Here is a 55535-nt window from a genome sequence, read left to right on the forward strand (position 1 = left end):
CGGCCCGGTTCCTTGGGCGCAAGACGCACCGCCACGTACTCCCACTTCTGGTCGACGTACGGCTTCAGTTCGGTGGCGAGGCCCTCGGGGAGTTCGAAACCGTTGTCCCGCAGCCAGCCGCGCAGCGCCTGCGGGTCGGTCGCCGTGAGGCGCGCGACGTCGAAGTCGCCGAGCTGTTCACGGCCGACCACCCCGACCTCGGGCGCCCCGGTGGAGGGCGCGGCGCCGGCGCCGTCCGACCGGCCGGAGCCGAACGGCCAGTCGCGGTCCCGGGGCCAGAAGTAGCCGCGCGTCCGGTGTTCGGGCCGGGTCAGCTCGGCCAGGTCGGCGAAGAGGTCGGGGTCGCCCAGCTGCACCGTCGCCCGGCCGGGCACCGGCATGACCCAGGCGGCCCGGTGCGCGTCCCCGCTGACGCTGAAGCGCATCACGATCTGTTCCGTGGCGCCGTCCCAGCGCACCACGGAACTCTCCCGGCCGACCCCGATCCGGGAGCGCGCGTCGGGGATCATGGCCCCGCAACCGCAGGCGTAGGCCGGGCTGATCAGCGAGCCGAGCTGGGTCGCGAGCAGGGCGAGCAGCACCGCGAGAATTCTTCGTTTCCTCCACACGGGGTCTCAGACGGCGCCCGGCGCGATCCGGTTCCGACCCCGCCGCACCGGCTACGCCCCCGGGCTCCGCGGGGTCACCGGGACGGCCGCCGCGAGCAGTCCCGCCCCCGGGAAGTACAGGCGGTCCAGGAGCCCGCGCCGCGGCCACCGGGCGGCCCGGTGGAAGCACAGGTCGCTGGGGGTCGGCGAATCCCGCAGGTCGGCGGCGTGCGCACCCTCCGCAAGGGTGGTCACGGCGGCGCGCAGGGGGTCCGCCGAGCCCGCCCACTCCGCGACCGGGACGGGGCGGGTCCAGGCCTCCCCCGAGTTGGGGAACATCCAGTGCGCGGCCTGGGCCAGGTGCCGGGCGGCGTCCGCGCTCGCGGCGGCCCGGCGCGCCAGCCGGGCCAGGGTCAGCAGGAACACCGGCAACGACTCGGCCAGGAAGGTGAGTTCGGGATACGTCCGCAACTGGCCGGGATCGGTGGGAACGGACACGACCGCGCCCCAGGCGCCGCTCTCCTGATCGACGCGGACCTGTGCGAGGGCGGAGCTGCGGGCGTAGTCGACGCGCGCCAGGGGCCAATAGGAACCGTCACCGCCCATCATCCGGTGCGTTTCGGGGTCGACGGCGTGCGCCTCGTCGGCCTCGGCGCCGGGCAGCAGGCGCAGCGGCGCCAGCCCGGCCATCCGTACGCCGCCGATCGCGCGCAGCACCGTACGGATCTCCTCCGGCACCGGCACCTCCCACGCGTCCATCGCGGCGTCGGTACAGCCCTCGTCGAGGCGCACGACCTCCGGGAACTCCACTGCCAGGAACCGCAGTTCACGGACGGCCCGGCTCGCGGCATCGGCGGGCACCGCGTGGCGGCGGACGGGGCGGCCTAGGAAGTCGCCGCTCACCACGCTGCGCAGCAGCAGGGCACGGCCGTTCCCGGCGAGGCGGTACTGGACCTCGCTGCTCCCGGTGTCGGCCGTGTTGAAGAGGGTGGAGAAGTACGGCTCCCAGCCGATCCCGCACGGGTAGCCGGGGAGGTCGCGCAGGTCGGCGACATCGGTGAGCGAGTCGCCGCGCCCGACGAGCGCGGCGAGTTCCGCGTCGGGGCCCTCGGCCGCCTCGACGGTGGGCCGGACGGGGACGAAGAACGGGGGCTCGGGCCGGTCGTCCGGGTCCGCGCCGTCGGCGAGGCGGGTGGCCAGGCCGGTCAGCCAGCCGGTGAAGCCGGGCGCCTCGACGGTGATCTCCTGCTCGCCCCAGGTGTGGACGGCGAGCACCGGACCCCAGTCGGCGTGAGCGGCTTCCTTCCCCTCGGGCACGCCTACGATCAACGATCCCTCACCGACGTCCAGTTCACCGATGGTCCAGTACCCGTCCGTGAAATGCGGTGTGCCGTGCGGGCCGAACTCGAAGCGCTCACCGTCCACTTCGAGTCCGCCCGTCTCCCGCAGGACGGTCCGGACGGCCTCGGGGACCGTCACGGGCCAGGCGTCGACATCGGCGTCCCGGAAACCGTCGAGCAGGACCACTTCGCCGGGGCGTGCGGCGGCCAGCGCGCGCAGCGCCGCGAGCGCGGCGTGTCCGTCCGCGGGCGCGGCGCCCGCCTCCGCTCCCGCGATCACCGTCGTCTCCCGTACCGCGCCCTGCCCGTCGTCCGCCATGGCCCCGCCTCGCTCCCGCCGTCACCCCTGGTCGGGTGATCGTCCGCGCGGCCGAGCCTACCCAAGGGCCTTTCCCGGGAGGGCCGCGCGGTCAGCCGCCCCGCACACCATGAACTCGGACCGGCCCAGCTCACCGGCCACCTCGCGGGCCAGCCGGACGAGCCGGAGCGGGTCGTCGCCGGCCGGTCCGGACACGGTCCACACGACGGCCCCCGCGGTCCCCGCCGCCGCTGCGGGCCGGGCCGCGACGTCGGCGAAGCGGGCCCGGATGTCCGCCTCGGCGGTTGCGGCGCGGCCCAGGTGCAGCGGTTCGTAGCGCACGGGGGCCGTGTCGACGTCGCTCGCGGTCAGGGCGCCCCCGGCGATCAGCAGCTCGGTGTAGCCGCGGCCGCCGTGCTCGGCGGGGCCGCGCCCGTGGACGTTGCCCGGGTACACGGCGAAGACACCGGGGGCGGGCCTCATCCGGTGGTGCACGTGTCCCAGGGCCCAGTAGTCGTAGCCCGCGTCCGCCAGCGCCCGTACGGTGGTCGGGGCGCACCTCCTGCGGCTCCACGCGCCGTGCAGACTGGTGTGCATCACGCCGACGTTGACCAGCCCCCGGACGGGTCGCGGATAGCCGGCCGCGATGTCGCGCAGGTCGTCCGCCTCCGCGATGGACTGGCCGTGGACGGCGATCCCGAGGTGCTCCCAGCGCACGGTTTCCGGCGCGTCCGGGCCCGGCCAGCGCACCGAGGGCGGCAGGTGCAGTTTCTCCGGCAGCGGTGACGCGGCGTCGTGGTTGCCGGAGACGACGACGGTCACCAGGCCCTCGTCGTGGAAGCGCCCCAGCGCGTCCTGGAAGGCGCTCAGCGCGGCGGCGTCGCCGTGGTGCCGGTCGAAGACGTCCCCGGCGACGAGGACGCCGTCGTAGCGGCCCTCGGCTATGCGGCGCACCATCGCGCGCAAGGCGTCGTACGGGGCCTGCGCGGGGTCGATCGCCGGGGCGCCGGGGTGGTGCTCCAGCCCGCGCAGCGGCGATCCGATGTGCAGGTCGGCGAGGTGCGCCAGCCGTATGCCGCCCGGCGGGACGCCCGCAGGAGCGGCCGCCTCCCGCGGGGACGGCGTCGCTCGCGGCCCCACGACGCGGCCCGCACTCGGCGGACCGGCGGTGTCTTCCGCGCGTCCCGCGACCGGAAGGGACCCTGACCGGGCGGGGGCCGGCACGAACCGGGATGTCATGTTCACCAGCATGCCGAAACGGGCGGCCCGGCGGCAGCCCCGCGGTCGGATCCAGGACACCGGGAGGGCGGCCCCGCGGCGCACCGCGACGACGGCCGCCGCCCCGGCCGGGCGTACGGCGGGCGGGCCCGGACGACCCGCCCGCACGCGCGGCTCCGGCCGACCCGGCAGGTGGGGCGGGGCGGATGGCGGTCCGCCGGATCCCCGGGCGCGCCCCCGCGCTGCGGCACCGGGTCACCGGCCCCGGTGGTGGCGGCCCAGGACGAGGTCCGTCTTAAACGCGTTGCGCTCCAGCAGCCAGCCCTCGTCGCGCAGTGCGCCCATCAGGTCGGCGCGCAGCCGCACGGCCTCCGCGAAGGTCTCGGCCTTGGCGGTGACCTCGGTGAACCAGGTCTCCCGGCCCTGCGCGTCGCGGAGCGGGGTGACCTGCATCTCCAGGGTGTGGCCGAGGATCTCGCCGGGGTAGTTGGTCTGCCGGACGGGACCGTGGATCAGCGGGTCGGCGGCGACGGCCTCCGCCCAGCCGGCGGGTTTGGCGGGCCACTTCCGCATTTTGCCGGGCAGCCGGTCGAGGGCGATGGCCCGGCAGGCGACCGGATCGGGCAGCGCGCCGGGGGCGAGGCCCGGGGCGGGCTCGCGCTTCTTGTTGGAGAAGTCGAGCGTGGCGCGCGAATAGCTGAGGTTGACCTGCGGGTCGTAGTTGGTGTCGCGGCAGTCGAAGCTGTGCGCGTTGGCCAGGTCGAGGGCCGCTTCGACCGCGGCGCGGTCGGTTCCGTCGCCCGCGATGGCGAAACGGGTCTTGTAGGTCAGCCGCAGCCGGTCCTCGGCGCCGTCGTGCCGGAACCGGATGATCCACCCCTGCCCGGCGAAGCTCAGCTCCGCGTCGTCCATGTACTGGGTGACCTCGAAGCCGCTGGAGCGCCCGAGGCAGAGCGCGCCGGCGGCCCGCTCCAGCGGCACGCCGTCGGCTCCCAGGATCCGGCGGGGGTCGACCAGCAGCTTGACCTGGTAGGTCGGTGCGGCATTGGGCGCGGTCGTCACCAACGGCGCCCACACGGCTGTCCCCACCACCGACCCCCTCGCACCCGAACCCTCGCCCGGACCCGCGTCCCGGCCCGCAAACGTCGTCCGACCTTACGGGGTCCCCGGAGCGGACGCACACGACATCGCTCCGGATCCGCTCAAGGCGCCGGCGCGGGGATGAAGCCGGAGGCGTGGAAGTAGCCGATGCACGCGTCGAGGAAGGCCGCGTCCACGGGCGGGCAGCTCAGCCCGCTGCCCAGGAGGTCGGCGTCGATCCGCTCGCGGCCGAGGGCCGGGAAGTGATCGGTCGTGCAGAGTTCCTCCAGCGTGAGGTCGCTCCCGGCGGCCAGGGTGGTGAACCGGGGCGCGAAGGGGGCGAAGGAGTGCCCCGGCCGCTGCGCCAGGTGCGCCTGCATCGCCTCGGTCCAGCGGTGGTAGCCGACGGTCTCGATCCGGTGGCCGTGGGCGCGCAGCCGCTCGACGAGGTCCTCCAGGAGCGCCTCCCGCGGGTTGACGTGGTGGTACGTCTGCCCTTGGGCCTCGTGGTGCGCGGCGAGGTGGGCGATGGAGGCGGCGACGTGGTCCACGGGGACGAAGTTCAGGGCCACGGGCAGGTCGGGCGCGAGGCCCAGCTCGGTGATGACCTTGAACAGTTCGCACAGGGCGGCCCCGCTGTCCCAGGTGTGGCTGAGGGAGTCGCCGGTGATCTCGTGCGGGCGGTGGACGGCGACGGGGAGCCCCGCCCGCGCGGCCTTGCGCAGGAGTTCCTCGGCGATCCACTTGCTTTCCGTGTAGCCCATGGAGAGCAGTTCGACGTGGTCGAGCGGGGTGTCCTCGGTGACCTCGCGCACCCCGGCCGCGCCGAACCCGTGCACCACACCGATGGTGGAGACGTAGTGCAGCGGTACGCCCCGGCGCGCCGCGAGCGCGATCAGCTCCCCGGTGCCGTCGACGTTGGCCGGGCGCAACTGCTCGTACGGGTAGAGGAAGTTGACGTCGGCCCCGCAGTGGTGGATGACGTCCGCGCGGGCGGCCTGCTCGTCGAATTCGGCGGTCGTCAGGCCGAGTCCTGGCTGCCCGAGGTCGCCGAGCAGCGGGTGGATCCGCGCGACGGGCAGCGGCCGGGTGATGCCGTGGCGGCGTTGCGCGCGGGCGATCCTGCGGTGGGCGTGCGCGAGGTCCCGGGCGCGGACGAGCAGGTGCAGTTCGGCGTCGGTGCGGTCGAGCAGCGCGCGCAGCAGGTGGGCGCCGAGGAAGCCGCTCGCCCCGGTGAGCAGGACGTGCCGGGGCACCCGCCAGTCGGGGCGGTCGTGCGCGGTGATCGGCACGGGGGTGACGCGCGGGACCGGCCGCTCCAGGTCGGCGAGCCAGCGGCGCGCGAGGGGCGCGCCGCGCGGGGTCGGCCGGTCGTGGACGGTGGCTTCGACGGCGACGATGAAGGCCTTGAGGGTGGGCTGGTTCAGCAGGTCGCCCACCAGCCGGTAGCTGTGCGCGCCCCCGATGCGCAGGGCGGCCTGGACGGTGTTGACGAGCTGGGCGGCGATCAGGGAGTTCCCGCCGCGGACGAAGAAGTCGTCGTCGGGGGCGTGCGCGACGCCCTGCGGCAGGGTCTGTTCCCAGATCCGGGTGACGAGGGCGGCGAGGCTCTCCTCGGGCGCGCCGGCCCCGGCGCCCGGGTCCTGCGCTCCGGCGCCGTTTCCCTCACCGACCTCGGAGACCGGGTCGGCGGACGCCCCGGCGGGCGCCGCCGAAGCGTCCGCGGCCGGGGTCAGCGCGAGCAGGGCGGCCCGGTCGACCTTGCCGTTCGCGGCCAGCGGGAGCCGGTCCAGCACCGTGATCGTCGCCGGGACCATGAAGGCGGGCAGCCGCTCGGCGAGGTGGGCGCGCAGCTCCCGTACCCCGGGGTGGCGGCCCGGGCGGGTCGCGGCGGCGTAGAGCGCGAGGTGGCGGGTGGCGCCGTCCTCGCGGGCGAGGACCACGGAGTCGGTGATCTGGGGGTGGGTGGCGACCGCGTCGCGGATCTCGTCGGGTTCGATCCGGAAACCGCGCACCTTGACCTGGTCGTCCCGGCGGCCGCGGAACTCCATGACCCCGTCCGCGCGGCGGCGTACGAAGTCACCGGTGCGGTAGTGGTTCCCGGATGCGGCGGCCCCTTCGGGGGGCAGGAAGCGGCGGGCGCTCTCGGCCGGGTTGTTGAGGTAGCCCGCGGCGACGGCCGGGCCGCCGATCCACAGCTCGCCCTCCTCCCCCGGCCCGGCGGGCGTGCCGTCGTCCCGCAGCACCAGGCAGTCGGTGTCGGCGATCGGGCGGCCGATGGGGATGCCGGTGGCGCCCTCGGGGACGGACTCCACCGTATGGGCGAGCGCGACGCAGGCGGTCTCGGTGGGGCCGTACGCGTTGATCAGCCGCTCCGGCCGCCCGTGTGCCAGCACGCGGCGGGCCGCGTCCGGACGCAGCGCCTCGCCGCCGGTGAGGACGTAGCGCAGGCCGGCGAAGGTCTCCGGGCGTTCGTGCGCGATGTGGTGGAACACGCTGGTGGTGGCGAAGAGCACGGTGATGCGCTGCTCGCGCAGGAAGGCGGCGAGGGCGTACGGGGCGAGCAGCAGCGTGGAATCGGCGGGGACCAGGCAGGCCCCGTTCAGCAGGGCGGGCCACATCTCCAGGACGGAGGCGTCGAAGGAGAGCGTCGCCGCGTGCAGCACCCGGTCGGTGGACCGGACGTCCAGGAATCCGTTGTCGACGGCGAGCCGGACCAGCCCGCGCTGCGGCACGGCCACGGCCTTGGGGCGCCCGGTGGTGCCGGAGGTGAACATGACGTACGCGGGCACGTCGGCCGAGGGCTCGAACGGGGCCGGGGGCGCCGCCCGTCCAGCGGCCAGGATCCGCCCGTAGTCCCAGGTGGGCGCGGTCTCCGGAGGCACCGAGCCGGCGCCGGGCAGCCGGACCACGGCGACGGCCGCCGCGTCCTCCAGCATGCCGGTCACCCGGGCTTCGGGCAGCGTCGGGTCGAGCGGCAGGTAGGTGGCCCCGGCGCACACCACGCCCAGCAGCGCCACGCAGGCCTGCGGGCCGCGCGAGCCCGCCACCGCGACCACCGCCCCGGAGGTGACTCCGAGGGCGCGCAGGCCGGACGCGAACTCAGCTACCAGGGAGGCGAGTTCGCCGTACGTGTAACGCGTGCCGCCGGGCTCGTCCACCGCGGGGCGCTCCGCGAACCGCCGGGCCCGCTCGAAGAACAGCTCCGCCACCGGCCGTGCGTTCACGCCCTCGTCCGCCCGGCCCGCCGGATCCACCGCTGTCTCGGTCATCGACGCTCCCCCTCTTCCTCAGGGACGAAAACGTATCCGTCGCTCGGTTTCGGGGAAGCGGGCCGACGACATCCGGCCATCGGGGAGGGTCAACACGGCGCGAACGCACCGGATCAGCGGAACATCTAAGCCAAGTCCCTGTCCCGGGCGGCCTCGACGACCCCGCACTCGTAGGCGGCGATGACCGCTTGCGCACGGTCGCGCACACCGAGTTTGCCGAAGATGTTGGTGATGTGGTTCTTGACGGTCGAACCGCTGATGTCCATCTCCCCGGCGATCTCGGCGTTGTCGAGCCCGGTGGCCATCAGCCGCCACACCTCGGCCTCGCGGGGCGTGAGGTCACCGACGTCCGGCGCCGGAACGGCCGGCCGCGCGGGCCGGACGGGGGCGGTCACGTAGGCGGAGAGCAGCCGGGTGAGCAGCCTCGGGGCGACGACGGCCTCGCCCGTGTGCACGGTGCGGACCGCGGCGAGCAGTTCCTCGGGGGAGACGTCCTTGGGCAGGAAACCGCAGGCACCGGCGCGCAGGGCGGCGACCACGTACTCGTCCAGGTCGAAGGTGCTCAGGGCGAGGACCCGGCAGCCGGGCAGTTCGGCGGCGATCCGCCCGGTGGCGCCGACGCCGTCGAGGACCGGCATCCGGATGTCCATCACGATGACGTCGGGGCGGTGGCGGTGGGCGAGGGCGACGGCCTCCTCGCCGTCGCCCGCCTCGGCGACGACCTGGACGGCGGGGTCGGGGCCGAGGATGAGCGCCAGACCGCGCCGGACGAGGGGCTGATCGTCGGCGATCAGGACCCGGATCGGGGCGGGTACCGGTGCCGGCGGTCGGCCCGTTGCGGCGTGGGCCGGCGTGCCCGGCCCTCCGCTCGGGTCCCCGCCCGTCTCCGCGCCCGGCCCTTCGTTCGTCCCCGCGCTCATCGGCGCGCCTCCTCTCGTACGGGCGCCCCCGAGGCGTCCCGCTCCACGGGCAGGTCCGCCGCCACCCGGAACCCGCCCTCGTCGAGCGTCCCGGCCTCCAGCGTGCCGCCCTGGAGCGCGACGCGTTCGCGCATGCCGATCAGGCCGTAGCCGGAGCCGGGCGCGCCCGCGCCGTCGTCGCGCACTTCGACGGTGATCCGGTCCGGGTGGTAGGCCAGCCGTACGGAGGCCCGCGCGTCCCCCGCGTGCTTGCGCGCGTTGGTGAGGCCCTCCTGGACGAGCCGGAACACGGTGAGGCCGACGGTCGGCGGCAGCGGGTACGGCTCGCCCCCCACGCTCAGTTCGGTGGGCAGCCCGGCCTGCCGGGACTCGGCGACGAGCCGCTCCAGGTCCTCGGCTCCGGGCTGCGGCGCCTCGGGGGCGTCCGCGCGGGCCGACGCGCCGGGCGGGTTCCGCCGCGCGTCCTGCGGCGGGTCGTCGGCCCGCAGGACGTCCAGGAGTTGGCGCATCTCGCTCAGGGCGAGCCGGCCGGAGTCCTCCAGGGTCACCAGGGCCTCGCGGGCCGCGTCGGGCGCGTGGGCGAGGTTGGCCCGGGCGCCGCCCGCCATCAGCTGCATGACGGTGATGTGGTGGGCCACGATGTCGTGCAACTCCCTTGCGATGCGGCGCCGTTCCTCGGCGACGGCCCGGTCGGCCAGCAGCCGGCGGTTGACGTCGACCTCCCGTTGCCAGCGGTTCACCAGTAGCGCGGCCGTGACGACGAGCACGGTGGAGGTCGTGTAGCCCAGCGCCGACCACGCCAGCGGCAGGCCGCCCACCGGGCCGAGCAGGGCCAGCGCCACGGTCGCCAGGCTCACTGCGAGCGTGACCGCCCGGCGTCCCGCCCGGACGACCGTGAACAGGGCCACGACGAGGCTGGTGTTGAGGCCCGGCGCGACGGGGACGCCCACCCGCAGCACGACTTCGAAGGCCATGACCACCGCGAAGACGACGACCGGGTAGCGGCGCCGCACGAGCAGCGGAAGCGCGGACGCCACGAGGAGCAGCATGCCGCCCGCCGTGGCGGGCCAGTCACCGGACTGCCGCGCCATGCCGTAGCCGATCAGGTCCGCCGCCACCACGCCGATGGTGACGAGCGCGTCCTCCCGCGTCCACGGCGGTGCGGCGGCCCGCGGGTCCGCCCCGCCCGCGCCGTCCCCACGGCCTGCGCCGCCCGCGCGGTCCGTGCGGCGTTCCCCGCTCCTATGGGCCTTCATCCGGTCCTCTCCCGGGGCCGCCGCCCACTCCTTCGATCCCGTGCCGGTGCGCCGCGACCACGCCGAGATCCCATTCTCGCACCGGGCCCGACCAGCGGACTCGGACCGTGGGGGGAGACGCGGACCAGGACCAGGGTCCTGGTCCACGGGCGCGGCCCGACCACGGTCCCCGTCCGCTTCTCATCCCGCGCCCCGACGACCCGCCCCCGCTCTCCTGATGGTCTGGATACGGCCCGGGAACCACCCCGGAGCCCCCGCTTCCCGCAGTACCGGAGGACTTCGTGATCCGCGCCCTGACCGGCTTCTCCACCAGGAACCCATGGAAGGTGATCGCCGTCTGGGCGGTGCTGGGCATCGCCCTCACCTTCCTGAACCAAGCCCTGGTCTACCGGGTCACCGGGGCCCAGCCGGGGGACTTCCTGCCCTCCACCTACGACTCGGCCGCCGCCCTGAAGGTCGCCGAGGAGCACTTCGGGGTGAAACCGGACGCGAACACCGTGACCGTGCTGGTCGCCCGCACCGACGGCGCGCCCCTGACCGGCGCGGACGAGCAGCGCATCGGCGCCGCCGCGCAGGAGCTGGGGCGGCGCCGGGTGGCCATGCCCCCGCCCGAGGACGACGCTCCGTCCTTCCTGCTCATCGACCACTCGCAGACCCCCGTGGTCGCGCCGGCGATGACCGCCCCGGACCGGAGCTTCCAGCTGCTCTCCGTCCGGCTGACCGGAAACTCCATGGACCCCGGCCTGCTGGACGTCTTCCGCGCCTTCCGCGCGGACGCCCGGGCCGCGTTCGCCGACGCGGGCATGCGCACCGGCTTCACCGGCGGCATCGCGTCGGCCACCGACACCACCGACGCCGGTGAGACGCGGACCAAGGTCGTGGGCGGCCTGACCACGGCGCTGATCGTGCTGCTCAACGTGCTGGTGTTCCGCAGCGTCCTGGCGGCCGTCCTGCCGCTGCTCGCGATCACCTTCATCGGCGGCGCGGCGGGCGGCGCCGTCACGGGCACCGCGATGCTGACCGGGATCAAGCTCGACGGATCGACCCCCAGCCTGATCGGGGTGGTGCTGCTGGGCATCGGGATCGACTACTTCCTGTTCCTGCTCTTCCGCTACCGCGAGCGGCTGCGCGAGCAGCCGGAGCACGACGCCCGCGCCGTGGCCGCCGAGGTCTCCGGCCGCGTCGGTACGGCGATCACCTCGGCGGCGCTGACCATCGTGGCCGCGTTCGCCACCCTCGGGATCGCCTCCTTCGGGCAGTTCCGGGTGCTCGGGCCGGCCATCGCCGTGTCGGTCCTGGTGATGCTCCTCGGCAGCCTGACGCTGATGCCGGCCATGCTGGCGATGGCGGGCCGGAAGATGTTCTGGCCCTCCCGGGCCCTGAAGCGCGCGCCGCGCGCGGGTACGGCCGGGCGGCTCGGCGATCTGGTGGCGCGGCGTCCGGTGGCCCTGGCCCTCGCCTCCGTGGCCCTGCTGGGCGCGTTGGCGACCGGTCTCGCCGGGATCGCCATGGACTACGGCCAGGGCGGCGGCGGCGAGAAGACCGCGGCGACCGCCACCGCGGACGAGATCGGCCGGGCGCTTCCGGCGGACGCGTGGGAACCGACCACCGTGTACGTCACCGCGCGGGACGGCGGAGCCCTCGCCCCCCAGCGGCTCGACGGCCTCTCCCGGGCGCTCGGCGCGGTCAAGGGCGTCGGCCGGGTCGGGCCGGTCACGCTGAACAAGGACCAGCGGGCCGCCCGCATCGACCTGTACCTGACCTCCGACCCGCAGACGCAGGCGGCCCGCGAGCTGGTCGCCGGGCCGGTGCGCGGCGCGGTCGCCGCGCACGCCCCCGAGGGGACCGTGGCCCATGTGGGCGGCACGGCCGCCGTGTTCGTGGACGTGGCCGAGGCCGTGGACCAGGACCTGCGGATCGTCTTCCCGGTGGCGGCCGCGCTGATCGCCCTGATCCTGGTCGTCCTGCTGCGCAGCCTGCTCGCGCCGGTGATCCTGATGATCTCCGTCGGACTCGGGTTCGCGGCGACGCTCGGCGCCTCCGCGCTGGTCTTCCAGCACGTGCTGGGCAAGCCCGGTGTCGCCTTCACCCTCCCGCTGGTGCTGTTCCTGTTCGTCGTCGCCCTCGGCACCGACTACAACATCCTGATCAGCGACCGGATCCGCGAGGAGATGGAGCGGCCCGGCCCGGCCCGGGCGGCGGTGGCGCGCGCCGTGCGGAGCACCGCGCCCGCGATCACCACGGCGGGCCTGGTCCTGGCGGGGTCCTTCGGCAGCCTCGCGGCCGCCCCCGACCCGGGCTCCCGCCAGGTCGGCTTCGCCACGGCCCTCGGCATCCTGCTCTCGGCGTCCGTCCTGTCCCTGGTCCTGGTGCCCGCGCTGGCGGCGCTCCTCGGCCGGGGCACCTGGTGGCCCGTACGGCCCGGGCGCACGAGGCGTCGTACGCAGGCGGCGGCCGACCCGTGGACCGCGCAGGAGCCGCCCCGCGTCCCGGTCTCCTGACCCCGGCACTCCCGCGCCCCGCGCGGGCCGCACGGTCCGGCCCTCCCAGGCCGGGCCGGTTCGGCCGGGTGCACGACCGGTCCGCTACGCGCGGAGGTTCAACTGCCAGGAGACGCCGAAGCGGTCGTTCACCCAGCCGAACCGGGCGCTGAAACCGTACGAGCCCAGCGGCATCAGCTCCGTGCCCTGCTCGGCCAGGGCCGCGTAGAGGCGGTCCAGCTCCGCCTCGTCGTCGCACTCGACGAAGAGCGACATCGCCGGAGTGAAGCCGAACTCGTGCTTCACGTGGCTGTCGATGCACATGAGCCGCTGTCCGGCGAGGGCGAAGGTGGCGTGCAGGACCGTGCCCTCCTCCCCGGGACCGTCCGCGCCGTAGCGGGTGATCTCGATGACTTCGGAGTCCTCGAACAGGGAGGCGTAGAAGGTGAGGGCCTCTTCCGCCCGGCCCTCGAACATCAGGAACGTGGTGATCTTCTGCTGCGTCGAGGCCATGGCGCGCCGTCCTCCGGTACAGGGGTGAGCCGTTCGAGCCCTTCGGCACCGAGGCTAGAACAAGCCTGTGACACCGGCCTCCGGTGAAACGCCCTCCCGGGGGTGCCGGTGCGGGAGGGCGGAGGGGGTCACTTCCCGTCGGTGATGTAGTAGTCGTTCTTGAGGTACTCCAGGGTGTAGCTGCCGAGGTCCTCCTCGGTGAAGGTGGCGGAGGACCGGACCGCTTCGAGCGGCATCTCGACCCGCTCGGGGCCGCGCACGACCACGCGGTCCGGGTCGACCGTCGCGGTGCGCAGGGCCGTCTTCTGCTCGGGCGAGATCATCTGGAACACGAGGACGTACGTCGACGTGCACGGCCCGAATCCCTTCTCCTCCGCCTTCTTCGCACCGGGTCCGGCCACCTCGCAGACCGTGGCGAGGTCCTCGCGGCCGAGGGCGTGCAGGTACTGCTCGTAGCGCGCGATCGCGCGCTCCTTCGTCGCCGGAGCGGGCTGGCTGCCGGTCGAGGCGGCCGACGGCTTCCCGGCGTCGGCGGACGCGGACGGCGTCGCCGTCGGCGCCTGTACGGGCGCGGAGGCGGTCGCGGAGGATTGCGACGGCTTCGCCCCCGCCTCCCCCTTCGCCTTGTCCGGCCCGCACGCGCCGGCCGTCAGCACCACGCAGACCGATACGGCCGCGGCCGCCATCGCCCTCGTCTTCATCAGGTTCCCTCCACCAGCCGACTACGACATCTAGGGTTCACGCAGGATCCGGAGCAACGGTTCCCGTCCTCCCCGGTGCGCTTCAGGCGCGGCGGACCCGCCACAGCCAGGTGGCCGTGCCGGCCAGCAGGGCGAGCGTCACCAGGTTGGCCACGAGAGCGGGGGCGTCGCCCGCCGGGCCGCCGTCGGACAGGTTCCAGGCGGCGATGACGGCGCTCGGCAGGACGGCGGTGAGCAGGACGCCGGTGGCCTTCTGTACGGCGACCCAGTGCACCGAAGTACACAGGAGCACGGCGCCGACGACGCGGAAGAGGACGCCGATCAGCGGCCCGGGCTGGTCGGGGAAGACCATCAGGAAGGGCAGCGAGAGGGTCAGCATGAGGAGGGGCACGAGGGGGTGCACCTTTCCGCGCCGGGCGGGCGCGGGCACGCCGTAACCCGCCGGGACGGGCGGGATCGCGGGGGTCGCGAAGGCGCCGGGTTCTGCGATTCCCGCCTCGGCCAGCGCGGTGGCCGCGATCGTACGGGGGTCGCCCAGCTCCTCCAGCACCTGGCCGATCGCGGCATCGGGCCGCTCGGCGCACGTCACCTCGATGTGCTCCGCGAGGTCGGCGAGGAGTTCCTGGCGGCGGTCGGCGGGCAGGGCGCGGGCCTCGCGCTCGACGGCGCGGAGGTAGTCGCGGACGCGGTCGTCGGAAGTCTTCATGCGGATCTCCGGTGGAGGCGGGGGGCGGCGGTCAGGCGGTCAGGCGGTCAGGCGGTCAGGCGGTCAGGCGGTCAGGCGGTCAGGCGGTCAGGAAGGCGTCGACGGCGTTGCGGAAGCCGGGCCAGACACGGGTGAACTCCTCCAGCGCGGCCCGGCCGCTGTCCGTGAGCGCGTAGTAGCGGCGGGGCGGACCCGAGGCGGACTCCTGCCAGGTGGTGGTGACGAGGTCGTCGCGGCGCAGCCGGGACAGCAGCGGGTAGACCGTGCCCTGGCTGGTGGCCAGGGCGCCGGAGGCCTCCAGCGCGTGGAGGAGTTCCACGCCGTAGCGGGGGCGGTCCCGCATGAGGGCGAGGACGCAGTACTCCAGGACGCCCTTGCGCAGTTGGGCGGCGGCCCGGGCCTGCTTGGTCGAATCACCTGGTTCCATGCGATGCAAGATACCTGGCGCGACAAGACCGGCGGGCAGGGGGGTCCCGGGGCGGGTCCCGGGTATAGGGAGGTCCATGGACGGCAAAGACTGGCTCATCCTGGCCGCGGTGGTCGCCGCGGCTCTCGCCATCGGTGCGGCGGTACTGCTCGTCAGGGTCTTCGCGGCGCGGCGGCTCCTGCTCGACGCCGGAGTCCCCCTGCGCGACAAGGCGCTGTTCTGGTTCGCCGTGGTGTACACCGTCTCCCCCGTCGACCTCATCCCCGATCCGGTCTACCTGGACGACATCGGGGTGCTGCTCCTGGCCCTTCGCTCCTTGTCCGCGGCCGCCGCGCGCCTGCCCGGTGGGGCGAAGGGGGCCGATCGCGGCGCGAACGCCTGAACAGGAGTCAGCGCCGTCCTTTACCGAATCAAAACGCTCCGGAGCGCGTCATAATCCAGCCCAAAGCGGGCAATCGGGGATAGCTTGGCCGTCGTCGAGATTCGTTACGCAGCCAATGCGGAGGTATCACGATTGCGCCTCACAGAAATGCGATTCCAGGAGCCGGCCAAAGCCCGACGATCCAGACGACCCGTCCACCGCCTTTCCCCGCCCGCCGTCGCCCTCGCGCTCATAATGTCGCTCGCCACCATGACGAGCCAGGCCCCACCCGCCCGGGCGGCATCGTCCTACGGCGCCAAAGCCGTGAAGATCGCGGCATCGAAGCGGGGCGCCCCCTACGCCTACGGGGCGACGGGCCCCAAGAGGTTCGACTGCTCCGGCCTCACCCTCTACGCCTTCCGCAAAGCCGGCCGCACGCTCCCCCGCACGGCCGAGCAGCAGTACGAGAGCACCCGGCGCATCTCCCGGTCCCAGCGCACGCCGGGCGACCTGGTCTTCTTCCCCGCCGGGGCCACCATGGGACACGTCGGCATCTACGCGGGCGACAACCACATCTGGCACGCCCCCCGCCCGGGCACGCGCGTCCGCCTGGAGCGGATCTGGCGCGAGGACGTCCGCTACACCCGCGCCAACTGAGCCGCGGCGCACCGTCGGCCCGCGCCCCCTTTCCGCGCCTTTCCGCGCCGCAGGTCAAGGATCTCCGCGCCGACGGCACACCACCGCACCCCACCCCTTCCTAGGCTCGACGACGTCCAGGGCCCTCCGCGGGCAAGGACGACAAACCCGTTCATACAACCGTATTGAACAAATGTCATAGACAATTGTATGGTCGCGTTGTCAGCCCGCACCGACCGAGGGGAACCCCCGATGTCCGTCCAGCCCGCCCGCAACGCCCTGACCCTCGACGGCCGCGTCCTGTCCTACCTCGACTTCGGCGGGACCGGCCGTCCGCTGCTCGCGCTGCACGGGCACCTGTCCGAGGGCTCCTCCTTCACGGACCTGGCCGCGGCCCTCGGCCCTGACTGGCGTGTCATCGCTCCCGACCAGCGCGGGCACGGCGACTCCGACCGCGCCGGGGACTACACGCGGGCCGGCTACCTCGCCGACCTCATAGCCCTGCTGGCCCACCTCGGCATCGAGCGGACCGTCGTGCTCGGCCATTCCCTCGGCGGGGTCAACGCATTCCACCTGGCCGCCGAACACCCCTCCCTGGTCGAGGCGTTCATCAATGTCGACGCTCCCGCGGACCTCCCCGACCACGGCGCCAGTCCGCTCGCCTTCGTGCTGGGCTTCCCCTATACGGCCGCGACCCGCGACGAACTCCTCGCCGCCTGCGGCCCCATGGCCCCCGCCGTCGCCCCGGGCCTGCGGCCGCTCGCCGACGGCACCGGCTGGCGGCTGCCGTTCCACCCGCAGGACACCGTCGACTCCGAGACCCTCGTCCACGGCGACCACTGGAAGCAGTGGCTCACCAGCACCTGCCCCGCCCTGCTCCTGCACGGCCTGCGCAGCCAGGCGCTGCCCACGCCGCAGGCCCTCGCCATGGCCGAGCGCCGCCCCACAACGGCCTACCGCGCCCTGGACACCGACCACTTCGTCCTCCAGGCCGACCCGCAGGGCAGCGCGGCCCTCGTCCGGGAGTTCCTCGCGGGCCTGTGAGCCGCGCCCCTCGCGGAACCACCGCCCGCCCGGGGCTGCCGGGCGGGCGGACCGTCGTGGGTCAGGTGCAGGTGACCAGGACGACGGAGAGCGCGGTGCAGGTGACGGCCGCGGCGTCATTGGCGGCGCGGGTGTCGGCGGGAGCGGAGGCCGTGCGGGCCGCGGTGACCTTGACCGGGCCGAGGGTCAGCAGGTGCAGCGGGACGCGGAACGTCCTGGTCTCGCTCGCGCCGTTCGCGAGGCTCCCGTACGCGCAGGTGACCGTGGCGGCCGCGCTCGTGCATCCGGCGGAGAGGCTGGTGGCGGAGGCTCCCGGCGGGAGCGTCGCCGTCAGGGTCGCGGAGGTGACCGCGCCGGGGCCGGTGTTGTGGGCGGTGAGGGTGTAGGTCAGGTAGGGCACCAGGATGCCGAGGTGCGGCTGGGCGGCGAGGCCGACGCCGATGTCGGCGAGCGGCGCGAGGTAGGTGTACCGGGCGGCCGCGCTCGCCGCACTGGTACCGCCGGACGTGGTGACCCGCACGTCCACGGTGCCCGCCGCCTGGGCGGGGACGGTGACGGTGCACGCGGTGGCGGTGCAGCTGACGCCGGTGGCCGGGGCGGCGCCGAAGGTGACGGCGGTGGCGCCGGTCAGGTGGGTACCGGTGAGCGTGACGGAGTTGCCGCCGCCCGCCGGGCCGGAGGCCGGGCTGATCGCGCTCACGGTCGGGGCCGCCTCCGCCACGCTCAGCACGTCGAGGGTCTCGCTGCCGTAGTTGACGACGTAGGCGAGGGTGCCGTCAGGGCTGAGGCCCGCGTCGACGGGGCCGCCGCCCACCGAGGTGGTGCCGGTGACGGTGCGGGACGCCGTGTCGAGGGCCGACAGGGTGTTGCTGCCGGCGTTGGGGACGTACGCGGTCCTCCCGTCGGGGCTGACCGCCGCGCCCCCGGGGTTGCCCCCGGTGGTGATCGTCCCGGTGACGGTGAGCGCGGCCGGGTCCACCACGGACACGAAGTCGTCGTTGCCGTGACTGACGTACACCGCTCCGGTGACGGGATTGACCGTGACCGCGAACGGCTGGTCGCTCAGCGGCACGTTGGCGGTCACGGTCAGGCTCGCGGTGTCGATGACGCCCAGCGTGTTGTCGCCGAGGTTGGTGACGTACGCGCGCGTGCCGTCGGGGCTGAAGGCGACGTCGCGCGCGTACGGGCCGACGGTGACCGACGCGGCGACGGTGTTGGTGGCGGTGTCCAGCACGCGGACCGACCCGTTGGGGTAGGCGGAGTCGACGACGTAGGCCCGCGTGCCCGCGGGGTTCACCGCCACCGTGAGCGGATCGTGGATCCCGGCGACGGTGGCCGTCACCGTGCCCGTGGCGGTGTCCACGACGCTGACCGTGGCGGCGCCGCGGTTGACGACGTACAGGTGCGCGCTGTCGGGCGTGACCGCGAGCCCGGCCGGGCCGTTGCCGACGCCGATGGCGGGGCCGGTGGTGTTGGTCGCAGTGTCCAGCACGGTGACGGTGTTGCCGGGCGTGCCCATGAAGACGCCGGAGTTGCTGACGTAGACGTGGCGGCCGTCCGGTGCCACGGCCACGTTCTCGGGGCCCGCGCCGAGCGGCACGCTCGCGATCACGGTCGGGGTGACGGCGGACGCCGGTGCGGTGACGACCACCTGGGCGGCCGCGACCGCGGGGGCGGCCGTCAGGCCGCCCAGAGCGGTCACCGCGAGGACGAACGCGGTGGTCACCGCCGCGCCGCGGCGCCGTCTGCGGATGGGGACGCGGATCGCGAGCGGGCGTAGCCGGTGGATCGAGGACGACACGATGGACCCCCCTACAGGAGCCGCGCACGACGGCGGAAGCGGAGGCCCCAGGAAACCGGCGGTGGCGCGGTCGCACAGGACGTCCCGCGCCGGTCGGCGTCAACCGCCGTTCGCGGACCACGGGCGCGTCCCTCGCACACCGTCGCGGCGCCCGGTGGACGGGCCCGCGACAGCCTTCCGATCCCGCCCGGCGACCGGGCCCGGCGGGTCCCCCACATGGTTCCAGCGGACGCTCCGCACCGTGCGGAACTTTCGTAGTTGTCCGTTTCGGATCAGGTGATGACCGGTTCGGTACGGACATGGGCGGCGCCGCCAGCGTGAGCCCGGGTCAGCCCCTCGCGGACCTCAGTCGGCCCACTCCGTCGGCGGCGGCCCGAACGCGCGACGACCGGCCCGCACGGCCAGTGCGGCGATCGCGGCGTTGGCTCCCCCGCCGATGACCGCGCCGATGCCGAAGGGGGCCACCCGCCCGAGCACGATGATGCCCTGCTTGGTCCCGTACTTCGTGACGAAGTTCCGCCCCAGGACCGCGTTGATCCGCCGCAGCGTCTCGACGGGCACCTTCGCGACCACCTGTCGCCCCCAGTGCTGCCCGGTGCGCTCGGCGACACCGGCGATGGTGGCGGAGCCGGAGCCGCCGAGCATGATCCCCATGACGATGGTCCGGCGCCGCTCGATCTCGTCGATGGCGACTCCGTGGACTTCGGCGAGCGAGAGCGCGAAGAGGGCGCTCAGCTCCAGGGACGAGAGCACCTCGCCCGCCGACAGGGCGAGGGCGACGGTCGTGCCCACCCCGGGCGCGGCCGCGCTGCCCCCCACCGCGGCGCCCGTCCCGGTCAGGGCGCTGACGTACATCCGCTCCAGCGTGCGGATGACCTGCTCCGGCGTCGCCTGCGGGTCGCGCTGGCGGGCCCGGGCAATGTTCTTGCGCACGAGCGGGGTCTGGAGGCCGATCGCCTTGTCCAGAACGTCCAGGACCCGCTGCCCGCGTCCCGCTGCCGCCGGTATCGGTCCGTCGTGGGCGTCCGTCGCCATGCAGTGCTCCCGAGGTCGTCGTGATGCCCCAACTGGGGGCTTCATTCGACCAGTCGAACGCACCCCGCGTCCGATGAATCCGCAAGCCGGGGCCGCCGGACCTGCGGCGCGGCGCGGCGCGGCGTCGGACCGCGGTCCGCGGGTGACGCATGGCCGGACCGGCTCCGGGCAGGCGCCGGTCAGACCGAAGCCCTGACCGAAGCGGAGACCGAAGCGGAGACCGAGCATGTCCCGTCCACCCGGTGGTTACGAATCGTATTGGATGCGCACGACCGGAACCCCCCATCCCTCGCTCTCCGGCGACATCACCGTGGACGTCGCCGTGGTGGGCGCGGGAATCGCGGGGATCAGCACGGCCTGGGAGCTGGCCCGCAGCGGACTGTCGGTCGCCCTCGTCGAGGCGGACCGCGTCGCCGCGGGCGTCACGGGCTACACCACGGCGAAGCTCTCCAGCCAGCACGGCATGCTCTACGCGCAGCTGCGGAAGTCCTTCGGCGCCGAGGGAGCCCGGCTGTACGCCCGCTCGCAGCAGGAGGCCGTCGAGCAGGTCGCCCGGGTCGCGGAAGAGCTGGGGATCGACTGCGACCTCGAACACCGGCCCAGCCACGTGTACGCCCGGTCCCCCGAGGCGGTCGACGACCTCCGGGCGGAGGCCGAGGCGGCCCGGGACGCGGGGCTGCCCGCGTCGTTCGTGACCGGTACGGACCTGCCCTATCCGGTGGCCGGCGCCGTCAGGATGGAGCGGCAGGCGCAGTTCCACCCCCGCAAGTACCTCCTGGGTCTGGTCGCCGACCTGACCGCCCTCGGCGCGCAGGTCTACGAGCGCACCCGCGTGGTCTCCCTCGACGAAGGCACACCGTGCCGCCTCACCACGGAGGCGGGGCACGAGATCACCGCCCGGGACGTGGTCGTGGCCACCCACTACCCGGTCTTCGACCGGGCCCTGCTCTTCTCCCGGCTCGAACCCCACCGCGAGCTGGTCGTCGCGGCCGAGATCCCGGCGGACCGGGACCCGCAGGGCACCTACGTCACCTCCGAGGACAACACCCGCTCGGTGCGAACCGCCCCCTACGGCGAAGGCCGCCGCCTGCTCATCGTCACGGGCGAGAAGTTCAAGCCGGGCACCGCGGACGTGACGCAGCGGTACGACACGCTCGCCGCCTGGACCCGGGAGCACTTCCCGGAGGCCCGGTTCACCCACCGGTGGGCGGCCCAGGACAACACCACCACGGACCGGGTGCCGTACGTGGGCCGCTTCCACCCCGGCGCGGAGCACGTCTACGTGGCGACCGGCTTCGGGGGCTGGGGCATGAGCGGCGGTGTGATGTCCGGGCGGCTGCTGGCCGCGCACATCACGGGGCAGGAGCTGCCCTGGACCGGCCTGTACGACCCCCGGCGCCTGCACCCGCGCGAGGCCGGCTCCCTGCTCAAGATCCAGGCATCGGCCGTCAAACACTTCGTCGGTGACCGCCTGAAGCCCTCGCACGTCGACGGCGTCGACGAGATCCGGCCCGGCACGGGCGCCGTGACGCGGATCGAGGGCCGCCGGTGCGCGGTCTACCGGGACGAGGCGGGAAAGGTCCACTCGGTCTCCGCCCGGTGCACCCACCTCGGCTGCCTCGTCCACTTCAACGACGCCGAGACCGCCTGGGAGTGCCCCTGCCACGGCTCCCGCTTCGCCCCCGACGGCGCCGTGCTTCAGGGCCCGGCCACCCGGCCCCTCGAACCCCGCCCGCTGCCCGAAGCCGACGCCTGACCGCCGGCCCCGCCCGCGCGGGCGGGGCCGGCTCCGGCCGCGGATCGGGGGTATGACGGGGCGGGCCGCGGGCAGGCGGACCGTATGGCCCTCTTCGTCGGTACGTCGGGATGGCAGTACCGGGACTGGTCCGGCGTGTTCTACCCGCCGGACCGGCCCCAGCGGCTGTGGCTGGAGGAGTACGCGCGGCACTTCACCACGGTGGAGGTCAACAACGCCTTCTACCGGCTGCCGTCGCCCGAGACCTTCGCCCAGTGGCGGGCCCGCACTCCCCCCGGTTTCGTCATCGCCGTGAAGGCGAGCCGCTTCCTGACCCACGTCAAACGCCTGCGCGAGCCGGCGGAGCCGGTGCTGCGGCTGATGACGCACGCCGCGTCCCTGGGCGACCGGCTGGGCCCGGTGCTCCTCCAGCTGCCGCCGACCCTGCGGGCGGACCCGGCCGCGCTGGACGCGTGCCTGGCCTGCTTCCCCGCGGGCACGCGCGTCGCCGTCGAGCCGCGCCACGCGTCGTGGTGGACCGAGGAGGTCCGCGCGGTGCTCACGGCCCGGGGCGCGGCCCTGTGCTGGGCCGACCGCGGTTCGCGCCCGCTGACCCCGCTGTGGCGGACCGCGGACTGGGCGTACGTGCGCTTCCACGAGGGCGCAGCCCGTCCGTGGCCCCGCTACGGGCGGACGGCGCTGCGCAGCTGGGCGGACCGCATCGGGGACACCTGGCCGCGGGAGGCGGACGTATACGCCTACTTCAACAACGACCCCGGCGGCGCGGCGGTCGTCGACGCCCGGGCCTTCCTCCGGCTCGTGCCGGGCCGGGTGAGCGGATGACCGGCGGGGCGGGGGCCGCCGTCTGAGGCGTCAGCGCCGCGGGGGCAGGGGGTGCAGCGTCACGTCCCGGACCTGCCCGTCCGCGACCGTCAGCGTCATGAACGTGCAGTGGGGCTGACGCCTGCGGTCCGTGGGCGAGCCCGGGTTGAGCAGGCGCAGGCTGCCCGCGGTGGTGTCCCACGGGATGTGGCTGTGGCCGAACACCAGGACGTCCGCGTCCGGGAACCGCTCCGCACACCGCCGCTCCCTCCCCGTGGCCGCCCCCGTCTCGTGCACGACCGCGAAGCGCACCCCTTCCAGCTCCGCGCGCGCGACTTCCGGAAGCCTGCCGCGCAGTCCGGGGCCGTCGTTGTTCCCGTACACGCCGATCAGCCGCCGGGACCGGGCACCCAGCAGGTCGAGCGTGGCTTCGTCGACCCAGTCCCCGGCGTGGACGACGGCGTCGGCGTCGTCGGCAGCGGCCAGGAGGGCGTCCGGGAGGGCCTTGGCGCGGGTGGGCAGGTGGGTGTCCGAAGTCAGCAGGAGCCGCATGCGGTCCACGGTAGGGCGCCGCGCCCGCGTGCGCCGCGAGGGGCGCGGCCGTCTGCGCTGCGGAGCTACACGGACCGCGGCAGGCGCCTGCGGCGCACGGTCAGGACCGTGGGCAGGTGGCGCCGCAGGGCCGCCCTGGCCGCGTTGGCGCCGGGTGCGCCGTGTACGCCGCCGCCCGGGTGCGCGGAGGCCGAGGCGAGGAAGAGGCCCTTGACGGGCGTTTCGGGACGTCCGTTGCCCGGGACGGGCCGGAAGACGAGCTGCTGGTGCAGCGCGGCCGTGCCGCCGTTGATCGCCCCGTCCCGCAGATTGGCGTCCATGGCCTCCATCGTGGGAGGGGCCAGCAGCCGGCGGCCCACGATGCGCGCGCGGAAGCCGGGGGCGTAGCGCTCGACGACCTCCTCCATGCGGTCGGCCATCGCCTCGCACTCGCCGGCCGTCCAGCGCCCGGTCAGGCCCTGGCCGCCCGCGTCGCCCTTGATCCGGTGCGGCAGGTGCGTGTAGGCCCAGGCGGATTCCGTGCCCGCCGGGGACCGGGTCGCGTCGGCGGCGGTCATCTGGCCCACGATGAGGAAGGGGTCCTCGGGTACGAGCCCCGTGGCGATCCGGGCGGCGGACGCGGTCAGGCCGTCGACGCCGTCGGCCAGGTGGACCGTGCCGGCGGTCGCCGCTTCCGGGGCCGTCCACGGCACGCGGGAGTCCAGGGCCCAGTCCACCTTGAAGGTGGCGAAGTCCCACTGGAAGCGGCGCAGGTCCTTCAGGACGCTGTCGGGGAGGTGCTCCTCGCCGACCAGCGAGCCGTACAGGGCGGGCGCCGACACGTCGGCCAGGACGGCCCGCCGGGCCGGAACGCCCTCCCCCGTGGCCGTCCGGACGCCGACGGCCCTGCCGCCCCGTACGACGACCTCGACGACCGGCGTGCCGCAGCGGACCGCGCCGCCCCGGCGCTCCAGGCGCCGGACCAGGGCGGCCGTGAGCTGCCCGGCGCCGCCGGCCGGGACGGGGAAGCCGTGGTGCTGGCCGAGCATCGACATGAGCCATCCGTACCCGCCGCTGCCCGCCGCCTCGGGGGGCAGATCCGCGTGCAGGGCGTTGCCCGCGAGGAGGAGGCCGCCCGCCTCGGCCCGGAAGTCCTCCTCGCCCAGCCGGCGCACGGGCAGCAGGAGCTTGCGTACGAGCGCCAGCCCGCCGGCCCGCCGTACGCCGTCCAGGAGCCGGGCGGCGGGCACCACGGGCGGGAAGGGCGTGAACAGGGCCCGGATGATGTCGGGGCCGAGCCGGTCCCAGACGGCACACAGGTCCGTCCACGCGGCGCCGTCCCCGGCCGCGAACCGGTCCAGTCCCGCGGCCGTGTCGTGCGGCAGCCGGTCGAGCACCGCGCACCGGCCGTCGGCCAGCGGGTGGGCGAGCACGCGGGGAGCGTGGCTCCAGGCGAGGCCCTCGCGGTCCAGGCCCAGGGAGGCGATGACGGGCGAGGCGGCGGCCAGCGGATAGAAGGCGCTGAACACGTCGCTGACGTAGTCGGGGTGCACACCGCGGTCACTGCGGACGGCTCCTCCCGGCTCGGGCTGTGCTTCGAGGACCTCCACGCTCCAGCCGGCGTCGGCGAGCAGATTGGCGGCGACCAGGCCGTTGGGCCCGGCTCCGATCACGATGGCGTCGGGCATCGCTTCTCCCCTCGTCCTCAGGTCCGTACGTGCGCGCCCGCTCCGGCGCGGTCCTCGACGACGCGGGCGAGCCGCTTGAGCATGTCGCGGTGGCGCAGCTGGATCAGCGCGTCGAGCGCGGCGTTGTGCAGGGCGCCACCCAGCCCGCGCAGGGGGTGCTCGTCCACGATGACCAGGGACTCCGTGCCCCAGGGCCGGACCTCGATGGCCACCCGGGCGGTGCCGACGGGTCCGCTGTCGACCTCCAGCTCCAGTTCGTGGGGGGCCTCCACCCGCCGGACGGCCGTGGTGCCCGACAGCTTCCACGGTCCGATCCTGACCGTGTACTCGAGGTCCGAACCGAGCTCGGGCCAGTGGCCGCGGCCGACCCGGGACTCGCTGGTGCCGACGACCCAGGCGGCGTAGCTGGAGGGGTCGGCGAGGACGTCCCACACCTCGTGCGGGGCGGCGTGGATGAGGCGGTGTCGTACGGCCATGGTCACTCCCGGGGCGCAGGGACGGGTCAGGGTCGGGGCCGGTGCGTCATGCGGGGCGTCTGCCCGGCCGGGCCGCCCCTACACCGCCGACGCCCGCGCGCCGGGGGCGGTCTTTTATCCTGCCACGCGGTGGGCGTCAAGTCCCGAATGTCCGGAACGTGACCGGGGTGGTCGCGGCAGGGCTTACTGGTGACACGGAAAGAGACGGAAAACCTCGCCGGAGGAACTCCTCCTCACCGGATAACCGAAAAGCTTTCAAGGCCACCGGAATATCCGGGGCCGGAATTCCTTCCTTTACACCCCTTCACTTCATTCGCTTGATTCGCCTTAGGAGTAGGTCATGAACCGTAAGACGCGTACCAACAACGTTGTCCGTTCCAACCGTCGTGGTTTCCGTGTGGCGACGCTGGTCGCTTCGGCGGCGATGGTGTCGGGAGGGCTGCTGATTCCGGCGTCGATGGCTTCGGCGGCTCCGATGCCCGCTCATGTGGCGGCGGCTTTCCCCTCGGCCGGTGGTGCTGGTGGGGATGGCGGTGAGGGCGGGGGCGGCCTGATCGGCGGGGGTGGCGGTTCCGGTGGTTCCGGTGGCGCCAGTGTCACCGGTGTCGGCGGTAACGGTGGTAATGGTGGCAAGGGTGGGACGGGTGTCCTGTCCGGTGGTGGGGGTGGCGGTGGCGGTGGTGGCGGCGAGGGTGTCATCGGCGGCAACGGTGGTACCGGTGGTGACGGTGGTGGCGGTCTGTTCGGCGGCAGCGCCGGCAACGGTGGTGGCGGTGGTGACGGCAAGCTGCAGGGCGGTAACGGCGGCAAGGGCGGTCACGGCGGCAACGGTGTCTTCCAGGGCGGTAACGGAGGCAAGGGCGGCAAGGGCGGCAAGGGCATCTTCGGCGGCGTCGGCGGCGGGGGTGGCGCCGGAGGCAGCAGCATCTTCTAAGCCCGGCACACCCCAGCAGTGCCAGTAGTCCCCACGGGTGGAGGCCTCCGGGCCTCCACCCCCCAGCACCACCCCACCCCCCTCCTCCCGCGAATTCGGAGATTCCCATGTTCACCAGCTCCTGGCAGCGTCCGCTCGTCCTGGCGGCGGCTTCGCTGGCATTCGTGACCGGCACGGCGTGCGCCGCGCAGGCGGCTCAGACCCACACCCCCGCTCTCACGCTCGGGGCGGGCGCCCACTGCACCCCAGGCGGCGCCGGCGGTGCGGGAGGCGAAGGCGGTGAGGGCGGCAAGGGCGGCTCCGGCGGGAAGCCGGGTCAGCCCGGACAGCCCGGCAAGCCCGGCTCCGTCGGCTGCCTCTCCTTCAAGGACCTGCCCGACAAGCCCAAGGACGAACTGACCGTCGTGGACCGGGTCCGCATCGTGGTGACCCTGCTGGCCGACGACTCCAAGGACAACCAGGAGAAGATCGCCAAGAAGTACAAGATCACCACCGAACAGCTCGACACCTGGAAGAAGAACTACCTCGACGGCGACTGGCTCGCCCTCACCACCGGTGTCTAGTGCGGTGTCCGGCAGGCGTCCTTGTCCGCCGACGGGCGCCGTGCCACCCTCCGAAGCCGGTGCGGGACTGCGCCGCCCCGCGCCGCCCGCACGGAGGACACATGCCCCAGGACGTCGAGTTCCACCTGCCCTTCCCGGTCGCCCTCAGCCCCGACCTGGAGGCGGCGCGGCAGCGGAACCTGGCGTGGGTCGCGGAGACCGGGCTGGTCGGCGAGGGCCGCTCGCTGCGGTGGTACGCGTCGTGGGACATGCCCCGCCTGGCCGCCCTGGGCTTTCCCTGTGCCCGGGGCACCGCGCTGGACCTGTGCGCGGACGCGATGGCGTTCTTCTTCGTCTTCGACGACCAGTTCGACGGAGCCCTGGGCCTCGATCCGGCCCGGTCCGCGGCGGTGTGCCAGAGGCTGATCGACATCGTCCACGGCGCTCGTCCCGGCGCCGGCGCGGACGGGTGCTCGACGGCGTTCGCCGACCTCTGGGCGCGCTGCGCCGACGGCGCCGGTCCCGGCTGGACCGCGCGGTGCGCGCAGGCATGGGAGTACTACTTCGCCACCCAGGCCCACGAGGCCGTGGGCCGCCTCCGCGGGACACCCGGCGACCGGGAGACCTACCTCCAGGTCCGCCGCGGCATCGCGGGCACCGACCTGCCGCTCTGCCTGGGCGAGAGGGCCGCCGGCATCACCGTTCCCCCGGCCGCCTTCCACAGCCCGCAGCTGCGGATCATGCGCCGGGCCGCCATCGACATCACGTTCATGTGCAACGACGTCTACTCCCTCGAAAAGGAGGAGGCGCGCGGCGACATGGACAATCTCGTCCTCGTCATCGAGCACGAACGGCGCTGTACGCGCGCGGAGGCCGTCGAAGAGGCACGCGCCGAAGTCCACCGGCTCGTCGCACGGTTCGTGGAACTGGCCCCCCAGGTCCCCGGGCTGTGTTCCCAACTCGGTCTGGACGCCGGGGAACGGGCCGCGGTGGAGGCGTACGTCGAGATCATGGGCGCGTGGATGAGCGGCTACCACGCCTGGCAGACCCGGACCCACCGCTACACGGACGCGCCCCGGGTCCGGCCCCCCACCGGGCCCGGCCACTTCGACCAGGTGCTCGGGGCGCCGTGAGCCCGCGCGGGTCCCCGCAGAACCGGCGCGGGTAGAAGCTCACGACGCACGCAGACGTACGGCGAGTGCGGCGATGTCGTCGTCGAGGCGCCCCCTGCTGTAGCGGAGGAGGTCGCGGTGCAGCGCGGTGAGCAGTTCGCGCGGCGGCGTCGGGGGCTGGCGGCCCATCCAGGCCGCCAGCGGGAAGAACTCGCCGTCGCGGGCGCGGGCTTCGGCGATCCCGTCGGTGTACAGGAGCAGCAGGTCGTCGACGGCGAACTCGAAGGTGTCCACGGAGTACTGATCACCGATCAGCTCGGCGAGGCTGAGCAGCGGCGAGGGGCTGACCGAGTCCAGGACGCGCAGGCCCGTACGGCTCGAGAGGAGCGGCGGCGGGTGCCCGCAGTTGAGGATGCTGATGCGGCTGCCCTCGTGCGGAATCTCGACGAGGAGGGCCGTGGCGAAGCGCTCCATCGGCCCCTCGGGGGGAAACCCGGCGTTGTAGCGGGTGCTGCTCGCGTCCATTCTCCGTGCCACCTCGACCAGGCCGGTCTCCCCGTAGGCCGCTTCCCGGAAGGCGTTGACGATGGCGGCGGCCGCCCCCACGGCCGGCAGGCCCTTGCCCCGCACGTCCCCGATGAGGAGCCTCACCCCGTGGGGCGTGTCGACCACCTCGTAGAAGTCCCCGCCGATGCGCGCCTCGGCCGCGGCCGCGAGGTACAGCGACTCGATCTCGATGGTGCCGATGCGATGCGGCAGGGGGCTCAGCACCACCTGCTGCGCGGCCTCGGCGACGAGCCGTACCTGGAAGAGCGTACGTTCCCGCTCCAGCCGGGCATGGCTCCCGTACGCGGCCGCGACGGTGACCGCGATGATCCCCGCCGCCGTCCACCAGGTCCCCAGGTCGGGGAAGACGAGGCTGAGGCCGATCATCAGGAGCAGGCAGACCGTCCCGAGCAGGACGGTCGGCAGGACCGGCCACATGGCGGCGGCGAGCGCCGGCGCCGCCGGGAGGAGGCGGCTGAAGGCCATCTCCGGCGGGGTGGCGTAGGCCAGGCCGGCGATGACGACGGTCAGGACGACCGGCGACAGCCGCACAAGTCTTCCCGGGTCGGGGCGCCGACGAAGCCGCGGCCGTCCGGACTCGATCACATCACCCAGACTATCCGCGCATAACGGGTAAAGCGCTCTGGCCGGTGAGGGGGCCCGCAAACCCGTTGGCGGAGCGGGGTGAGCGCTGCTACCTTTCCGGAAGCCGTGCAAGAGACCGAGGAGGTGGTACCCGTGAACGCAGTAACGACATGGGTGCTCCCCTCCGGGGTCACGGTCGGGCGATAGGCAGGTCGTCCGGGAGCGCCGTTCCAGTGCACTCCCGAAAGGCACGACCATGCATTTCACTTCCGAGCAGCGCCTCGACGACGGCGTCCTCGAACGCACGTTCACCCTCGGCGACGTTCCCGGCATCCTCTGGACGCCCGCTTCCGCGCCCGCGCCGACACCCCTGATCCTCCTCGGCACCCCTCCCCTCGGGCTGAGCGCGATGCGCCCGCGGCTGGTGGAACGGGCCCGGCAGTCCGCCGCGGACGGCTTCGCCTCGGCCGCGCTCGAACTCCCCGGAAGCGGGGACCGGCCCCGGCTGCCCGTCGTCGATCAGGCCCGGGCCGACCTGAGGCGGGCCCTCCAGGCCGGTGAGCCGGTCGGTGACGAGATCGTCGACGCCCTCGTCCTCCCCCTGGTCGACGAGGCGGTCCCGGAATTGCGGGCCGCCCTGGACGCCCTCCTGTCGCTGCCCGGGATCGACGGTCCGGTCGGGTACTCGGGCGGCGTGATCTCCATCGGCATCCGGCTGGCGGCGGTCGAGCCGCGCATCGCGGCCGCCACGCTCTTCGCCGGCAGCTTCGTGCCCCGCAGCTCCTTCGAGGAGGCCGGGCGGGTCACCGTCCCGCTGCACGTCCTGCTCCAGTGGGACGACGAGGGGAACGACCGGCAGGCGGCCCTGGACCTGTTCGACGCCTTCGCCTCCAAGGAGAAGACCCTGCACGCCAACATGGGCGGCCACACCGGCGTCCCCCGGTACGCCGGAGACGCCGCGGCCCAGTTCTTCGCCCGGCACCTGAAGTGACCCCGCGGGCCCCTGCCGCACCCCGGCAGGGGCCCGCACCCCACCGGTCCACCGGAAGCCGCGCAGCCGGTCGCCCCGCAACGGGCCTGTGGCGTAGCGTCCTTGGAGGCTGCCGCGTGAGCGCGGGGGCCTTGGCGGGCAGGCCGGCGGAGGGCGAGAGAGTGCGTTTGCGTGATGTGCAGTCGGGCGATGTCGAGGCCTACGTGCGGATGCGGTGCGATCCGGCCATGATGGCCGACCTCGGGGGCCCGCTTCCCGCGGAGGGGATGGCGGAGAAGGTCGCGCGCGATGTCGGGAGCGCCGCCGGGGGAAGCCAGTGGATCAAGATGATCCTCCCCGACGGGAACGACCCGGCGGTCGTGGCGGGGACCGTGACCCTGTGGTCGCACGAGGAAGGCGGCCGGCTGATCACCGAGATCGGCTGGATGGTGCTGCCCGCCTTCCAGGGGCGGGGCCTGGGCAAGCGGGCCGTCCGCACGCTGCTCGAACTGGCCCGGGGAGTGGACCGCTGGGGAGAGGTGCACGCGTTCCCCGCGACGACCAACGGCCCGTCGAACGGCATCTGCCGGTCGCTCGGCTTCCGGCTCCTGGGCGAAGAGGACGTCACCTTCGCCGACCGCGTCCTGCGCACCCACCACTGGGTCATCGACCCCCGCACCGAGCTGACGTGACACCCCGGCCGGGGGGCGGGCAGGTCGCCCCCCGGACGCCGGGCCAGGGGGTCACTCCCCCGGCCGCACCGGGCGCAGGCGGGAGGCGGCGTGCTCCTGGCCGGTCGTGCCCTCGCGGATGGCGCTCGCCCGGTCCATCGCGCTCCAGCCCGTACCGCTTTCCGCGTTGACCTCGTCGCGCGGGTCGCGCATGCCGTAGTGGCCGAACAGCTGCTGTTCCTCCGCCACGGAGAGCACGCTGCCGCAGTCCAGCGCCGCACAGGGCGCCTGCTCGATCATCGCCACCGGGTACGGGACCACCACGACCCCGTCCTCCAGCTCGGCCCGGCGCAGCGGAACGAACACCCCGCCCAGGCCCGAGGCCGGGTCGGTGATCCGGGCCCACTCGGGCCTCCCGGTGGTGTCGTCCACCAGGAGGTACTCCACGCGGCCCACGTGCTGGCCCTGGTCCGTCCGCATCGTGTAGCCGGTCAGGGACGAGAGCTGTTCCTGAGTGATCACTGCTGCTCCTTGCCTCGCTGTCGAGCATTCCGTCATGCCCCGGCTACCCGCCCGAGCCGACGGGAAGCACCCGGGCCGCCCGCGAACGACGGCCGCCCCCGGCCGGAGGTTCCGGCCGGGGGCGGCTGTGGTCACAGGGAAGCGGGTGGGCTCACAGACCGCCCACGGTGTACGTGTCGTAAAGGTCCAGGAGGTCCTCCTCGGCGTCGAGCCAGACGCCGGGCGGCATCCGGCACACCAGCGCCGTCAGGCGGAGCAGGGCGTTCAGCCCCGGCAGCCGGTCCTGGCCGGGCACCGGCTCGGCCCCGGGCCACTCCGCGGCGAGCGCCCGCAGGCACTCCCGCCGGGCCCGCACCGCGTCCGTGTCCGGCCGGTCGTCGCTCACGTGCCACGCGCGGAGGACCGGCACCGGCCGGCACGCGGCGACCAGGCTCCGGCGCAGCTCCGGGTCCGCGTCCTGCCACGAGGCGGGGAGGGGCAGGCCGGCCTTCCGCAGGCCGACCCCTCCGCGGGCCAACGGCGAGGGCGACGGCGGCTGTCGAGCGTCACAGACCGGTCACAGTGCCCACACAGCGGCTCCACTCCGCCGAATATGGCACGATGCGCACACATCACACCACCGCCCTGTTCGCGGCCGCCGCCGCCCTGGCCCTCACCGCCTGCGGTCCGCAGAGCACGACGACCTCGAACAAGCCCGCTACTGTCCCGGGCGCGGCGACCTCGACACCCGCGGGCAGCACCCCCGCCGCCACGAAGGCCGCCGCTCTCCCGAACCTCGTCGGCAAGGGCCTGCAAACCGCCCAGGACGAGGCGCAGGCCGCCGGGTTCTACACCTTGAAGTCCCACGACGCGCTCGGCCGCGACCGCCGCCAGGCCCTCGACCGGAACTGGAAGGTGTGCTCGCAGACCCCCGCCGCCGCGGCGAGCGTCGACACCCGCACCACCGTCGACTTCGGGACGGTCAAGCTCGAAGAGACCTGCCCCGCGACCGACGCGCCGGGCCCGAAGCCCGCAGGGGACACCATGCCCAACTTCGTCGGCCGGGGCATGAAGGCGGTCCGCGGCGCCCTGCCCTCCAACGCGAGCATCACCGTGAAGGACGCGGTGCAGAGCCGCGTGGTGCTCCAGGAGTCGAACTGGAAGGTGTGCACGCAGGACCCCAAGCCCGGCGCCGCCCTGACCGGCCGGCCCGTGTCCTTCACGGTCGCCAAGATCGAAGAGACCTGCCCCTGATCTATGGCCTCGGCGCGCCGGTCGCCGGTCGCCGGTCGCCGGCCGACCCGGACCGGAACGGGCCGGCCTGTCCGTTCCGGTCCGGGATCTTCGGCCACGCGCCGGAAGGAACCGAAGTACCGAACGCCCGCGGACGGACTGAGGAAGACCCCCTGAGGGTGCTGATCGCGGGCGGCGCCGGTTTCTGGCGGGCACCGACCGACCACCCCACCCGCGACGGGTCCGGCATCCGCGACTGCATCCACGTCTGGGACCTCGCCGCCGCCCACGTCAAGGCCGTCCGGAACTTCGACGCCATCACCCGCGACGAGCCGTACCGCGTGATCAACCTCGGCACCGGCCGCGGCACCACCGTCCGCGAACTCGTCACCGCCTTCGAAGCGGTGACCGGTACCCCCCTCCCCACCACGGAGACCGCCCGCCGCCCCGGCGACACGGCCGGCGCCTTCGCGCGCGTCGCCCTCGCCGGCGAACTCCTCGGTTGGAAGGCCGAACACACCCTGGAAGACGGCATCCGCGACTCCCTGCTCTGGTACGCACGGCGCGACAGCGCCCTCGGCACGACGGACTGACCCCGACGGCCCGGCCACGAACGCCATCGGCCCGTCCCGGCGCCGCCGTGATGACCCGCCCATGTCCGGAGATACGCTCACTGACCTGCACACCGATCCGAGGGGGCGGGCGAGTTGACCGCTGTGGTGCTCGTTCACGGCCTGTACCACCGTCCGGAGCACTTCGACGCGGTCGCGGAGCGCCTGCGGGCCGCGGGGATCGAAACTGTCGTGCCCGAGCTGCACCGCGGCTCGTTGCGCGCTGACACAGCCGCCGTTCAGGCCGCCGTCGACACACTGCCGGAGCCTCCGATCATCCTCGGTCATTCCTACGGAGGGTCGGTGATCACGGGGGTGCGGGGCGCGGGGCACCTCGTCTACCTGGCGGCCTTCGTGCCGGACGCCGGTGAGAGCGCGGCCGGTCTGGGCGGCGCGTCCCCGCAGCTGCGGGACGCGATCGTCGCCGGGCCCGACGGTGCGACCAGCCTCCACCCCGAACGGGCCGCCCGCGCCCTCTACGACGACTGCCCCGAACCCCTGGCCGCGCAGGCCATCGGCCTCCTGCGTACGCAAGCCCCCGGCTGCGGGCGGGGAGTCCCGGAGCACCACGGCTGGAAGCACACCCCCTCGACGTACGTCGTCTGCGCACAGGACCGCGCCGTCGACCCGGGCCTCCAGCAACGGATGGCCGCGCGCTGCACCGAAACGCGCGAGTGGCACACCGGCCACTCTCCATTCGTAGGGCGACCGGACCTCATCGTGGAACTCCTACGGGAACTGCGGGCGACCCCTGCTCGGCCCAGGCCCCCGCGCAGCCGCCCTGGTGACTCCCCCGTCCCGCCCACGGGAAACGGACAGTCCACCCTCCATGTCATATAAGGAGATTTAGTGAACCACCCAACCACTACCGTCAGATGATCATCTCTCCGGTCGAGTCCGTCACCGCCCCGAAGTGACGGATCGCGACCGAGGAGGTCCGCATCCCCATGAGGCTGCCCCGAAAACGCCGCGCGGCTCGAACCGCCCGTACGGACGACCCCAGCAGCCCGGAGCGCAGGGAAGCGCCGGACCGCGCCCGGTCCCGCACGCGCCGAGGGATGCGCCGCGGGGCGGGCCACGGGACGAGCCACGGTACGGACCGCGAAACGGCCACGGATCGAAGAAGGAGCCGCAGGTCAGGCAGCCGTAAGGCCCGGCGCCGCCTCATCGACTTCCCCCGGCACGGCCGACGCGGCCGGCGCCGCTGGACACCCTCCTGGAGGCTGGCCTCCGGCCTCTTCCTGCTCTTCACCGGTGCCCTCGCCGGCCTCTTCACCGCCATCTACCTACAGGTCGAGATCCCGGACGCACACGATTCCGCGCGGCGGCAGGCCACCGTCTACTACTGGGCGGACGGCAGCCGGATGGTGAGCGTCGGCGAGGTGAACCGGCAGGACGTGCAGCTCTCGCAGGTGCCCGAATCCGTCCAGGCCGCCGTCATCGCGGCCGAGAACGCGGACTTCTACAGCGACTCCGGCGTTTCCGTGACGGGCATCGGCCGCGCCGCCGTCAACATCGTCAAGGGCAAGGAGACGCAGGGCGGTTCGACGATCACGCAGCAGTACGTGAAGAACACCTACCTGAGCCAGGACCAGACCGTCCAGCGAAAGATCAAGGAGCTCTTCCTCTCCCTCAAGGTCAGCAACCAGCGGCCCAAGGCGGAGATCCTGGAGGGGTACCTCAACACCTCGTGGTTCGGCCGCGACGCGTACGGCGTCCAGGCCGCCGCCTACGCGTACTACGGCATCCCCGCCAAGGACCTGGACCCCAGCCAGGGCGCCCTGCTGGCCGCTGTCCTCAAAGGCGCGGAGAGCTTCGACCCGTCCCTCGGCGCCAACAACCACAAACGCGCCGAAGACCGCTGGGCATGGATTCTCGACCGGCAGGTCGCCACGGGTTCGATGAGCGCCGGGGAACGCGCGAAGTACACGCGGTTCCCCGAGCCGAAGCCTCCCGCCAAGCCGACCAGCCAGGCCGGTCAGACCGGCTACCTGGTCGACATCGCCAACAAGTACCTCAAGAGCCGCGGCGGGATCACGGACAAGGATCTGGCGAGCGGCGGCTACGCCGTGCACACCACCTTCGAGAAGGACAAGGAAGTCGCGCTCACCAAGGCCGTCGAGCAGGTGCGCGCGGAGCGGCTCGACCCGAAGAAGCGCGCGGAGGACCAATTCGTGCAGGTCGGCGCCGCCTCGATACGCCCCAAGGACGGAGCGGTCGTCGCCGTCTACGGGGGCTCGGACGCGATCGAGCACTTCACCAACAACGCGGACACGTCCGGCGTCCCCGCGGCCTCCGCGTTCAAACCCTTCGTGTTCGCCGCCGCCCTGGAGGCGGAGTCCGTCGGCGGCGAACGCTCCGCCGACGGCGAGGGCCCGGCCCCCCGCAAACCCGGGGCGATCCGGCCGAGCGGGCCGGGGACGGCAGCTGCAGAGCTCCACAAGGCCCTGGTGAGCTCCGACCATACGCCGTTCGTGGAGGCCGGGAAGAAGATCGGGCTGAAGGCCGTCAAGGAGCTCGCGGTCGCGTCGGGGCTGCGCGAGGACAGCATGGCCAAGCTGGAGCCGACCTTCTCCATCGGCACCTCCACCCCCAGCGCCGTGCGGCTGGCCAGCGCCTACACAACCTTCGTCAACCAGGGCCGGGCCACCGAGCCCTACTCGGTGACCAGGGTCGAGCGGCACGGCGTGGCGGTGGACGGCCTGGGCGCGGCGAAGCCGCGCCGGGCGATGAGTTCCGATGCGGCCTCGATCGTCGGCTCCGCCCTCCGCGAAGTGGGCTGGGGCGTCGTCGGACCGCCGAAGGACCAGCGGACCTACGTCCCGTTCATGGCGGGCGGAACCGGTCCGAACGACCGCATGAACTCGGCCTGGTTCATCGGCGCGACGACGGAACTGAGCACCTCGGTCGTCATGTTCCGTACGAAGCCCGACGTGCCGCAGCTGCTCCCCATGCAGGGAGTGGGCGGCCCGGATTCCGCGCGGGGCAGCGCCTTCCCTCCGCTGATCTGGAAGGCGTACACCGACGTGGCCGCGCCCGCGCCACCGCCCCAGGCGGGGAGCGGCCCCCGGATCGGCCCGTGACGCTCGCGCGGCTCACTCCTCCGGCTGCTCACCGGGCTCCTCACCCGGACCACCCTCCGCCCCGGTGATCACGAACGCGCCGCCCGCCCACCGCACTCTCACCTCGCGCACCCCGCCGGGCCCCTCCTGAGCGGCCTTCCACAGCCGGAGCCGGCCGAGCCGGCTCCAGCCGGTGGTGCGCCAGTGGCCGTGGGAATCGATCCCCAGCGTGAGGGCGAACAGCTCGGTCCGCAGCTCGGCAGCGCCCGTGGCGGGGCGGTGGGCGAGCCGGTTGTACGTCCGGATCCAGTCCTGCTGCAGTCGGACCAAGTCCTCGGGGAAGGCATGTACGGGTCGCGCCGCACCCTCGTCGGGGCTCACGCGGCAGCGGCCCACCCACGGGCGCGCGCCTGCCGTCGCAGCTCCGCCCAGGTACCGCGCGAACCACCGGGCGCGGTCCAGTGCGGATGTGCATGAAGCCGACAGGAGAGGACGACCAGGCGCCGCCGAAGCACGGTCGTACCGACCCCGGAGGGCGCCTGGGCCAAGGCGTCGTACGCATCGAGCCACGAGCCCTGGAGGGCCACCAGGTCATCGGGGAAGCGGAACAGTTCCATCCACCCAGTAAAACATGTGTTCGAATTCCCTGGCGAGGCGGACGTGCGACTCCGACCTACGTAGCGGTGCACGACGCGGTGTCCGCTGGTGCAGCCGAGGGTGAGCACCTCATCAGGCGGTCCGGGCAGATGATCTCGGCGCCGGGGTGGTCGTGGAGCCATGCGGCGACCGTGCCGGTGCGCTCAATGGCGGCGCCTGACCGGCTCTCCGAGCAGGTCGGTCAGCTCCGCCTCGACGGCGGCGAGCAGTGCCGGTCCCCAGACGGTCAGTGTCTGTTCCCAGGGGTGCCCGAAGGTGCCCAGGCGCAGGTCATGCGTGAGATGTAGGTAGTAGTCGCCGTTGGGGTACGTGCCCTTGCCGGGCCGGGGTGGCCGTCCGGGGAAGTCGGTGCGGCGGGGGTCGTAGCGGTATCCGTCGTGCTGCCAGTCCAGCCAGTACACGCCCGGCTTGAAGTCGAAGTCCGTGTAGAAGCGGTCCCACAACGGGCCGTCGTCGCGAAGCCAGTCGAGGAATTGTGCGGGACGCGTCTTCTCGCGGGCGCCCGGCGGGCTCCATGGTACGAGCGGACGGTGGCGGCCTCGCTGAACCCTGCCTCCAGGAGCCGCGCACGCAGAGGCCCATCGGCCTCCGCGAGGAGGGCCCTGCCCGACCAGAACCTGCGCCATCCGTCCGTACAGGCCGTGACGAAATCCGCGTCGTCCCGGGTCAGACCGCCCACGAGGGCGAAGGTACTGCGTCCTTCGGCGTGCACCCAGGCGACGGCGACCTTCCACGCCCGCTCGGCCTGATCCCGTACGCCGTACAGGTTGCACACCCCCTGCCGGGGCGGCTCCGCCGGACGGTCGGCCGCTTCTGCGGGCGGGGTACCGCGCTCCTCATCGGGCAGGGGCCCGGCGAGTCATGCCCGTACACCTTCCACTCCACCGGCTCACCGCGTTCCGCGAACGCCTCCTGCTGGACGCGCACCAGCCCGGCGATGTCCGTCCCGGGCACGAGGGGGGGAGTGCTCGACGGTGCCATGCGTCCCGTAGTGCCGGCGCACGACCGGCCCCTCGGCATCGGCCACCACCCCGACCGGGTGCCACTCAGGCACCCGGCCCCGCAGCCTGTTCCACTCCGCCCACCGCTCGCACAGCTCCATGATCGGAGCTTAAGCGGGCCGAAAGGCACTCCAGCGACCGGACTCTGGACAGCGGTATCGGGGCAAAACTCCACGGGCGCCACGGCCGGCCCCTCGCACGCTCAGGCCCTTGTATCCGGTACCTGGGTACAGGTTTACCGTCGGAGCTGTCCCCGCCGTGCGGGACGCGACGACGGGAGTGAGCGCGATGAGTGATCTTGCGTGGGTGCCGCAGTCCTGCATCCTGCCCACCGAGGAGCGGCCCCTGCGGGTCGCCGAGTGGGACGCGCTGTTCTCCGACCGACTGACCTCGCTGTCGAGACCGCAGCCCCTCCACCTGCGCCTTGACCTGGCCGACGGGCCGGGCGTCGAGGACCGGGTCCGCGACCTGGTGGAGCGCGAGAGCGGATGCTGCTCGTTCTTCACCTTCACCCTTACCGCCGACCGCGACCTGATCCGGCTGGACATCTCCGTGGACCAGGCCCACGAGCCGGTCCTGAACGCCCTCGCCGCCCGGACCGCGGTCACCGGGGGACAGCGGTGAGCACGGGTCTGCGCACCGGGCAGGTCGCCGAGGCCGCCGGGGTGAACGTCCAGACGCTGCGCTACTACGAGCGCCGCGGCCTGCTGGCCGAGCCGGAACGCAGCAACGGCGGCCACCGCATGTACGGAGAGGAGGCGGTGACCGCGCTGCGGGTGATCAAGGCCGCGCAGCGGCTCGGGTTCACCCTGGAAGAGGTCGCCGAGCTGCTGGAAACGGGTCGCCACCGGCACGGCTGCCCCGTCGCCGGGCTCCAGGACCGCGCCGCCGCCAAACTCGCCGAGGTCGACGCGAAGAACGCCGATCTCACCACTCTCCGCACCGCCCTGGCCACCGCTGTCGCAGCGGGTTGCGACGACTTGACCGCCTGCGCGTCCAGCAGTTGCTGCCCCGTCCCCTTCACCGACCTCGCCGAGGAGAACCGCCATGCCGGACCCTGCTGCTGACCCCCGCCCCGCACGTGCCCCGAAGGTGCTCGGTGGCCTGGCCGCCCTGGCCTGCGTGGCGTGCTGCGCCCTGCCGGTCCTGATCACGGCCGGGGTCGTCGGCGCCGGTGCGGGGGCGGTGACGGGCCGGCTTCCCGCCCTCGCCGTCGTTCTGGCCGTGCTCGCGGCCGGAACCTGGTGGCTCGGCCGGCGCCGCCGCTCCCGCTCCTGCGCGCCGAAGACCGCAGGTGAGGACGGGTGCGGCTGCAAGGGTCCGGCCGAGCCCATGAAGATCGCCAGTGGGAGCCACCGGTAGGGGCGGCCGGTATGAGCGCCGCTCGTTCCGCGCCTCACGTACGTGCCGTAGGGCACCGGGCCCCTTCCTGGCGCCCGGCGCCGGCCAAACACCACGCCCGGGCTGGCTTCCCGATGGAGAAGTCGAGCCCTGCATCCTGAGGTGACCTCGGTGGCCCGCGTCCTGACGGGACGGGCGTTGATCAGCGGGTAGGGAAGGAGGCCGGAGCCAGATCCCGAGCTGTATCCACCCGGCCAAGAAAGACTCGGCGGTGACCCGGCGGGCTTCGTGGGCCAGCAGAGGGAGATCCACAAAGGACGAGGTGCCCTCGGCAGTCGCCACCGTGCCGCCGATGACCAGTCAGTTGCCGTCGTAACGGTTGCCGCGAGCCGGGGCGAATTGATGTCGCGGCGGGCGAAAGCCCGACACTGTTTGCGCGGTCACTCAAGAGCATTGCCGCAGGATCTCCTGGCCCTCTTGGCGGTGAACGGGGCCAGGAGTTGGGAGCGGACGGCCTGCGGGCGCTCACGGTCGGATGGTGGCGCGGGTGGTGATCCGGCCCGCCGCTTCGAGGCGGGACAGGCGGTCGGACTCTCCGTCGGCCCAGCGTCGGACGCGGTCGGGTTCCAGCGGGGCTCCGTGGCCGACGTGGAGTCTGGTGGGGTTGAGGGCGAGCATCTCGCGGAGGCTGGTGAGGTTGCGCTGCGGGTCGTCGTGGAAGGGCGGATTGGCCGGTCGGCCCGGGATGAGGCCCATGAAGGAGTTCGCCACCAGGTCACCGGCGACCAGATCCCCGTCATCGGTGAGGACGGAGACCGACCCGGCGGTGTGTCCGGGCGTGGGCATGATGCGGGCCGCCATGCCGAAGTCCTCCAGGGATGTTTCGCCGCGGATGAGGACGTCCGGGTCGAGGGGTTCTGCTTGGACGTGCAGGTCCTTGCTCCGGTTCATGATGCGTCCCATGGGGCCGGTGGGCAGGTACGGTTCGCGGACGCGGCCGCTGCGGTACGGTCCGAGGTCCGCGACGTGGCCGGCGACCGGGGCGCCCGTGAGGCGGTGCAATTCGGCCGCGGAGCCGAAGTGGTCGATGTGCCCGTGCGTGATGACGATCAGCGAGACGTCCCGGGGGTCCACTCCGTGCGCGGTGACGCGGTCGTAGATCTTCTGACCGCTGCCGGGTGTCCCGGCGTCGACGATCACCGGCCGTCGGCCCAGGAGCAGGTAGGCGTTGATGGCCGTTCGGCCCATGACCGGGATGGGGATGACCTTCGTACGGGACATGGCGTCCTCCATGAGGTGAGTGACGGATGCGGCCCTCGCGGGCGTGCCGGAAATCCGCCGGGCGACCGGCGGCCGGGGCGGGTGTGCAGGTGGCTAGTGCTGTGGCCGGAAAGGTTTGGCGGGTCGCGGTGTTCGGTGCGGTGCGTCGCAAGGCGGAGGGCCGCGACTCGTGCTGGACGTACCGTCGTGGCCCGACAACGCCGGGGGCACCTCCCAGCGATAGCTGGGGGAGAGGTGCCGTGCCGGGCGCCGTGACGCGGTGAACCTTTCCGGTCACAGCACTAGCGGAAGCGGCGCCGGTATTCGGCGGGAGTGGTGCCCAGGCGGCGTTGGAAGGAGCGGTGCAGCGTCTCCACCGAGCCGAGACCGCTGGCGGCGGCGATCTCCGGCAGGCTGCCGTCGCTCTCCTCCAGCAGTCGGCGGGCCGCTTCGAGGCGGGCGGATTCCACGTAGGCGGCCGGCGTGCCGTCGGTGCGGAGCCGGAACAGCCGGGAGAAGTGGCGCACGCTGAGGTGCGTCCGTGCGGCCAGGGCTTCCGTGGAGAGGTCGTCGGTGAGGTGGTCGGCGATCCACACGCGCAGCTCGTCGATCCGGTCGCCCGACGCGGCCGGGGCGGACAGCGGGACGCTGAACTGGCTCTGCCCGCCGGAACGTTTGACGTACATGACCATCATCCGCGCGGTGGACAGGGCGAGTGCCTGGCCGTGGTCCTCGGCGACCATCGCCAGCGCCATGTCGAGCCCGGAGGTGACACCGGCGCAGGTCCACACGCTCCCGGACCGGATGAAAATGGGGTCCGGATCCACGGTGACCCGCGGATGGTCGGCGGCCAGCCGGGCGGCGGTGAGCCAGTGGGTCGTGGCGGACCGGCCGTCCAGCAGACCCGCCGCGGCCAGCAGGTGCGCTCCTGCGCAGATCGACCCGGTCCGGCGCGTCGGCGGCGCCGCATCGCGCAGCCAGGCGGTGACCGCACCGTCGATCACGGGCTCCACCCGGTCGCCGACCATGTTGACTGCACCGGCCACGAGCAGCGTGTCGACCCCGCCGCGCACCTCGTCGAGTGCCAGGTCCGCCATCAGCCGTACGCCGCTGGAGGTGGCCACCGGGCCACCGTCGGCCGTGGCGATCCGTACGAGGTACCCGCGGCGGTCGGGGCCGGCGACCCGCGTGGCGACCGAGAACACCTCGGCCGGGCCGGTGACGTCGAGGAGTTCGGCACCGGCGAAGGCCACGATGACGACCGTGTGCGGGAGGGGTAGGGGCATGCTCTGATCATTTCGGCCGACCGTGATGGCCGCAATGACGAGGTTCTGTCAGATTCGGCCACGGCCCGCCGTGCGATGGATCCGTCGGACACCGCTGCCGTCGGCTTTCTGGGGCCGACCGCACGCGCGCCGCCGGGCCCGGCTCCGCCCGGACTACCCCGCGGGCCGCGTCCCCTCGGCGGCCGCGCCGGCGGCGGCCCGGCGGTGCCTGATGTTGACGGCGGCAGCCTTGGCCAGGGCCAGCGGGTTCAGGAAGCGCTGCGGACTGATCACGCGGGTGCCGAACAGGTACATGTGCCGTGCCATCGCCTCGTCGCGCGCCGCCGCCGAGAACATCAGCCGTTCCCCGGGGTTGAAGGGGCGGGATCTGGCGTAGTCGGCGGCCAGGGCCTGATGGCCGCGCAGCCGGCGCCGGTGCCTGCGGGCGTACGCGGTGAGCGACCGGTCGAGGTGGGCGACGTCGGCGGGGCCGACGGGGCCCGCCACCGCGGGATCGCCCACCACCGCGGGAGCGACCGCCTCCGCCAGCCATCGGGCGGACTCCAGGGCCCATCCGCAGCCCACTCCCCACAAGGGGTCGCCGGTGAGGGCGGCGTCCCCGATCAGCGCCACGCCCGGCGCCGTCGGCCTGCGGCTGACGAGCGGGTAGTCGACAGTCCCGATGATCTTGCTGACCCGCTCGGCGGAGTCGATGGGCGGCGCCTGCGGAAGCGCGCGGACGAAGGCGAGGAAGCTGCCCTCCAGGTCTTCCCGGAAGGCCGGCAGCCACTGCTTGTCGGGCAGCACCGCGAGGACCGTGACACCGTCGTCGTTCGGGAACGCGTACGCCATGTCCGGTTCCAGGAACCAGGTCTGGCCGATCCCACCGGCCAGCGGAAGCCCGCGGAAGTGCGCGAGGTAGCCGAACCGGCCGTTCTCGTGCAGCCGGGTGGGGACCCCGGCGAGCTTCGCCACGGCCGAGTCCCTGCCGTCCGCGCCGACCACGAGGCGGGCCCGGATATCGCGCTCGCCCACCCCCGTCGACGCACGCACCCCTACGGTCCGCCCGGCTTCCCGGAGCAGAGCGGTCACCCGGTGGCCGAGGAGCAGGTCCACGCCCGGGGTGCCGGCCGCCCGGGACCTGACGAGCGGGTCGAGGACGCTGCGGCGGATGTTGTAGCCGTACGGCAGCGCGGGGCCCGCCGCCGCGGCCTTCGGCTCGATCCAGCCCCAACGCGTGTACCAACGCGCCTCGTTGCGGACGGCTCCCGCCTTCTCCAGGTCGGGTACGAGGCCGAGCTCGGCCAGCACCGGATGGGCGTTGGCCGTCAGCGAGTGGGTGCACAGCACCTTGTACGCGTCCGGGTCCGAGCGGCGTTCCAGGAGTGCGACGCGGGCGCCGCGTCGGGCGAGCAGGATCGCCGCGGCGCTGCCGGCCAGGCCGGCTCCGCTGATGACGACGTCGTAGTCGGGTCCCGCACCGTCCGGGCTGGTCATGTGCTGGTGGCCCCCTTCGGGGTCCGTGCCGTCGGCGGGTGGCGCGGGTGCGGCCACCCGGGGAGGGCGAAGTGGCGAAGTGTCAGGGGCATGGCGAACTGTAGTACCTCCGAACCGCTTACTGAATACCCGTCAGTGATGCGCCATGCGCTGCACGTTGGGGAAGTCCGCGCGGACTGCACACGCACGGAGGCGCCCCTTCGGCATGCTCGGTCTCGGGCATGCCCGGATGGCCGGCGCACGACACCGCGCAGCCGTCCCCGCCATGACCTCGCCGGTAATGGCCCGGCCCGGGACACCGGGCGAGGATGGTGCCACGCCCCCACAACCGCCTCGCGAAGGGACCTCCGTCATGCCGTACTTCGAGTCCACGGCCGATCATGCCCGCCTCCACTTCGTCGACTACGGTCCGGCGAGCGGCCCGGCCATCGTCTTCGTCAACAGCTCCTACTTCAGCAGCGAGATGTGGGAGTACCAGATGCTGACGCTGGCGGCCGAGGGGTTCCGGTGCGTCGGCTTCGACCGCAGGGGACACGGCAGGTCGGAGGACGTCTGGGGCGGCTTCGACCTCGATACGCTGGCCGGGGACCTGGGCGCCCTGCTCGACCACCTGGACCTGCTCGGCGTCACGTTGGTGGGGCACTCGTTCGGCAGCGTCGAGGTCGTCCGCCACCTGACCCTCGCGGGCGGCCGACGGGTGGCCCGGGCGGTTCTCGTCAGCGGGGTCGCACCGGGCCCGGCCCGGTCCGCGGACCACCCGGAGGGCCTGGACCCGGAGCTCATCCGCGCGTTCAACGAGACCTTCCGGCAGGACCGCGCGCAGTTCTTCACCGACGGGGCGGACGCCTTCTTCGCCCGCGGGCTTCCGGGCCCCGCGGTCTCGGACGCGTACGTGGCGCACATGGTGGACCTCTGCCAGGGGGCGACGGCACGGGCCGGGACGGCCCTCAACGACCTGCTGGTCACGCTGAACCTCGCACCGGAGATGGCGAAGATCGACTGCCCGGTCCTGGTCGTGCACGGATCGGCCGATGCCTCCGCCCCTATCGAGCTCACGGGCCGCCGCGCAGCCGCGCTGATCCCGGGCGCGACGCTCCACGTGTACGAGAACGCGGGCCACGGACTGTTCGCGACGCATGCGGAGCGCCTCAATGACGACCTGCGCACCTTCGCCCGTACGTGAGCAGCCCCGGGCACCTCGCAGGTCAGCCGGCCTGTTCCCCGCACGCGGGGGTGAGGGCGGCCCGAGGGTGGTGGACCGCCTCGGCCGCGGTATGGGCGGAGGCGAAGGTGAACGCGCGGGGGGACGGCCCGTGCGCCCGTAGCTCCGCCAGCCGTTCCAGGGCCTCATCGACGGTCGGGCGATGGCCGGCCGGGACCCACCAGAGCACCAGGTGCGCCTCGACGTGCCGTTCGAACCACGCACGCCGCCCCTGCATCGCCTCCAGGTGCCCGCTGCGGTAGACGAAGTCCCACAGCGCTTCCCTGGTCTCCCACACCGACAGTGTGACGATGACGTTCTCCCCGGCGGGGCGCATGCCGGTGGCGTCGGCCGCGCCCTCCTCGACGAGACGCCACACGAAGCCGGGAGCGCCGTCGGCGGCGCTGTTGACCGGGTCGAGCATCTCGACGAACGGCGCGATGCGCGGGTCGTCGAGGGGGAACCGGAGTGTGGCGACGTTGAGTTGAGCGAGGTGGGCCGGCTGCGGGGACGCTGATGCGGTCATGGCCTCATCCCAGCACGGCCTCCATTTCTATGTCAATGTTCATTGTTGATAGAAGCTTGGAGCACCACGCAGCACTCCCCCGGCCGGGCGTCCATGCGCGCCCGCACCGGGCCGTCCACGCCGATCAGTCCCTCCAGCAGAGCGAGGTTCATGCCGCAGACGAGGGGCGGGAAGCGCTCGGCAACGGCATGGAAAGGGCAGTTGCGCATGCGGACGACGGGGGCGGCCGGGGAGACCGGGGAAGGCGTCCCCACCTCGTCGGCCACCGCCCCGTCCCCCGCCGCCTCATCGGGGTCACTACTTCCCGCCCGCTCCAGGTGGGGTTCGTAGCCGCGCGAGGCCAGCACCTCCATGGCCTCTTCGAGCCCCGCGCAAGGCGCCGCCGCACCGCGCAGGGCCTCGCCCCTCCGCCGCGCGGCCGCGCGCAGCCCGGCGTCGAGCCCGGCCTCCTCCGCCGCCTCGGCGAGCAGTTCGGCGGCGGTGCGGTAGTCGCGGGCGGGCAGTGACACCGACCGCTCGGTCCGCGCCCGCGTGTACACCTTGGCGGGGCGGCCCGCCCCGGGCCCCGTACGCCCGGTCAGGCGGCGGGAGCCGCTGTCGAGCAGCCCGGCCTCGGCCAGCCTGTCCAGATGGTGCGCGGCGAGCGTGCGGGCCACCCCCGCCGCCTCGGCGGCCTCGTTGCGGCCGACCTCCCGGCCCTGCGCGGCGACGTACTCGTACAGGCGGCGGCGTACCGGGTCCTGCAACGCCGCGATCGCTTCGATGTCCTCCATCCGGCCATTCTAGAAACAACGCGGATTGGAGATAGAGCCGCTGCCGTACGACTGGCTGGCTGCCCGATCCCCCGGTCGGGCCGACCCCAACGACCCCGGTCCGAAACCCAGTTCGTCAGCAGAACGGCGCCCGACCCACGTCCGGGTGGTCCTTGTCCCCACAGGGGCGTTCTGGCGGCTCCCGCAGGTTCGCGGCCGCGAGAGTTGCGCCATGATCATGGATCCCAAGGGCGACTCCGGTACCCCCGACGCCCCCGGCGACACCGCCCCCTCCCCCTCCCGTCAGCCCTCCCGCCGTACGGTCATCGCCGGCGCGGCCGCCGTCGCCACCGCCGCGGGAGTGACCGTCGCCGCCACCTCCGCCGGGACCTCGCAGGCCGCCCCCGCCGGCGCCGCGGTCACCGACTGGGGCACCTGCCTCACGATCGCCCGGGCCGTCCTCGTACGGGACGAGCACGACCAGCCGCTCGTGCCGCGCTACGCCGACATCCTGCTCAAGAACGGCCTGCCCCGCTCCCGCCGCCCCGCCAAGAAGGTGCTGGTCGTCGGCGCCGGGCCGGCCGGCCTCACCGCCGCCCACCTCCTGCGCGAAGCCGGCCACCAGGTCACTGTCATCGAGGCCAACGCCAACCGGGTGGGCGGCCGGATCAAGACCTTCCGCTCCGGCGGCCACGAGAAGGCGGCCCAGCCCTTCGCCGACCCGAAGCAGTACGCCGAGGCCGGCGCGATGCGCATCCCCGACAGCCACCCCCTGGTGACGGGGCTGATGGACGGCCTCGGCCTCAAGCGCCGGCGCTTCTACCTGGTGGACGTCGACGGGGCCGGCCGCCCCGCCTACCGGACGTGGATCTACGTCAACGGCATCCGCGTCCGCCGCGCCGACTACGCACGCGCTCCGCAAGCGCTCAACCGCTCCTTCGGCGTGCCGAAGGCCTACGAATCCCGCCCCGCCGCGCAGATCGTCCGCGACGCGTTCGCCCCCGTACGCAAGGAGATCGAGGGCAAGCAGGACAAGGAACTCGTCGAGGGCTGGGCGCGCGTCATCCAGCGCTACGGCCACATGTCGATGTATCGATTCCTGACGGAGGAGGCCAGGCTCGACGAGCGGACCATCGACCTGATCGGAACCGTCGAGAACCTGACCTCCCGCCTGCACCTCGCCTTCGTCCACAGCTTCATCGGCGCCTCGCTGATCAGCCCCGACACCGCCTTCTACGAACTGCCGGGCGGCACCGCCACGCTGGCCGACGCCATGTACGCCCGCGTCAAGGACCTCGTACGGCTGGACCGCCGGGCCACCCGCATCACGCACGGCGCCGGGGAGGTCTCCGTCGAGACCGTCTCCGAGGGCCGGGACGGCAGCCCCGTGCGGCGCGAGACCTTCACCGCCGACTCGGCCGTCATCACCGTCCCCTTCTCCGGGCTGCGCCACATCCCCATCGCCCCCGCCCTCTCGTACGGCAAGCGGCGCGCGGTCACCGAGCTGCACTACGACGCCGCCACCAAGGTGCTGCTCGAATTCAGCCGCCGCTGGTGGGAGTTCGACGAGGCGGACTGGAAGCGCGAGCTGGAGGAGGTGCGGCCCGGCCTGTACCGGCGGTACCAGACCGGCCAGACCCCGGCGGACGGCACCCTGCTGGGCGCCCACCCCTCCGTACCCGGGGGCCACATCTCCGCGGGCCAGCGCGCCCACTACGCGGCCTGCCGCGTGGTCACGCGCGACCAGCCCGAGGCGGCCGGCGTGGTCGGCGGCGGATCGGCGACCGACAACCCGAACCGCTTCATGTTCCAGCCCTCCTACCCCGTCGACGGCAGCCCCGGCGGCGTCATCCTCGCCTCCTACAGCTGGTCGGACGACGCCCTGAAATGGGACTCCCTGGACGACGAGGAGCGCTACCCGCGCGCGCTGGCCGGGGTCCAGGAGGTGTTCGGGCAGCGCATCGAGGTGTTCTACACCGGCGTCGGGCGCACCCAGTCCTGGATGCGCGACCCGTACGCCTACGGCGAGGCGTCCGTCCTCCTGCCGGGCCAGCACACCGAGCTGTTCCCGCACGTCCGACGGGCCGAGGGCAACCTGCACTTCGCCGGATGCCACACCTCGATCAAGCCCGCGTGGATCGAGGGCGCCCTGGAGTCGGCGGTGCGGGCCGCACTGGAAGTGCACACGGCGTAGGCGCGCCACGGCGGCGCGGTCGGCATGCGGCGGGTCCGATCGGCCTCCGGCGGGTACGTCAGCTCTCGGCGAGCACGATCACCCAGTCGCCGTCGGCGAACCGGACCCGCCGCCGCTTGTCGGGGTTGATCCGCACCCCGAAGTCGGGACCGGTGGCGCTCTCCGCGCGCAGCCGGTAGCCGACCGCGCATTCCCGGCGCCGCCGCGCCGACTCGACGACGGTGGCGAAGGAGACCTCGCGGCCGGCCCGGACGTAGTCCGTGGCCGGCTTCAGGTGGAACTCGTGGCCCTCGGCGGTGAACAACTCCTCGAAGACCGCGGCGAGATACGGGCTCTCCGAGATCTGGGTCATCAGCAGGCTGATCAGCCGGCCGCTCACGACGAAGTCGTTGCCGCCCCGCCCCGGCGCGAGGAGCCGGTTGCCGTCATCGGCCATCTCGGTGGTCAGGACGAGATCCCGCCCTGCGGCGTCCCCGATGGCCCGCAGGTGCAGCAGGGCGACCAGCGTCCTGTCGTCGGCCCGCGCCTCCGGATCGGGCAGCGGAGCGAGCGGCGGGGCCTGGGGCGCGGCGAGGGGCGCGCCGGTCGGGTCCGCGGCGGAGCCGCAGCCCGAGGGCGAACCGCAGCCCGCGACCGCGGGCTCCGTCTCACCGATCACGATCACGCCGTCGTACGACGGCACGTCCAGCTTGGCCAGGGTGAGCGGGTCGGTGATGTCGCCGTCGTGGACGCGGACGTCGAGTCGGGACCGCGCCGCCGCGGCCGCCCTGGCTCCGTACGCGGCCGCGTACGGGCCGAGGGCCACGACGTCCAGGGTGGTTCCCGGGCTCACGTACTGGTCGAGTTGCTCGATGACGAGCGGCGCGCGGCGGTTCCAGCCGAGCAGGAGGAGCCGCTCCCCCTGAACGGCCCCGGCGCCGGGCCCGGTTCCCGTCCCGGGCTCCGGCGCCACGATCGCGCCTTCCTCTACGTGGGAGGCGACGTCCGCCCGTACGGCCGTGTCGTCGTCCCGGGAGATGACGATGATCCGATCGGCCGGGCCGACCGCCGTTTCCGGTGCGGGGTTGAGGGTGACCCTCCCGTCGCCGTGCAGCAGGCCGACCGCCGAAGACGTGGCGAACGAGAGCAGCGCCTCCCCGAACGTCCGGCCCACCAGGTCCTCGGCGGTGACCGGGTAGAACTCGTCCCCCGCGAAGTCCAGCAACTCCGAGTAGACGAGCGAGAGGCCGGGCTGCCGGGCCGTCGAGACGAGGATCCGGGCCACGATGTCGTCGACGCACAGGACGTGTCCCGCGGGGCCGGCGGCCAGTCGGGCGGTCACGTGATGACGGGAGTCGCGGACGGCGGCGACCACCACGGGCCCCTCGTCGGACCCGGTGACGGACCCGGTGGCGGACCCGGACACGGCCGCGTCGAGGGCGAGCAGCGTCTTCACCACGTGACCGTCACCGGCGTCCCCGGTGGGCGGCAGCACCAGCACCGCCTTCGCGGTGCCGGGACTCACCCGGGCGAGTTCGGTGGGGTTGGTGGTGCTCCCGTTGCGGCAGATGATCCGCGTCCTTCCCGGGTCGCCGACCCGGGTGGAGATCTCGTCCTCCATCCACGCCTTGTCCTGCGGGGCGAGCACGGCGATGGCGGACCGGCGCTGGTTGGCGTTGGCGGCCACCAGCTCCGCGATCACGGGAAAGACCTGGTCGGACCATCCCAGTACGACGGTGTGCCGCGTCTCCAGCACGGTGGAGTGGCCCATGCGCAGCGACATGACGCGCCGGTTGATGCCCGTGGTGATCAGGCTGACCAGCGTCGACACGAAGAGCAGCGCCACGAGCGCGAGCGACACGGAGGCCAGGACGTAGAGCGGGGAGCCGACCGCGCCCCCGATCTTCAGCGTCTGCCCGACGCTGACCCACACCGCGGTGAGCCGTCCCGACAGCGTGGCGGGCGCGGCCCGGTCGGACCAGACGAGGACCATGCTCGCCGGAACGACGACTGCCAGGCAGGCCAGGGCGAGCCAGCCGATGAGCGCGGTGGTTCCCCCGGAGAACAGATGGTCGAAGCGGTACCGGAGCCGCAGCCTGAGTGTCGTCGTGCGCTGCTGTGCCACACCAGCTCCCGTACATCCCTCGACGCGCCGATCGGAACGACGGCCCGCACCCGGCACCCACCCTAGACAGCCGCCCCACCCCCACCCCCGCGAACCGCTCCGACCTCACCCAGAGGTGTGAACGGCCGCCCTGCGCGGGCACGAGGGCGGCTGGGTCAGGTGCCCGGTCTCCCGGCCGAAGGGGTCAGCAGCGGCGTCCGCAGCCGGCCGATGGTGTCCCGCCACGCGTCGGCCGAGTCGGTCTCCTCCCAGAGCTCCAGGAGCTCGCTGGGGCCGGTGACCACGCGGTCGAGGGCTCGGACCGCGAGTGCGCGCAGGTCGGCGGGTACCAGGTCGCCAACTCGCCACGGCACCGCTGCCGTGGTCAGAGCGGCCATGCGGTGATCATTGCGGGCCGTCTGCCGTAGCGGGTCCCATTTCCTCCGCCCAGCGGCGGCTCCAGGCGTCCAGCGGGCTCAGTGCCTCGACGAGGTCCCGGCCGAGCTCGGTGAGGCGGTAGCCATCGCCGTCCGGGGCGAGCAGGCGGGCGCCGGACAGTTCCTCGATGCGGGTGCTGAGCACGCTGGAGGACATGCGCTCGCATCGGCGCTGCAATTCACGGAAGCCGACCGGGGCTTGCCGCAGTTCCCACAGGATCCGCATCGTCCAACGCCGGCCGAGCAGGTCGAGTGCGGCCATCACTGGACGACCCGTTTCGGACCCCCGCACCGGCACACCGGGACGTGGCGCTCTGGCTTCCATACGCACTCCTTGCGCTTCGCTTCTCGAAGCATCATAGTGATTCGGAAATCGAAGCAGGAGGTGTCGCGATCCCACGCATCGAACCGCTCACCCCGCCCTACACCGCCGACGTCGACCGGGCGCTCCGCCGATGGATGCCGCCGGGTGTGCCGCACGAGCCGCTCACGCTGTTCCGCGTCCTCCACCGGAACCCGGAGCTCGCCTCACGCATGTTCGGTCTCGGCGCCGGACTACTGGGCCACGGGCTCCTGCCCGCCATCGACCGGGAGATCGTCATCGCCCGCGTGACCGCGCGATCCGCCTGCGCTTACGAATGGGGCGTCCACGCCGCCACCCTGGCGCCACAGGCCGGACTCAGCCCGGAACAACTCCGCGCAACCACCCGACCCGACGCGGCAGTCAGCGCCCCCTGGTCACCACGCCACACGGCATTGCTCCACGCCGTCGACGAACTGGACGACACGGCCCGGCTCACACAGTCCGCCTGGGACGCCCTGCACACGCACTACGAAGCGGCTCAGCTACTCGAACTGCTCGTACTGATCGGCTGGTACCGAACCATCAGCTGTCTGGCCAACGGGCTCCTCCTGGAAGCGGAACCCTGGGGCCACCGGTTCCCCACCTGATGCTCGACCACCCGCACATCGGATGCACGCATCCCCACACTGGAGGTTTCCATGCCCAAGGGCTACTGGGTCAGCGCCTACCGCACCATTTCGGACCAGGCGAAGCTGGACGCCTACAACAAGCTGGCCGGTCCGGCCGTCCGGGCCGGGGGCGGGCGGGTCCTCGTCCGGGGCGGTCGGGTCGTGGCGCATGACGCCGGAACCGCCGAGCGCACCATCCTGATCGAGTTCGACAGCTTCGAACAGGCCGTCGCGGCGCGCGAGAGTGCGGCCTACCAGGAGGCGCTGGCCGTACTCGCCGACGGCGTCGAGCGCGACTTCCGCATCGTCGAGGGCCTTGACTGACCTCTGACCGCCAGGAACTTGGCGACCGTCACGCTCCCGCTTCGGCGGCGGCCGATCGGCGGGCGGCGATCTCCCGGAGTTCCTCCTCCGTGAGCGCGATCCCGAACACCTCCCGCAGGGCCCCGTCCAGGGCCTCCGGGGCGATCTGCTCGGTGGTGTTCGTCCCGTCGGGGCGGGTGGTGACGTGCGTCAGGCCGTCCAGGCTGTGGTGGGCGGCCGGGGTCATGCGCTGGGCGAACAACCGGCGGACGAACGGGGAGCGCGGGTGCGTGCCCACGAAGTGGCTGGCGACGACGTAGTCGATCGGGTACTGGGCGGTGAGGGTGAAGGTGTGCCGGTCGATCCACGGCGTCGCGGCGCGCTCGGGGCCGCTGTCCGGGCCGGACGCGCCGGGAGCGGTCTGGTACAGCCACCACTGGTCGATGCCGTGGGCACCGGGCCGTCGCTCCAGCCGGTGCTGCCAGCCGTCGTACGCGATGCGCGCCCCGTCGGCGATCTCGATCGGGCCGAGCGGACCGGCCCCGAAGCCGACGTCGCACAGCCACCTGCGGTCGTCGTCGCGGGTGGTGACGGCGAGCAGGCCGTGCGTGGCGGGCAGCACCTTGGGAGCGCCCAGGCTGACCCGGCCGATCATGCCGGTGACGTGGAACCCGAGGCGTTCGACCGCGGCGGCGAAGAGCAGTACGTGCTCGAAGCAGTAGCCGCCGCGGCGGTCCCGGACGAGGCGGTCCTCGATGGACGGGAGGTCGAGCGGCAGGTCCCGGCCGAGGACGGCGTGCACGTTCTCGAAGGGGATGCCGGTGGTGTGGGCGCGCTGGAGGTCGCGCAGGACCGTGAGCGTGGGCTCACGGGGCCCGTCGTAGCCGGTCCGGGCCAGATAGGCGTCGAGGTCGAGCAGTGCGCCGGACCACCGGTCGGGGCGGTGGTCGGTCGGGCCGGGGGCGGCGCTCGGGGTGGTGGTGGGGGTGGTGGTGGGGGTGGTGGCCCTGGTGTCGGCCGGCGGAAGGTCCATGATCCCATGCTCCTCCCTCCAGGGCGGTGGACGGTACCCGGAGATCACGGCAGGGCGGGAAGTACAAGATCGCCAAGGCCTACCGGGACCGGACGGGGGTGGGGTATCCCTGAAGGGCGCCCCGATCGGAGGCGCTGCCCCCTGCGCTGCCCCATGGAAGGACACGTGCCGTGGACGGCTGGTATGTGGATGAGCGCTGCTTCAACTGCGATGTCGCACGACAGCTCGCGCCCGGTCTGATCGGCGAGGTGGACGGAAGGTCCCGGATCCTGCGGCCACCGCGCGACGACAAGGAGACGCGGGATCTGCACGCAGCCGTCTTCGCCTGCCCCACCCGCTCGATCCGCCCCGCCTCCGGGCGGCCGGACCAGCGGCTCGACCCCTTCCCGATGCCCTTGGACAGCGGCGTACTGCTGTGCGGGCACAACTCGCCCCGGACGGCCGGGGCCAATTCCTACCTGCTGCTGCGGCCTTCCGGCACGGTCATGATGATCGACACCCCGCGCTGGAGTCGTGGGCTCGCCGAACGTTACGCAGCCGTGGGCCCGGTCACCGACGTGCTGCTCACCCACCGCGACCACGCGGCGCACGGCCGCCGCTACGCCGACCACTTCGGCGCCCGGCTGTGGATCCACGAGGGCGACCTCGACGCGGAGCCGACCGCTGACCAGGTGATCCGGGGCCGCGAGCCCGTCGAGATCGGCGAGGGAGTCACCGCCCACCCGCTGCCCGGCCACACCCGGGGCAGCGTGCTCTACCTCGCGGACGACCGGTACTGCTTCAGCGGGGACAGCTTCTACTGGTCCCGCGCCGCCGGCGACCTGGCAGTGGCGGACAGTGTGACCTGGTATTCCATCGAGGAACTGGCCGCCTCACTGGTCAGGACGGCCGGGCGGGTCCGCTTCGAATGGGTTCTGCCGGGCCATGGTGATCGCCGCCGACTGCCCGCCGAGGAGATGTCCCGGCGGTTGCGCACCCTGGCCGAGCGCACCCGGCGGCTGCGGCCGCGCCCGATCGACTTCACCGCCGTTCGCTGGTGAACGGGCCGCCCGGCCACCGGCGCACGCAGCGGACCGTTCTCCGGCCCGGGGCCGCGCCCCCGACCGGTGCGGGCCGGGGGTAGAATGGGGTGGTTACTTGTGGCGCACGGCCTTCGGTCAGGCGCCTACGCACGACGAAGCCGGGGCCCGTACCGCTGGGTACGGGCCCCGGTTCGTTCCGGCTCGTTCTCGCGCGTGCCCGCCCGCCGCCGTTCCCCGGCCCGGTCCGGGACTCCTCGACGACGTGCTCCGTATCGAGGAAGGTTCTCCGTTTGAATCCGTCAGCCCGTGGCCGCTTCGGCGTCCAGCCCGGCAGGCCCCCCAAGACCGCGAAGTCCCCCAAGAAGTCCGCGCGGCCCCTCGCGCTCCAGGGCGAGTTCGCGATGCCGCAGACGGTCGCGCCGGCGCTGCCCGCGGTGGCGGCGTTCTCCGAGCTGGGGCTGCCGGAGGAGCTGATGGCGGCGATGGCGGAGCTGGAGGTGCGCGAGCCGTTCCCCATCCAGGCCGCCACCCTGCCCAACGCGCTCGCGGGCCGGGACATCCTCGGCCGCGGGCGGACCGGGTCCGGCAAGACCCTCGCCTTCGGGCTGGCCATGATCGTCCGGACGGCCGGACGGCGCGCGGAGCCGAAGCGCCCGCTGGCGCTGGTCCTCGTACCGACCCGGGAGCTCGCCCAGCAGGTGACCGAGGCGCTGACCCCGTACGCGCACGCCATGAAGCTGCGGATGGCCACCGTGGTGGGCGGTCTGTCCATCAGCCGCCAGGTGAGCGCCCTGCGGACCGGCGCCGAGATCGTCGTGGCCACGCCGGGACGGCTCAGCGACCTCGTCGGGCGGCGCGACTGCCACCTGGAACGCGTCAAGATCACCGTGCTCGACGAGGCCGACCAGATGACCGACATGGGCTTCATGCCGCAGGTCACCGAGATCCTCGACCAGGTGCACCACGACGGTCAGAAGATGCTCTTCTCCGCCACCCTCGACCGCAATGTCGACCAGTTGGTCCGGACGTACCTGAAGGACCCGGTCGTCCACTCGGTCGACGCGTCGGTCGGCACGGTAACGACGATGGAGCACCACGTGCTCCACATCCACGCCGCCGACAAGTACGAGACCGCCACCGAGATCGCGGCGCGCGACGGGCGGGTGCTGATGTTCCTGGACACCAAGCACGGTGTGGACCAGTTCACCCGGCACCTGCGGGCCAACGGCGTACGGGCCGAGGGCCTGCACAGCGGCAAGTCGCAGCCGCAGCGGACCCGCACGCTGGCCCAGTTCAAGACCGGCGCGGTGACCGTACTGGTCGCCACCAACGTGGCCGCGCGCGGGCTGCACGTCGACGACCTCGACCTCGTCGTGAACGTCGATCCGCCCGCCGACCACAAGGACTACCTGCACCGCGGCGGCCGTACGGCGCGCGCGGGCGAGTCCGGCCGGGTCGTCACCCTGGTCACCCCGAACCAGCGCCGCGACATGACACGGCTGCTGGCCGACGCGAAGATCCGCCCCACCATCACCCAGGTGCGGTCGGGCGACTCCCTGCTGAGCAGGATCACCGGGGCGAAGAAGCCGTCCGGCGTGCCCCTCGCCGGGTCCGTGCCCGCAGAGGGCGGCAAGGGCGGGAAGGGCACCAGCACCCTCGCCTTCCGCGGCATGGGCACCCGGCCGGGCCGGCCCGGCGGCGGCAAGGCCAAGGAGTCCCGCAAGACCACGGAGGCCCGCCAGGCCGCCGAGGCGCGGGCGGCCGCGCGGGTGCGCCGCGGAGTCTGACCCGCACGGTGGGAGTGACCGGAGGCCGGGTGCGCGTCGCGCAGCCCGGCCTTCCGCGTACGGGTCAGTGGTGGCGTCCCGCGCCGGAGGCCGGTGCGCTCTCGCGCAGCCCGGCCTACGGCCTACGGTTCAGTGGCGGCGTCCCGCGACGATCGCGCGCGTCACGATGGGCGGCAGCAGGTCCTTCGCGAGCTTGCGCACGCGCCGCCCGCGGGGTGCGGGCTTGGGCTGCGCCGGGACCGCCGCCAGCACGGGGACCTCGGGGGCCTTCAGCGGCTTCGGCTCGGGGCCGGCGTCCGCCCGCTGGCCGCCGATCCGCACGAGCGGGGCGCCCGCGACGTGGTCGATCCCGTGCCACAGGTCCTCGCGGCCCTCCAGCCACGTGCCCAGGGCCTTCTGCAGCGGGGCGGGGTCGTCCCAGGTCGCGTAGAGCTTCGTCCCGGTCACGCAGATCACCCGCAGGTCGGACGAGGTGACCGCGCCCCATACGGCGGCGGCGACGCCGGGGCA

The 55535-nt window shown here is 73.4% G+C and carries 56 protein-coding genes (2 of these 56 cut by a window edge); 24 read left to right on the forward strand and 32 right to left on the reverse strand.

The annotated features are described in order from the left end of the window. The 7 genes from AC0693_RS15570 to AC0693_RS15600 form a co-directional block, all read right to left on the reverse strand. Positions 1-578, reverse strand: partial view of a DUF2330 domain-containing protein gene (locus AC0693_RS15570; protein WP_478802243.1) — the 5' portion only. It extends 508 nt beyond the left edge of the window; 578 of the gene's 1086 nt are visible here — the first part of the coding sequence; its start codon is at positions 576-578; its stop codon lies beyond the left edge, outside the window. Between the two features lie 81 nt (positions 579-659). Next, positions 660-2246 (reverse strand): hypothetical protein, encoded by a 1587-nt coding sequence (locus AC0693_RS15575; protein ID WP_478802084.1) that lies wholly within the window; start codon positions 2244-2246, stop codon positions 660-662. A gap of 57 nt (positions 2247-2303) precedes the next feature. Further along, the gene (locus AC0693_RS15580) at positions 2304-3365 is read right to left on the reverse strand and encodes a metallophosphoesterase family protein (RefSeq protein WP_478802085.1); all 1062 of its coding nucleotides are present in this window, start codon (positions 3363-3365) and stop codon (positions 2304-2306) included. Positions 3366-3698: 333 nt separating this feature from the next. Further along, positions 3699-4532 (reverse strand): hypothetical protein, encoded by an 834-nt coding sequence (locus tag AC0693_RS15585; protein WP_478802086.1) that lies wholly within the window; start codon positions 4530-4532, stop codon positions 3699-3701. A gap of 113 nt (positions 4533-4645) precedes the next feature. Next, positions 4646-7795, reverse strand: a complete 3150-nt coding sequence (locus tag AC0693_RS15590; protein WP_478802087.1) for an amino acid adenylation domain-containing protein — start codon at positions 7793-7795, stop codon at positions 4646-4648. A 125-nt stretch (positions 7796-7920) separates the two neighbouring features. Beyond that, complete coding sequence (locus tag AC0693_RS15595) at positions 7921-8715, reverse strand: response regulator (RefSeq protein ID WP_478740032.1); 795 nt, start codon at positions 8713-8715, stop codon at positions 7921-7923. Next, on the reverse strand, positions 8712-9971 hold the full coding sequence (locus AC0693_RS15600; protein WP_478802088.1) for a sensor histidine kinase: 1260 nt from the start codon (positions 9969-9971) through the stop codon (positions 8712-8714). Before AC0693_RS15600 ends, AC0693_RS15595 begins: the two co-directional genes overlap by 4 nt. 281 nt (positions 9972-10252) lie before the next feature. On the opposite strand from AC0693_RS15600, the gene AC0693_RS15605 reads away from it, so the two are divergent. Further along, positions 10253-12472 (forward strand): MMPL family transporter, encoded by a 2220-nt coding sequence (locus AC0693_RS15605; RefSeq protein WP_478802089.1) that lies wholly within the window; start codon positions 10253-10255, stop codon positions 12470-12472. 84 nt (positions 12473-12556) lie between these two features. Here the strand turns inward: AC0693_RS15605 and AC0693_RS15610 are convergent, their stop codons facing one another. From AC0693_RS15610 to AC0693_RS15625, 4 genes are all read right to left on the reverse strand, one after another. After that, the gene (locus AC0693_RS15610; protein WP_478802090.1) at positions 12557-12964 is read right to left on the reverse strand and encodes a VOC family protein; all 408 of its coding nucleotides are present in this window, start codon (positions 12962-12964) and stop codon (positions 12557-12559) included. A gap of 128 nt (positions 12965-13092) precedes the next feature. Then, positions 13093-13665: a hypothetical protein gene (locus tag AC0693_RS15615; protein WP_469317292.1), complete on the reverse strand. Its 573-nt coding sequence runs from the start codon at positions 13663-13665 to the stop codon at positions 13093-13095. A gap of 82 nt (positions 13666-13747) precedes the next feature. After that, positions 13748-14371 (reverse strand): HAAS signaling domain-containing protein, encoded by a 624-nt coding sequence (locus tag AC0693_RS15620; RefSeq protein ID WP_478802091.1) that lies wholly within the window; start codon positions 14369-14371, stop codon positions 13748-13750. Positions 14372-14450: 79 nt separating this feature from the next. Beyond that, positions 14451-14798 carry a PadR family transcriptional regulator gene (locus AC0693_RS15625; protein ID WP_478802092.1) on the reverse strand — a complete coding sequence of 116 codons (348 nt, stop codon included), beginning with the start codon at positions 14796-14798 and terminating at the stop codon, positions 14451-14453. A gap of 76 nt (positions 14799-14874) precedes the next feature. Here AC0693_RS15625 and AC0693_RS15630 point away from each other — a divergent pair, with 76 nt between their 5' ends. The 3 genes from AC0693_RS15630 to AC0693_RS15640 all read left to right on the forward strand — a co-directional run bounded on the left by AC0693_RS15630 (position 14875) and on the right by AC0693_RS15640 (position 16839). After that, a complete protein-coding gene (locus tag AC0693_RS15630) occupies positions 14875-15180 on the forward strand; it encodes a YkvA family protein (RefSeq protein WP_478802093.1) in 306 nt (101 codons plus the stop codon). Positions 15181-15429: 249 nt separating this feature from the next. Continuing rightward, complete coding sequence (locus AC0693_RS15635; RefSeq protein WP_356410506.1) at positions 15430-15816, forward strand: C40 family peptidase; 387 nt, start codon at positions 15430-15432, stop codon at positions 15814-15816. Between the two features lie 231 nt (positions 15817-16047). After that, on the forward strand, positions 16048-16839 hold the full coding sequence (locus tag AC0693_RS15640; protein WP_478740020.1) for an alpha/beta fold hydrolase: 792 nt from the start codon (positions 16048-16050) through the stop codon (positions 16837-16839). Between the two features lie 61 nt (positions 16840-16900). Here the strand turns inward: AC0693_RS15640 and AC0693_RS15645 are convergent, their stop codons facing one another. Further along, positions 16901-18640 carry a YVTN family beta-propeller repeat protein gene (locus AC0693_RS15645; protein WP_478802094.1) on the reverse strand — a complete coding sequence of 580 codons (1740 nt, stop codon included), beginning with the start codon at positions 18638-18640 and terminating at the stop codon, positions 16901-16903. Between the two features lie 345 nt (positions 18641-18985). Beyond that, entirely contained in the window at positions 18986-19675 is a 690-nt protein-coding gene (locus tag AC0693_RS15650) for a hypothetical protein (protein ID WP_469317297.1), read from the reverse strand. 226 nt (positions 19676-19901) lie between these two features. Between AC0693_RS15650 and AC0693_RS15655 the strand changes: the two genes are divergently transcribed. Both AC0693_RS15655 and AC0693_RS15660 read left to right on the forward strand, forming a co-directional pair. Then, positions 19902-21431, forward strand: coding sequence for an FAD-dependent oxidoreductase (locus AC0693_RS15655; protein ID WP_478740016.1), 1530 nt, complete (start codon positions 19902-19904; stop codon positions 21429-21431). Between the two features lie 84 nt (positions 21432-21515). After that, a complete protein-coding gene (locus tag AC0693_RS15660) occupies positions 21516-22253 on the forward strand; it encodes a DUF72 domain-containing protein (RefSeq protein WP_478802095.1) in 738 nt (245 codons plus the stop codon). A gap of 30 nt (positions 22254-22283) precedes the next feature. On the opposite strand, the gene AC0693_RS15665 is transcribed toward AC0693_RS15660, so the two are convergent. The 3 genes from AC0693_RS15665 to AC0693_RS15675 form a co-directional block, all read right to left on the reverse strand. Next, positions 22284-22784 (reverse strand): metallophosphoesterase family protein, encoded by a 501-nt coding sequence (locus AC0693_RS15665; protein ID WP_478802096.1) that lies wholly within the window; start codon positions 22782-22784, stop codon positions 22284-22286. Between the two features lie 65 nt (positions 22785-22849). Next, positions 22850-24451: a phytoene desaturase family protein gene (locus tag AC0693_RS15670; protein ID WP_478802097.1), complete on the reverse strand. Its 1602-nt coding sequence runs from the start codon at positions 24449-24451 to the stop codon at positions 22850-22852. Between the two features lie 17 nt (positions 24452-24468). Beyond that, positions 24469-24927: an SRPBCC family protein gene (locus tag AC0693_RS15675; RefSeq protein WP_468465661.1), complete on the reverse strand. Its 459-nt coding sequence runs from the start codon at positions 24925-24927 to the stop codon at positions 24469-24471. Positions 24928-25267: 340 nt separating this feature from the next. Between AC0693_RS15675 and AC0693_RS15680 the strand changes: the two genes are divergently transcribed. The 3 genes from AC0693_RS15680 to AC0693_RS15690 all read left to right on the forward strand — a co-directional run bounded on the left by AC0693_RS15680 (position 25268) and on the right by AC0693_RS15690 (position 27536). Continuing rightward, positions 25268-25861 carry a hypothetical protein gene (locus AC0693_RS15680; RefSeq protein ID WP_469340330.1) on the forward strand — a complete coding sequence of 198 codons (594 nt, stop codon included), beginning with the start codon at positions 25268-25270 and terminating at the stop codon, positions 25859-25861. Positions 25862-25968: 107 nt separating this feature from the next. Then, positions 25969-26424 (forward strand): hypothetical protein, encoded by a 456-nt coding sequence (locus AC0693_RS15685; protein ID WP_478802098.1) that lies wholly within the window; start codon positions 25969-25971, stop codon positions 26422-26424. Positions 26425-26525: 101 nt separating this feature from the next. Beyond that, a complete protein-coding gene (locus AC0693_RS15690) occupies positions 26526-27536 on the forward strand; it encodes a terpene synthase family protein (RefSeq protein WP_478802099.1) in 1011 nt (336 codons plus the stop codon). 39 nt (positions 27537-27575) lie between these two features. Here the strand turns inward: AC0693_RS15690 and AC0693_RS15695 are convergent, their stop codons facing one another. After that, positions 27576-28613, reverse strand: a complete 1038-nt coding sequence (locus AC0693_RS15695; protein ID WP_356414947.1) for a PP2C family protein-serine/threonine phosphatase — start codon at positions 28611-28613, stop codon at positions 27576-27578. A gap of 289 nt (positions 28614-28902) precedes the next feature. On the opposite strand from AC0693_RS15695, the gene AC0693_RS15700 reads away from it, so the two are divergent. Both AC0693_RS15700 and AC0693_RS15705 read left to right on the forward strand, forming a co-directional pair. Next, positions 28903-29637 carry a dienelactone hydrolase family protein gene (locus tag AC0693_RS15700; protein ID WP_469319703.1) on the forward strand — a complete coding sequence of 245 codons (735 nt, stop codon included), beginning with the start codon at positions 28903-28905 and terminating at the stop codon, positions 29635-29637. 161 nt (positions 29638-29798) lie between these two features. Continuing rightward, positions 29799-30308, forward strand: a complete 510-nt coding sequence (locus AC0693_RS15705) for a GNAT family N-acetyltransferase (RefSeq protein WP_478802100.1) — start codon at positions 29799-29801, stop codon at positions 30306-30308. A gap of 51 nt (positions 30309-30359) precedes the next feature. Here AC0693_RS15705 and AC0693_RS15710 read toward each other — a convergent pair whose 3' ends face one another. Both AC0693_RS15710 and AC0693_RS15715 read right to left on the reverse strand, forming a co-directional pair. Next, on the reverse strand, positions 30360-30809 hold the full coding sequence (locus AC0693_RS15710; protein WP_478740004.1) for a PRC-barrel domain-containing protein: 450 nt from the start codon (positions 30807-30809) through the stop codon (positions 30360-30362). 151 nt (positions 30810-30960) lie between these two features. Then, positions 30961-31326: a hypothetical protein gene (locus AC0693_RS15715; protein WP_478802101.1), complete on the reverse strand. Its 366-nt coding sequence runs from the start codon at positions 31324-31326 to the stop codon at positions 30961-30963. Positions 31327-31409: 83 nt separating this feature from the next. On the opposite strand from AC0693_RS15715, the gene AC0693_RS15720 reads away from it, so the two are divergent. The 4 genes from AC0693_RS15720 (at position 31410) to AC0693_RS15735 (ending at position 35715) form a co-directional block, all read left to right on the forward strand. Beyond that, positions 31410-32042 carry a hypothetical protein gene (locus tag AC0693_RS15720; protein ID WP_478802102.1) on the forward strand — a complete coding sequence of 211 codons (633 nt, stop codon included), beginning with the start codon at positions 31410-31412 and terminating at the stop codon, positions 32040-32042. A 158-nt stretch (positions 32043-32200) separates the two neighbouring features. Continuing rightward, on the forward strand, positions 32201-32614 hold the full coding sequence (locus AC0693_RS15725; protein WP_478802103.1) for a hypothetical protein: 414 nt from the start codon (positions 32201-32203) through the stop codon (positions 32612-32614). A 114-nt stretch (positions 32615-32728) separates the two neighbouring features. Then, the gene (locus AC0693_RS15730) at positions 32729-33472 is read left to right on the forward strand and encodes an alpha/beta fold hydrolase (protein ID WP_478802104.1); all 744 of its coding nucleotides are present in this window, start codon (positions 32729-32731) and stop codon (positions 33470-33472) included. Between the two features lie 107 nt (positions 33473-33579). Beyond that, a complete protein-coding gene (locus AC0693_RS15735; protein WP_478802105.1) occupies positions 33580-35715 on the forward strand; it encodes a transglycosylase domain-containing protein in 2136 nt (711 codons plus the stop codon). A gap of 12 nt (positions 35716-35727) precedes the next feature. Here AC0693_RS15735 and AC0693_RS15740 read toward each other — a convergent pair whose 3' ends face one another. The 3 genes from AC0693_RS15740 to AC0693_RS15750 form a co-directional block, all read right to left on the reverse strand. Next, positions 35728-36075 (reverse strand): hypothetical protein, encoded by a 348-nt coding sequence (locus AC0693_RS15740; RefSeq protein ID WP_478802106.1) that lies wholly within the window; start codon positions 36073-36075, stop codon positions 35728-35730. After that, positions 36072-36311 carry a hypothetical protein gene (locus AC0693_RS15745; protein ID WP_469319710.1) on the reverse strand — a complete coding sequence of 80 codons (240 nt, stop codon included), beginning with the start codon at positions 36309-36311 and terminating at the stop codon, positions 36072-36074. The genes AC0693_RS15740 and AC0693_RS15745 overlap by 4 nt, the downstream gene beginning before the upstream one ends. Positions 36312-36494: 183 nt before the next feature. Continuing rightward, positions 36495-36794: a DUF2716 domain-containing protein gene (locus tag AC0693_RS15750; protein ID WP_478802107.1), complete on the reverse strand. Its 300-nt coding sequence runs from the start codon at positions 36792-36794 to the stop codon at positions 36495-36497. A gap of 846 nt (positions 36795-37640) precedes the next feature. On the opposite strand from AC0693_RS15750, the gene AC0693_RS15755 reads away from it, so the two are divergent. Genes AC0693_RS15755 through AC0693_RS15765 form a run of 3 tightly spaced genes read left to right on the forward strand, consistent with a single transcriptional unit; the run spans position 37641 to position 38714 of the window. After that, complete coding sequence (locus tag AC0693_RS15755; protein ID WP_478802108.1) at positions 37641-37976, forward strand: hypothetical protein; 336 nt, start codon at positions 37641-37643, stop codon at positions 37974-37976. Continuing rightward, positions 37973-38419, forward strand: a complete 447-nt coding sequence (locus AC0693_RS15760) for a MerR family transcriptional regulator (protein ID WP_478802109.1) — start codon at positions 37973-37975, stop codon at positions 38417-38419. The genes AC0693_RS15755 and AC0693_RS15760 overlap by 4 nt, the downstream gene beginning before the upstream one ends. Next, a complete protein-coding gene (locus AC0693_RS15765) occupies positions 38400-38714 on the forward strand; it encodes a hypothetical protein (protein WP_478802110.1) in 315 nt (104 codons plus the stop codon). The genes AC0693_RS15760 and AC0693_RS15765 overlap by 20 nt, the downstream gene beginning before the upstream one ends. 504 nt (positions 38715-39218) lie before the next feature. Here AC0693_RS15765 and AC0693_RS15770 read toward each other — a convergent pair. The 3 genes from AC0693_RS15770 to AC0693_RS15780 form a co-directional block, all read right to left on the reverse strand. Beyond that, entirely contained in the window at positions 39219-39974 is a 756-nt protein-coding gene (locus AC0693_RS15770) for an MBL fold metallo-hydrolase (protein ID WP_478802111.1), read from the reverse strand. 281 nt (positions 39975-40255) lie between these two features. Continuing rightward, positions 40256-41239, reverse strand: coding sequence for a GlxA family transcriptional regulator (locus AC0693_RS15775; RefSeq protein ID WP_478739984.1), 984 nt, complete (start codon positions 41237-41239; stop codon positions 40256-40258). A gap of 153 nt (positions 41240-41392) precedes the next feature. Next, positions 41393-42715: an NAD(P)/FAD-dependent oxidoreductase gene (locus AC0693_RS15780; protein ID WP_478802112.1), complete on the reverse strand. Its 1323-nt coding sequence runs from the start codon at positions 42713-42715 to the stop codon at positions 41393-41395. A 352-nt stretch (positions 42716-43067) separates the two neighbouring features. On the opposite strand from AC0693_RS15780, the gene AC0693_RS15785 reads away from it, so the two are divergent. Continuing rightward, complete coding sequence (locus AC0693_RS15785) at positions 43068-43898, forward strand: alpha/beta fold hydrolase (RefSeq protein WP_478802113.1); 831 nt, start codon at positions 43068-43070, stop codon at positions 43896-43898. 22 nt (positions 43899-43920) lie between these two features. Here the strand turns inward: AC0693_RS15785 and AC0693_RS15790 are convergent, their stop codons facing one another. Both AC0693_RS15790 and AC0693_RS15795 read right to left on the reverse strand, forming a co-directional pair. Further along, entirely contained in the window at positions 43921-44442 is a 522-nt protein-coding gene (locus tag AC0693_RS15790) for a DUF3291 domain-containing protein (protein WP_478802114.1), read from the reverse strand. Positions 44443-44474: 32 nt separating this feature from the next. Beyond that, positions 44475-45215: a helix-turn-helix transcriptional regulator gene (locus AC0693_RS15795; RefSeq protein ID WP_478802115.1), complete on the reverse strand. Its 741-nt coding sequence runs from the start codon at positions 45213-45215 to the stop codon at positions 44475-44477. Between the two features lie 217 nt (positions 45216-45432). Between AC0693_RS15795 and AC0693_RS15800 the strand changes: the two genes are divergently transcribed. Beyond that, positions 45433-47388 carry a flavin monoamine oxidase family protein gene (locus AC0693_RS15800; protein ID WP_468471505.1) on the forward strand — a complete coding sequence of 652 codons (1956 nt, stop codon included), beginning with the start codon at positions 45433-45435 and terminating at the stop codon, positions 47386-47388. A 58-nt stretch (positions 47389-47446) separates the two neighbouring features. On the opposite strand, the gene AC0693_RS15805 is transcribed toward AC0693_RS15800, so the two are convergent. From AC0693_RS15805 to AC0693_RS15815, 3 genes are all read right to left on the reverse strand, one after another. After that, a complete protein-coding gene (locus AC0693_RS15805) occupies positions 47447-49492 on the reverse strand; it encodes a CASTOR/POLLUX-related putative ion channel (protein WP_478802116.1) in 2046 nt (681 codons plus the stop codon). Between the two features lie 155 nt (positions 49493-49647). Then, positions 49648-49869 (reverse strand): DUF4259 domain-containing protein, encoded by a 222-nt coding sequence (locus AC0693_RS15810; protein ID WP_478802117.1) that lies wholly within the window; start codon positions 49867-49869, stop codon positions 49648-49650. Between the two features lie 7 nt (positions 49870-49876). After that, positions 49877-50233: a winged helix-turn-helix transcriptional regulator gene (locus tag AC0693_RS15815; RefSeq protein ID WP_469319722.1), complete on the reverse strand. Its 357-nt coding sequence runs from the start codon at positions 50231-50233 to the stop codon at positions 49877-49879. Between the two features lie 68 nt (positions 50234-50301). Between AC0693_RS15815 and AC0693_RS15820 the strand changes: the two genes are divergently transcribed. Together AC0693_RS15820 and AC0693_RS15825 are read left to right on the forward strand one after the other, a co-directional pair. Further along, a complete protein-coding gene (locus tag AC0693_RS15820) occupies positions 50302-50859 on the forward strand; it encodes a carboxymuconolactone decarboxylase family protein (protein ID WP_356415043.1) in 558 nt (185 codons plus the stop codon). Between the two features lie 51 nt (positions 50860-50910). Beyond that, complete coding sequence (locus AC0693_RS15825) at positions 50911-51204, forward strand: DUF1330 domain-containing protein (RefSeq protein WP_356415009.1); 294 nt, start codon at positions 50911-50913, stop codon at positions 51202-51204. A gap of 28 nt (positions 51205-51232) precedes the next feature. Here AC0693_RS15825 and AC0693_RS15830 read toward each other — a convergent pair whose 3' ends face one another. Beyond that, the gene (locus AC0693_RS15830; RefSeq protein ID WP_478802118.1) at positions 51233-52216 is read right to left on the reverse strand and encodes an arylamine N-acetyltransferase family protein; all 984 of its coding nucleotides are present in this window, start codon (positions 52214-52216) and stop codon (positions 51233-51235) included. Positions 52217-52386: 170 nt separating this feature from the next. Between AC0693_RS15830 and AC0693_RS15835 the strand changes: the two genes are divergently transcribed. Both AC0693_RS15835 and AC0693_RS15840 read left to right on the forward strand, forming a co-directional pair. Further along, a complete protein-coding gene (locus tag AC0693_RS15835; RefSeq protein WP_478802119.1) occupies positions 52387-53256 on the forward strand; it encodes an MBL fold metallo-hydrolase in 870 nt (289 codons plus the stop codon). 383 nt (positions 53257-53639) lie between these two features. Continuing rightward, positions 53640-55025, forward strand: coding sequence for a DEAD/DEAH box helicase (locus AC0693_RS15840; protein ID WP_356415046.1), 1386 nt, complete (start codon positions 53640-53642; stop codon positions 55023-55025). Positions 55026-55154: 129 nt separating this feature from the next. On the opposite strand, the gene AC0693_RS15845 is transcribed toward AC0693_RS15840, so the two are convergent. Next, on the reverse strand, positions 55155-55535 hold the 3' portion of the coding sequence (locus AC0693_RS15845; RefSeq protein ID WP_469319726.1) for a class I SAM-dependent methyltransferase. The gene runs 546 nt beyond the window's last position; 381 of the gene's 927 nt are visible here — the last part of the coding sequence; the start codon falls outside the window, past its right edge — the gene reads right to left on this strand; the stop codon is at positions 55155-55157.

This window comes from Streptomyces sp. NPDC043876, from assembly GCF_056435825.1.

Bases quoted from the DNA above. Each gene is read 5' to 3' on its own strand.
- AC0693_RS15815 (WP_469319722.1), bottom strand. From the start codon at position 50,233: ATGGAAGCCAGAGCGCCACGTCCCGGTGTGCCGGTGCGGGGGTCCGAA.
- AC0693_RS15810 (WP_478802117.1), bottom strand. From the start codon at position 49,869: ATGGCCGCTCTGACCACGGCAGCGGTGCCGTGGCGAGTTGGCGACCTG.
- AC0693_RS15785 (WP_478802113.1), top strand. From the start codon at position 43,068: ATGCCGTACTTCGAGTCCACGGCCGATCATGCCCGCCTCCACTTCGTC.
- AC0693_RS15665 (WP_478802096.1), bottom strand. From the start codon at position 22,784: ATGCGGCTCCTGCTGACTTCGGACACCCACCTGCCCACCCGCGCCAAG.
- AC0693_RS15610 (WP_478802090.1), bottom strand. From the start codon at position 12,964: ATGGCCTCGACGCAGCAGAAGATCACCACGTTCCTGATGTTCGAGGGC.
- AC0693_RS15735 (WP_478802105.1), top strand. From the start codon at position 33,580: ATGAGGCTGCCCCGAAAACGCCGCGCGGCTCGAACCGCCCGTACGGAC.
- AC0693_RS15795 (WP_478802115.1), bottom strand. From the start codon at position 45,215: ATGGAGGACATCGAAGCGATCGCGGCGTTGCAGGACCCGGTACGCCGC.
- AC0693_RS15655 (WP_478740016.1), top strand. From the start codon at position 19,902: ATGTCCCGTCCACCCGGTGGTTACGAATCGTATTGGATGCGCACGACC.
- AC0693_RS15780 (WP_478802112.1), bottom strand. From the start codon at position 42,715: ATGACCAGCCCGGACGGTGCGGGACCCGACTACGACGTCGTCATCAGC.
- AC0693_RS15790 (WP_478802114.1), bottom strand. From the start codon at position 44,442: ATGACCGCATCAGCGTCCCCGCAGCCGGCCCACCTCGCTCAACTCAAC.
- AC0693_RS15840 (WP_356415046.1), top strand. From the start codon at position 53,640: ATGCCGCAGACGGTCGCGCCGGCGCTGCCCGCGGTGGCGGCGTTCTCC.
- AC0693_RS15800 (WP_468471505.1), top strand. From the start codon at position 45,433: ATGGATCCCAAGGGCGACTCCGGTACCCCCGACGCCCCCGGCGACACC.
- AC0693_RS15775 (WP_478739984.1), bottom strand. From the start codon at position 41,239: ATGCCCCTACCCCTCCCGCACACGGTCGTCATCGTGGCCTTCGCCGGT.
- AC0693_RS15720 (WP_478802102.1), top strand. From the start codon at position 31,410: ATGCGCACACATCACACCACCGCCCTGTTCGCGGCCGCCGCCGCCCTG.
- AC0693_RS15595 (WP_478740032.1), bottom strand. From the start codon at position 8,715: ATGAGCGCGGGGACGAACGAAGGGCCGGGCGCGGAGACGGGCGGGGAC.
- AC0693_RS15630 (WP_478802093.1), top strand. From the start codon at position 14,875: ATGGACGGCAAAGACTGGCTCATCCTGGCCGCGGTGGTCGCCGCGGCT.
- AC0693_RS15765 (WP_478802110.1), top strand. From the start codon at position 38,400: ATGCCGGACCCTGCTGCTGACCCCCGCCCCGCACGTGCCCCGAAGGTG.
- AC0693_RS15660 (WP_478802095.1), top strand. From the start codon at position 21,516: ATGGCCCTCTTCGTCGGTACGTCGGGATGGCAGTACCGGGACTGGTCC.
- AC0693_RS15830 (WP_478802118.1), bottom strand. From the start codon at position 52,216: ATGGACCTTCCGCCGGCCGACACCAGGGCCACCACCCCCACCACCACC.
- AC0693_RS15685 (WP_478802098.1), top strand. From the start codon at position 25,969: ATGTTCACCAGCTCCTGGCAGCGTCCGCTCGTCCTGGCGGCGGCTTCG.
- AC0693_RS15600 (WP_478802088.1), bottom strand. From the start codon at position 9,971: ATGAAGGCCCATAGGAGCGGGGAACGCCGCACGGACCGCGCGGGCGGC.
- AC0693_RS15640 (WP_478740020.1), top strand. From the start codon at position 16,048: ATGTCCGTCCAGCCCGCCCGCAACGCCCTGACCCTCGACGGCCGCGTC.
- AC0693_RS15770 (WP_478802111.1), bottom strand. From the start codon at position 39,974: ATGTCCCGTACGAAGGTCATCCCCATCCCGGTCATGGGCCGAACGGCC.
- AC0693_RS15680 (WP_469340330.1), top strand. From the start codon at position 25,268: ATGAACCGTAAGACGCGTACCAACAACGTTGTCCGTTCCAACCGTCGT.
- AC0693_RS15635 (WP_356410506.1), top strand. From the start codon at position 15,430: ATGACGAGCCAGGCCCCACCCGCCCGGGCGGCATCGTCCTACGGCGCC.
- AC0693_RS15670 (WP_478802097.1), bottom strand. From the start codon at position 24,451: ATGCCCGACGCCATCGTGATCGGAGCCGGGCCCAACGGCCTGGTCGCC.
- AC0693_RS15620 (WP_478802091.1), bottom strand. From the start codon at position 14,371: ATGAAGACTTCCGACGACCGCGTCCGCGACTACCTCCGCGCCGTCGAG.
- AC0693_RS15615 (WP_469317292.1), bottom strand. From the start codon at position 13,665: ATGAAGACGAGGGCGATGGCGGCCGCGGCCGTATCGGTCTGCGTGGTG.
- AC0693_RS15625 (WP_478802092.1), bottom strand. From the start codon at position 14,798: ATGGAACCAGGTGATTCGACCAAGCAGGCCCGGGCCGCCGCCCAACTG.
- AC0693_RS15690 (WP_478802099.1), top strand. From the start codon at position 26,526: ATGCCCCAGGACGTCGAGTTCCACCTGCCCTTCCCGGTCGCCCTCAGC.
- AC0693_RS15755 (WP_478802108.1), top strand. From the start codon at position 37,641: ATGAGTGATCTTGCGTGGGTGCCGCAGTCCTGCATCCTGCCCACCGAG.
- AC0693_RS15650 (WP_469317297.1), bottom strand. From the start codon at position 19,675: ATGGCGACGGACGCCCACGACGGACCGATACCGGCGGCAGCGGGACGC.
- AC0693_RS15575 (WP_478802084.1), bottom strand. From the start codon at position 2,246: ATGGCGGACGACGGGCAGGGCGCGGTACGGGAGACGACGGTGATCGCG.
- AC0693_RS15590 (WP_478802087.1), bottom strand. From the start codon at position 7,795: ATGACCGAGACAGCGGTGGATCCGGCGGGCCGGGCGGACGAGGGCGTG.
- AC0693_RS15700 (WP_469319703.1), top strand. From the start codon at position 28,903: ATGCATTTCACTTCCGAGCAGCGCCTCGACGACGGCGTCCTCGAACGC.
- AC0693_RS15825 (WP_356415009.1), top strand. From the start codon at position 50,911: ATGCCCAAGGGCTACTGGGTCAGCGCCTACCGCACCATTTCGGACCAG.
- AC0693_RS15745 (WP_469319710.1), bottom strand. From the start codon at position 36,311: ATGGAACTGTTCCGCTTCCCCGATGACCTGGTGGCCCTCCAGGGCTCG.
- AC0693_RS15675 (WP_468465661.1), bottom strand. From the start codon at position 24,927: ATGGCCGTACGACACCGCCTCATCCACGCCGCCCCGCACGAGGTGTGG.